We start from the raw sequence: 56,618 nt of genomic DNA, 5'->3' as shown, positions 1-56,618 counted from the left end.
GCACCCCGGGAGCCGCCACCCGTCGCCGAAGCGGGCGGCGGCGGCGCGGAGCGCGAGGATCTCGGCGTGTGCGGTGGGATCGCCGTCGGCCTCGCGACGATTCGCGGCACGCGCCAGCTCGATGCCGGCTGGATCGAAGACGACGGCGCCGATCGGGACGTCGTCGGCGCCTGCCTCACGCGCGACGTCGAGCGCCGAGCGCATCATCGATTCCCACACCGAGAGCTGCGACGATCCCGCCTCTCCGGTGTGCGGTGGACTCAATGGCCCAGCGCGTCGAGCACTTTGGAGAGTTCGTCGGCAAAGCCGAGGCGGGCGGCGATCATCCCGACCTGCTCGTCGGCGTAGAGGTCGGTGTCGCCGACGATCACGCTCATGACGGCGTCGGGTAAGCCGAGGTCGGCGAGGATACCCAGATCGCCCTCTTCCCACGGATCGACGTCGTCGAGCTCGTCAGGGTCCAGGTCGGGCACCTCGACGCCCATCGCTTCGAGCGTGTCGGCGGCGATGTCGTAGTCGATGCCGGCGGTGGCGTCGGAGATCAGCAGCTGCGCGCCGGACGGGGCGGGGCGCAGGATGATGAAGAACTCGTCGTCGACGTCGAGCAGCCCGAACACCGCGCCGGTGGCCCGCAGTGCGAGCAGCTGCCGTTCGGCATCGCCGAGGTCATACAGCGCGGTCTTCTTCAGCGCGCTCACCTTCCATGCGCCCTCTTCGCGCACGACCGCAACCGCAAAACCCTCGAGGTCGTCACCGACACTCTGCTTGTTCGGACCACCCGATACACCAGCGGCACTTGCCATGCAGGTCACCGTAGCCGGTATCCGCGACCGGCCCAAGTCTCCGCCCGTCGACCACCGGGGTGGACCTGCGTTCGGGCGCACCGCCGATGTGGAAATGTGGGCATCGTGACTGCCGCTGCCGCACACCCCGACCCCGCCCTCGCCACGCCGGTCTGCATCCTCGGCCTCGGCCTGATTGGCGGTTCGCTGCTGCGGGCGTTGCACGACGCGGGACACCCCGCCTACGGGTACAACCGCTCGGCGGTGGGCGCCGACGCGGCGACGGCGGCCGGCTACCGTGCGTCCACCGACCTGGTTGCCACACTGCGGCAGGCCGCCGACGATGACGCGCTCATCGTGCTGGCGACCCCGGTCACCACCATCGACGCATTGCTGCCGACGATCGCCGAGCACGCCCCGGACTGTCTTCTCACCGATGTCATCAGCGTCAAGCAGCAGGTTGCACAGACCGTGGCCCGCCTCGCCCCCGGGGTGCGCTACATCGGCGGGCATCCGATGGCAGGCACCAGTCAATCTGGTTGGGCAGCAACCGATCCCGAGCTTTTTCGGAACGCGATGTGGATGGTGACGACCACCGACGACACCGACCCCGCCGACTGGCTCCGCGTCGCCGGGCTGGCCCGGGCAGTCGGGTCGCTGGTGGTTCCGGCGGCACCGGATGCCCACGACCGGGCGGTCGCCGCGATCTCCCACCTCCCGCATCTGACCGCCGGCGCGACCGCCGCGGTCGGCGCCGGTGAGAGCGAACTGGCGCTGCGACTGGCGGCCGGGAGTTTCCGTGACGGCACCCGGGTGGCCGGGACCGCACCGGCCCTGCAGCGCGCGATGCTCGAGGCGAACGGGGTTGCGCTGCTCAACGTTCTGTCGGAGACCATCGATAGGTTGATCGCGGCCCGCGATGAGCTCCGCGATCACGGCACGGTCGAGATACTCGTCGACGACGGGCACCGGGCGCGGCTGGCCTATGACGCCATCGCCGGGGAGGCTCCCCAACCGATCACCGGTGTGCAGATCGGCGCGGACGGCTGGGCGTCCGAGCTGCGGCGCCAGGCACACCGGGCTCGTGTGTGGATGGGCTGAGCCGCCGCGCTCAGACGCGCTTGGCGAGTCCCGCGTAGTCGACGACGAAGCCGTTGTCGTCGACGGTGATCGTCGAGGTCGCCACCGGTGACACCACACCGATGGCGCTCGCGCCGGCCGTGTAGCGCAGCGTCGCGGGTTCGACGACATTGCCCGGCAGGTAGAGGTAGACCACGGGCACCTCACGCTCTGCGGTGCCCTCGGTGAGGTGATGCCGGCGGATGGGCAGCGAGTTGAACATCGGCGACAACGCCAGGTCGACGTCCTCGGCCCCGTTGAAGTCGCTGCGGGTTGTGGTGCCGTCCGGCCGCTGGACCAGCCAGTTGTGTTCACCGTCACGCGCGATGCCCAGTTGTGTTTCGCCACTGGCTTTGAGCAGGTGCACCGACAGACGCTTGGTCACGCCCAGGTCATTGGTGACCAACTCGTACGACGCGGAGAACGCCTCGTGGTCGTCGGTGGCGGCGGCGATGATGCGACCGTAGGCCTTGATCCGGGCGCCGTTGACCTGCAGGCGCACCTGTTCGAGCCGGTCAGCGCCCTCGCCGCGCCAGGTGATCATCGTCTTGAAATCACTCGACGGCGTGCCGCCCTCGGACGCAGCGGTGTTCTCTGGGGCTGTCTGCGAAGAACTCACGGGTCTACGGTAGCGACCTCGGGACCTCCGCACACGTTTGATGAGCACGTTTGGTCGGCAGTTCGTGTGCGGACGGGCGTCAGCCGCGGCACGACACCGTTCGGCGCGGGGATGCGTCGTCGATTTCGTCACGCGCGATGACCTGTCCATCGACCTTGATGGTGCAGGCCGCGTCGCCGGTCCCGGCGAGCACCAGAATGCGCAGCGGGTTCGACGTCCCGGTGAACGTGACCGACCACGGGATGGTCGCACCCACCGTGGTCCGCAGTCCGACGGCGTCGACGTAGATGATGGTCGGCGCGCTGGTCGAGGTCGCCGAGGTGACCTCGTAGACGACCTCCTTACCGGCTGCGATACCCGGTTCGGTCGGCACTCCCGGAATTGCGCCCGGGGTGTCGCCGGGTGCCGTCGGCACGCCCGGGGTCACCTGCGGCAACTCGGTGATCTGCACCGGACCGGTGGAGCGGGTCGCGGTGTCGAGTTCGTCACCACCGCGACCGAGCAACCGGTAGCCGAGCACGACGACGAGCAGCAGGATCACCAGGAACGCGACGATGCCGCGCGCGTTGGACCGTCGTCGACCCGCAGCCGCGACCGGCGACGGGGTGTCGCGGGCCGGTTCCGGTGTCGTGGATGCGTCGGCGACTGCCGGACGACCCGGGGGCGGGGCCTCACCGGTGACCGTCATCGGCATGCCACCGGGTCCGAATCCCAGCGGCGGATACAGCCGCTCGAGCGGCCGGGCATACAGGTCGGTCAGCGGATCGCGGCCGACGCGGGACGCGGGTCCGGTCGGTGGTCCCGGCTGTGTCATGGCCCCGGCCTCCTTCCGCAGTCGCGACCGTCTGCCTCGACCCTACGACGCGACCCTGACACACCGGTCAGAGGCGACTCTCCAACCTCGCCGACAGGCCGGCTTCCTGCAGGTCCAGTCGTTCGAGCATGGCCCGCACCGCTTCGTCGTCGACGGTGCCCGCGTCGCGTTCGGCGACCAGCGCGTCACGTTGGGCGCCGAGCACCGCACGGTAGAGCGCGGCGAACGCGTCGGTGCGGGCGGTGTGCGCGTCCGGGTCCGGCATCTCCTCGGCGTCGCGGGACTGTCGGGCGACAGTCTCCTTGATGAAGTCGACCGTCGACGGGTCGAGTTCGCTCGGCGGCGCGGCGACGAACCCGGCGAGCACGTCGTCGGCCGCGAGGTGCACGATCTCTTCGGTGCGGGCGGTCTGTTCGTGGTCGTAGCGTTCCTCGTCCTCGTTGTGCAGGTGCAGTCGCCCGATCAGCCACGGCAGGGTCGCACCCTGGATGAGGATGGTGCCGACGGCCACGACGAAGGCGATCGCCTGGATCGCAGACCGTTCAGGGAACGGTTCACCGGACGCGACGGTGAGCGGGATACCGGAGGCCGCGGCCAGGGTCACCACGCCCCGCATACCGGTCCACGCGACGACCATCGACTCCTGCCAGGTCAGTGGTCGGTGATCGATACGCTGCGCCCAGCGTTGCCGCCGTGTCGGTGGTCGGTCCGGGTCCTTCGGTTGTCCCCGCGACGCCGGGCGGCGGGGCTGCGCACCGATCTCGGTGGGGGCGTTGGCGTCGATGCGGCGGCTGACCACGCCGCGGCCGAACATGACGAACACGCACAGCGGCCGGATCAGCAGCACCACGACGAGCACCAACAGCGACACAACGGCGATGTGTACCAACGACTCCCGCGCCTCCTGCAGGTCCTCGATGATGAACCGCAGCTGTAACCCTATGTAAGCGAAGACAAATGCCTCGAGCAGGACGTCGACGGAGTTCCACACGTAGCGCTCCTGCAGCCGCGTCTGATACCCGGCGTGCACCGATCCCGATCCGACGATGAATCCGGCGATGACCACCGCGAGCACCCCGGAGGCGTGTAGGTGTTCGGCGGCGAGGAACGCGGCGAACGGCACGACGAAGCCCTGCACGGTCTCCAGCGCCGGATTCCGCAGATGCCGGCGAATCCACAACGCCAGGAAGCCGAGTGCCGCACCGACGACGGGACCCAGGATCGCGTTGTAGCCGAACAAGAGCAGGGGATTCGCGATGAACGAGTGGGTGTCGGCGAGCTGCGAGATGGCGATCGCGAACAGCGACAGCGCGGCCGCGTCGTTCACCAGACTCTCGCCGGTGAGGATCGTCATGAGCCGTTTGGGCAGACCGAGCTTGCGGCCGATCGCGACCGCGGTGACCGCGTCCGGCGGTGCCACGATGGCACCGAGTAGCAGCGCGAGCATGAAGGTGAACTCGGCGATCACCAGCGAGGCCACCCACCCGACGACGAGCGCGGTGATCACGACCATCGCGACACCGAGGCCGAGAATGGGTTTCAGGTTGCGCAGAAAGCTCGGAAAGGAGAATCCGAGCGCCGCCGAATACAGCAGCGGCGGCAATACCACGGTCAGCAGAATGTGCGAATCGAGTTCGACCTTCGGCATTCCGGGAATGAAGGAAACAACCAACCCGATCACGATGATGATCAGGGCCGGCTGCATGTCCCGTCGATCGGCGATGGCCGTGACGATGATCGCGCCGACGAGCACCAGGATGAGCAATTCCATGGCGAGGATTGTCTCAGCCGGTGTCCGATCTCGCCGGACGCGATCGTGCGCTGGCTCAGCGCGTCAATGCCGTGCGGTCAGCGCGCGACAGTGTTGTTGTTGCCGAAGGACAGCTTCCCGTTCTCGAACAGCAGCGGGTACAGGATGCCGCCGATGAGGCCACCGATCAGCGGTGCCAGCCAGAACACCCACAGCTGGGCCGGTGCTCCGTTGGCGTTGAAGAATGCGACGCCGGTCGAGCGGGCCGGGTTGACCGAGGTGTTGCTGATCGGGATGGAGATGAGGTGAATGAGGGTGAGACACAAGCCGATTGCCAGCGGACCGAATCCCTTGGGTGCTCGATCGTCGGTGGCGCCGAGGATCACCATGATGAAGAAGGCGGTCAGCACGATCTCGGCGACGATGACCGCACCGAGGCCGTAATGATCCGGCGAATGCTCCCCGTAGCCGTTGGCGGCCATGTTGCCGACCCGGTCGAACCCGTCCTTGCCGGAGGCGATCAGCCACAGGATGAGGCCGGCAACGAGACCACCGACGACCTGTGAAATCCAGTACCCTGGTAGCTCTTTCCACGGCAGGCGACCGCTGGCCGCCGCACCGAGGGTGACCGCCGGATTGAAGTGTCCACCGGAGATGTGGCCGACGGCGTAGGCCATGGTGACGACGGTCAGACCGAAGGCCAGGGCGACACCGAGGTAGCCGATGCCGACCTGGAGATTGGTGCCGTTGTCGGCCTGGGCAACTTGTTTGGCGGCGAAAATCGCGCTACCGCAACCACCGAAGACCAACCAGAATGTGCCGAACAATTCGGCAAGATATCGTGCAACGGGATTTGGTGACATTGTGGCGATCCCTTTCGCGTTTGGTGTGCCGAGCGTGAGTTGATCAACCGTCCCGCAGGTCACCATAGCCAACGATTGTCGCAATCGCTTCCTCATCACCTATATCGTTATCAATCCTCAGAGGTCTCCGATAACGCATTCGATGAGCAGAGGAGCGAGATCGCCGGGCAGCGGCGCAGACAGATCGAGCCAGCGCACCTCCGCGATCTCCGCGGCCGCCGACACCGCCTCGACCGGCTCCCCCAGGGCGAAGACGCTGGCCACAAGCGCGTGGCCGGGTTCGTTGGCCGCCGCCGTGCGATAGGTCCCCAGATGCCGCAGACCATTCGCGTCGACCCGTAGCCCGACCTCTTCGGCACATTCCCGTACGGCCGTCTCGATCGCCGATTCCCCGGGCTCGGGCTTTCCGCCGGGCAGCATGAATCGCTCGGTTCCGCGCTTGCGGACGGTGAGCAGGTCGCCGGCGCGGTTGCGGACGACCACGCCACTGACCACGATCTCCCGCTCCTCCGACATAGGGCACACCCTAGCGGCGCCGTGAGACAGAACATCCCGCCACCGGTGTCGGTGGCGGGATGTGTGGAGTGCGCCCGTAGGGATTCGAACCCCAAACCTTCTGATCCGTAGTCAGATGCTCTATCCGTTGAGCTACGGGCGCGTAGCTATTCAGTTATCACCGCGGTCGGCGCGACCACGGTCGGCGGAGGCGAGAGGATTTGAACCTCCGGTCCCGTTTTAGCGAGACAATTCATTAGCAGTGAATCCCATTCGGCCGCTCTGGCACGCCTCCCGGCGGAGTCCTTTCGAACTGCCGAAGCGAAAGGTTACACACACGCGGCGCGCGGACGCAAACCGCGTGGACAGCAGTGCTGTTTTGGCTGTTCGGGGGCCGGAGTCCTACATTTGACGGGTGAGCTTGCGCATCCGTCCCGACCTCGACGATCTGCCCGTCTACGTGCCCGGAAAGACTTTTCCCGGGGCGATCAAGCTTGCCAGCAACGAGGTCACCGAGGGGCCGCTGCCGAGCGTGCTCGACGCGATCACCACCGCCGCCGCCTCGGTCAACCGCTATCCCGACAACGGGATGGTGGAACTCACCGCAACCCTGGCCAAGTGTCTCGGCGTCACCGAGAGTGAGATCCAGGTGGGCTGCGGGTCGGTGATCCTGTGTCAGAACCTGATCACCATGACCAGTGGCCCCGGCGACGAGGTGGTGTTCGGCTGGCGGTCGTTCGAGACCTATCCCCTCGCCACCCGGGTGGCCGGTGCCACGCCGGTGCAGGTGCCGTTGACCGGCGACCTCGTCTACGACCTCGACGCGATGGCGGCGGCGATCACCGATCGCACGCGCCTGATCTTTGTCTGCAACCCGAACAATCCGACCGGGACGGTGGTGCAGGCCGACGATCTGCGTGCGTTCCTGGCGAAGGTGCCCGCCGACATCATCGTCGCGCTCGACGAGGCGTACTTCGAATACCTCCGACTGGGTTCCGACCAGGCCTACGACGCGATCGCGCTGCATCGCGAGTTCCGGAACCTGGTTGTGCTGCGCACCTTTTCCAAGGCCTACGGCCTTGCCGGCCTACGCGTGGGCTATGCCATCGCCGATCCGGAGGTGATCACCGCGCTGGGCAAGATCCACGTCCCGTTCTCGGTGAGCAGCGTCGCACAAAGGGCCGCACTTGCCTGCCTCGAGGCCGGCGACGAACTCCTCGCCCGCACGGACGCCGTCGTCGCCGAGCGGGTGCGGGTGTCCGAACGGCTGCGGGCGCTGGGTTATCGGGTCCCGGAGACCCAGGCGAACTTCGTGTGGCTCGAACTCGGCGATCAGACGATGGATTTCGCGGCGGCGTGCGTCGAGGCGGGAGTGGTGATCCGGCCATTCGCCGGTACCGGCGCCCGGGTCACCGTCACCACCCCGGCCGAGAACGACGCGTTCCTGGCCTTCGCCGACGAGTGGAGTCGACGGGGCTGAGTCCGAAACGCCCTACAGGCCTCGCGATATTGTCGGCCAGGCCACCGGCAGGTCGCGTTCCCAGTAGACCCAGTTGTGCGTGCCGATCAACCGGAATCCGTCGGTGAACGGAATGTTGTTGGCGCGCAAGGTCGCAGCGAACTCCAGCGAGCAGCGCCAGGCACCGAGTTCGAGTGCCGAACCGGCGGCGGTCACCGCTTGGCGGGGACCGTCCTTGGGATCTGCGGGTGCGGTGAGATCGAGCGGTCCGACTGCTCCCGACCCGGCCGCGAGGAAAATGTTCTTTCCGCGCAGTTTGTTCAGGTGCAGGCTGGGGTCATGCGCCGACCAGTTGGTCGATCCGAAGGGACCCCACATGTTGGTGGCGTCGCCGCCACTCTTGGCGACGGTGGTGCGGACGTAGGCCTCGTTGGCGGGGCCGGAGACCGGCGGGCAGCCGCTCAATGACGCGATCCCGCTGTAGAGGCTGGGGTGGCGGATGGCGAGCGCGAACGCCGACTGTCCGCCCATCGACAGCCCGATGACCGCATTGCGGCCGGTGCCGTCGAAACGTGCGTCGATCAGCGGGGGGAGTTCCTTGGTGAGGAACGTCTCCCACTGCGGCTTCCCGAGCTTGGCGTCCTTGTGCGCCCAGTTCGTGTAGAAGCTGCCGGCGCCTCCCGTGGGTAGGACGACGTTGACATTCTTGTCGGCGAAGAACTTTCCGGCACGTCCTTTGGAGATCCAGTCGCTGACGTTCTCCCCCGCGTCGGCGCCGTCGAGCAGATACACCGTCGAGCGGGGCCCACTGCTGTTCTGCGGGGTCAGCACCGACACCTTGACCTTGCCCCGCATTGCGGGCGACGTCACCCAGATGTCGGTGCGCAGCGGACCGAGTTTGGCGACCTTGGAGATCTGGGCGACGGGACGTGGTTCGGCGTGGGCGACCCCGGCCACCGTCGTCGCAGCAGCGATCACCGCAGCCGACACCACTGCAGCGACACGCTTCGACTTCAACTCGACTCCTCCCCGGGCGGTGCGACGCCGCCGTGCCATCAACCGGACACGGTCACACCTATGGTGCCGAGGATACCCGTGTGGCCTACGTGGTGAGAAGGGGTCAGAGTCCGGGCGACATGGCTTCCCACATGTGCGGGAGCTGACGTGCCCAGTAGTACCAGTGATGGGTGCCGACCGCCGTGAATCCATCGACGAAGGGCAGCCGCTGGTTGCGGATCTGCGTGGCGAACTGCTGTGAGCAGTCGTACGCCGCGACCTCGAGCGCCGCGGAGGTCGCCAAGACCACCTGGTAGGCACCTTCCTCCGGCGTGACGGTGCGGGTGGTGTCGGCGGGGCCGAGTTGACCTTCACCGGCGTAGAGGTAGAGCCGCTTGCCGCGCAGTGCGTCGAGTCGCAGGCCCGGGTCGTGCGCGCGCCATCCCGGCGACCCCGGTGGGCCCCACATGTTGTCGGCGTCCGCACCGCCGCGAGCGATCGTGGCGCGGACGAAGGCCTCACCCGCGGGGGTCGAGGTGCGGGGGCAACTGCTCAGCGACGCGACCGCGCGATACAGCGATGGATGCCGCGCGGCGAGCGAGTAGGCGGCCTGACCGCCCATCGACACCCCGGCGATGGCATTACGGTCGCCGCCGCCGAACCGTGCGTCGATCAGGGGCGGCAGTTCTCTCGTCAGGAACGTCTCCCACATCGGCTTGCCGACGCGGGGGTCCGCACGCTCCCAGTCTGCATAGAACGTGCCGTAGGCCCCGACCGGGAGCACGACGGTCGCATCCTGGTCCGCGAAGTACTGCTCGGCCCCGCCGACCCGCAACCAATCGCTGACGTTGCCCTTCGCGCCGGCTCCGTCGAGCAGATACAGCGTCGGACGATTCGGCGGGACGCTCGACGGGGTGCGGTGTCGCGGGGTGAGGACGTAGACCTTGATCTGTTTGTGCATCGAAGGCGAATAGGTCCAGACGGAGGCGCGGGTCGGGGTCTCCTGGGTGACCGAGACGATCCGGGCGTCCTGCGGTGCTGCCGCAGCCACTGTCACCGGGGCGAGGAAAACTGCCGCGACGATGCACGCGACAAGCCCGACAGCACGAATCGATCTCGGAGCGCCCACCCTGCATCCTCACTGGTCGTCTACTGTCGAACGGACCCGTCCGGTTCCGTCGATCAGTAGTCGTTGGCGCCCCCTCGCCGACGAAAACGCCGGTCCGCCGGGCACATCGACTCCCAGTACTCGAAACCCACCAGGAGGGACATGGCCACCGCGGACCAGCGACATGATGGGCGACAGCGTACCGGGCATCCAGGTCTGGCGCACAACGAGTTCGCCTTCTCCGCCGACGTTCCGGTGCGGTGGTCGGATATGGACGCATTCGGGCACATCAACCATGCGCGCATCGTGACCCTGATGGAGGAAGCCCGGATCGCGTGGTTGCTGTCGGCCGGCGAGGAGTACGCACCGCTCATCACCAGCGCGATGATCGTGCATGTCGAGATCCGCTATCAGCGGCAGTTGCGGCACGACGACTCGCCGCTGCAGGTCGGGATGTGGATCAAGGGACACCGATCGGTGGACTTCACCATCGGCTACGAGATCCGACCGGCCGGCGAGGACACGACGACCAAGGCGGCGTGCGTGGCGAGCACGCAGATGGCGGTTGTCGACGTCGAGGCGCACACACTGCGTCGGCTGCGCGACACGGAGAAGGAGTATCTCCGCGCGTGGTCCAGGTAACGGGAGGCTACGCCTGAGGTTCTACGACGGCTCGTAGCGTTCCGGGAGTTCCCTGGGCACCGCCGGTGACAGTCGGGCGATGTTGCCCTGCAACACATCTCGATAGATCCGGAGCTGCTCTTCGCCGGCGCGCACCTGTTCGGTGAGGCGCTTGGAGTTGTCCACCGACAACTCCCGGTCGCCGGAGCGGGCGATCAACGCGTCGATACGCCCGTCGATCGTCGTCGTCCGGTTGTACTCGGCGAGCACCCGTAGCTCGATGGCCGCCGACTCGACGACGGCGGCGACCTCGCCGAGCGCCTGCACCCGGTCGATGAGTTCGGACCACACCGGCCGCAGGGTCGTCTCGCGACGATCGATCTGCTCGGCGAGGCCGGGGTCGAAGCCGCCGTTGCGTTTGGCCCGATCGAGATCGATCCGGACGGCCCGCAACGCGATCACGTCGGCGGAGACCTCGGCGAGTTCGGCATGCAGGTTGACCTGGGTGCGCTGCAACTCGAAATGATCCGACAGCCACGCGGGGTTGCCGACGACGCGGTCGTAGAAGTGGGCGGCGAGGAACAGCAGGGTCTCGTACCCGTCGACGAAGGCGGCGCTGCCGGGGGTGTTCCGGGTGGCGTCGGTCGTCGGCTCGTTCTCCGGCGCGAGGATCTGGCTCGCCCACTGTCCGGCCTGCGGATACCCGGACTTGTTGGCGACCTGTCCGACGACCCCGGCGAGTCGGTCCATCGCGGCGTTCCCGGCTCGGCGCATATAGCCCGACGAGTTCACGTTCGGGGTGGGGGTACACAGCAGTCCGCCGAAAAGCCGTTCCCGCTCCTCGATCTCGAGGTAGACATTCTCCCGGCGCTCTCGCCGGATGCCCCGAGTGCCGGTCGCAAAGATGCCCTTGCCCCCGACGATGACCTTGCGGGCGTCCTCCCGCCGTCGATGCAGGCCGTTGAGTCGGTTGCGCATGACCGCGGCCACCACGCCGGGTACGACTGGATTCGCGAGTTGATGTTCGAGCTGGGCGATCGCCTTCTGGAGTCGGCGGAGCTCGCCGTACCCCTCGGGCAGCGTGGGGATCGGTAGCCCGGTGGAGACGCGCCGTACGACGATCGCGCGGCCCGGGGGAGTGATGAACCCGCTCGCGACGAGGACCGCGGCGATGTCGGAGAGCTCCGGCCGATCGCCGGGCAGCCGCGACTGATCACACCATGCGCGGATCTGGTCGCTGGATGTGATGTCGGCCCGCAGAGCGGGAGGCCGGTAGTCCACCATCACCCCATCGTACGTGCGGAATCAGCGTCAAACCGGCGTCCGCGGGCGATCACAGGCACGGTCAGCCGGTGCAGCAGCCACGCGATCGGGATGCTCGCGGCGGTCGTCGCCGCGAACGCGATCGGGGCGGATCCGGCGAAGACCCGATAGCCGAGCAGGTCCATGACGATCTCCAGCACCACCACGTGGACGAGGAAGAACTCGTAGGAGATCTCACCCAGCCACACCATCGGCCGACTGCCACACAGCCGTGCCCACCAGTCGGATTGGTCACCCATGGCCAGTGGTCCGATCAGCGCGATCGCGATGATCACGTACAGCGCGTGCTTGACGACGGCGGCCGACCCGGACAGCGGGGTGATGGTGGGTTCCCCGGCGATCGCGGTGGCCGAGAGGAGAAACGCCGCCACCGCGACCGTCACCGAGGCAGTGGCCGGCCACGATCGGATGAGGCGGGCGCAGACCGCCAGTCCCATGCCGGCGGCGAACCAGCCGAAGAACGCGGGCGCCCACAATCGCGCGGTCGGGTTGACACCCGCCGAGCCGGCGATCGCGATCGTCCAGATCGGCGAGATCAGCAGCAGCGCACCGATCCCCACGAGCAGCAGATCCGGCCGCCACCGTCGACGACACACCACGACGACCAGCAGGTAACCCAAAAGCGGCAGCACCAGGTAGAAGACGACCTCGGCGGCCAGGCTCCACATCTGGGTGAGTCCCGAATGCAGGTGTCCGACGCCGTAGACCTGGGTGAGGGTCATGTTGCGCAGGAAGCCCGACCACCCCTGCCCCGTCGGCGAGGCGTCGGGCGGGGTGTAGAACCCGAAGAGCAGATAGACCGCGATCACGGTGATCCAGTACGCCGGCAGGATGCGGCGAGCGCGGTGCCAGAAGTAGCGGCCGGTCGACGGCACCGCACGATCCTCGGCGAGGGCCCGAACCCACGGCCCGAACAGCAGATACCCCGACAGCACGAAGAAGATTGCCACGCCGACCTCGAATCGGGACAGCAACCGACCCAGGTAATCGTCGGTGTAGTGCCCGGTCCAGTACGCGGCGTGGGTCAGACAGACGGCGAGGGCGGCGACGGCGCGGATGCCGGTGAGGGACGGAATCCGGGCGGCCATGCCGGACATCCTGCCAGTGCCCGCGGTGGCAGGATTGGCCGCATGGGAGAACGCATCCGCGGGCAGATCTGGCGGAACGGCAAGCCGATCGACGGCTTCACGCTGGACAAGGTGTCGAGTTGCCTCGAGGATCCCGATCTGCTGGTCTGGGCCGACCTGGAATGCCCGACGCACGAGACGATGAGCCGACTCGCCGGCGAACTCGACCTGTCCCCGTTTGCCGTCGAGGACACCATTGCCGCCAGCGAACGCGTGAAAACCGTGACCTACGCCCATCACACGTTCCTGATGGTCTACGCGGTCACGATGCGTGATCCGGCACTCGGTGACCGCGATGAATCGCCGCGGATCTCCGGCGATGGCAGTCAGCGCTCCACTCTCTTTGACCTGCACCGTATTTCGATCTTCGTGAAGAAGAACACGTTGATCACCGTGCGCCGGACCGAGTGCTTCGACATGGATTCGGTCGTGGACCGCTGGGCGGATATCGGCGGCGAACAGTACGGCATCGGCGCACTACTGCACGGGTTGCTCGACGTCGTCGTCGACGGACATTTCGATGCGGTGCAACGGATCGACGATGCGATGGAAGACGTGGAGAGCATGCTGTTCGACGAGAAGGTCGCGGGTCGCGCCCTGCAACGCCGAACCTACGACCTGCGCAAGGATCTCGTGCTGCTACGCCGCGTGGTGCTGCCGATGCGGGAGGTGATCGCCGGAATTCAGCGGCGCCGCTTCGAGAATCACGCACCGTCGGAGCTCGATCCGCACTTCTCCGATCTCTATGACCACGCGCTGCGGGCAGCGGAATGGACAGAGTCGTTGCGGGACATGGTCACCACAGTGTTCGAGACCAATCTGTCACTGGCCGACGCGCGCCTGAACACGGTGATGAAGAAACTGACGTCGTGGGCAGCGATCATCGCGGTACCCACCGCGATCACCGGGTTCTACGGTCAGAACGTGCCATTCCCGGGGTACTCCCACACCCTCGGTTTCGTCACGAGCTCGATACTGATCGTGGTGATGGTCGCCGCGCTCTACCTCGGCTTCAAACGTCGGGACTGGTTGTAGGACAATGCTTCCCGACTGATCAGGCAGGACGTGGAATGGCCGCGGAGGCACCCTGACCGAGCCAGCCCGGCACCGCCCGCGCCACCATCGACGGTGCGGTGATGCGAATCTTCCGGGTACCCAAGGCTGTTGACCAATCCTGGTCGCCGCGCCACACGCGGGTCAGGGTTCGCAGGTCGGTGACCATGGTGGCATCGACGTCGAAGCCGGGATCGAAATCGCAGACCTCGACATCGCCGTCGGCGACCACCATCCACCACGACGACGCCTTACCCACCACGTCGGTGAAGGAGATCGCGATGGTGGTGCGTCGGCGCGGCCAGTGCTCCACGGCAACGGTGCGCCGCATGTCCCAGAGCAGCAGATGCGGATCCAGGTCGGCGTCGCCGAGTTCGGCGATCCACCGAATCCCCCACTGGCTCAATGCGGCAACCACCTCACTGAGTTCGTCACCCATCTCGGTGAGGGTGTAGACCGCACGACCGCCGACCTCGGCCCGCCGCACCACCCCGGCACGCTCGAGTCCGCGCAGGCGTTTGGTGAGCAGCGTCGGCGACATCTTCGGCACACCTCGCCGCAGCTCGTTGAAATGTCTACTGCCCAAGAGAAGTTCGCGCACGATCAGGATCGTCCAGCGCTCGTCGAGCAGTTCCATCGCCTTGGCGACCGGGCAGAATTGTCCATACGAAGCCATCGGTGATCACCTCCGTCGACTCAAGTACACACCCGTCTCCGGGTTGATGGCCAGTACAGATTCTGTACTGCGGGTGGTTCATTTCCTGGTCTGGAGCGACACCTGCGGGTCGCGTGATGCTGGTGTCACCACCGATTGAAAGGACCAGGTCATGACCATCACCGACATCTCCGATCAGCAACTCAAGGCACGGCATCGGACGCTATGGGCGTCGGGTGACTACCCGGCGGTCGCCGAGTTGATCGGCTCGCTCGGCCGGCGACTCGTCGAGGCGGTACCGATCTCCGCGGGGCCGCGTGTCATCGACGTCGCCGCCGGGGCGGGCAATGTGGCGATCGCGGCCGCCGACGCCGGGGCGCACGTGGTGGCGACCGACCTGGTGCCTGAGTTGCTCGCCGTCGGGGAATCGTCGGCGGGGGATCGCAGCATCGTGTGGCGGACCGCCGACGCCGAGGATCTCCCGTTCGCGGAGGGCGAGTTCGACTGCGCGGTCTCTTGCGTCGGGGTGATGTTCGCGCCGCACTACGAGCGATGTGCGGTCGAGTTGATCCGAGTGACCCGCTCGGGCGGTCGGATCGGATTGATCAACTGGACCCCGGCCGGGTTCATCGGGCAGCTGTTTTCCGTGCTCAAGCCCTATGCACCGCCGCCCCTGCCCGGCGCGCAGCCGGGCGTCCTGTGGGGCGACGTCGACCATGTCCGCGCGCTGTTCGGCGAGCGGGTGACCGACGTCGAGGCCCGCACCGAGAGCGTCACGATCGATAGGTTCGACGACGGCGCTGCGTTTCGCGACTTCTTCAAGGCCCACTACGGACCCATGGTCGCGACCTATCGAGGGCTCGCGGACGACTCGACGCGGACCGCGGCCCTCGACGCCGCCATCGCCGAGCTCGCCGACGAGCACATCACCGACGGCACGATGCAGTGGGAGTACCTCCTGGTGACCGCGACGGTCGTGTGACGCCCGCTCCCCTGAGCAGCGAGGAGCCCCGCCCCCGTTCCCTGAGGTCTCAGGGAACGGGGGTGGTCACTGCCGGAGAGTGTTGACTGCCCACCCCGCCGCAATCAACCGCGGCACGCGTCGTCGTTCCTCGGGCCTCACCGGCGGTCCGGTACTGGGCGCGGATTCGACTGTCCGCGAGTTCTTCTCCTTATCCGGTGGTCGGTGCCGTTCCCGCAACCGGCGTGCCAGTTCCGCCCCGACGATCCCGCTCCGGTTGACCTGCGGCTTCCCGCGGCGTCCGTCACGGCCGTTGCGCACCCACGCGGGACGCCCGGCGTCGGGTCCGTCTTTGATGATGTGGGTCGACCACTGCCCCGGCTTGTCACCGACCATCCGATTGTGTTTGCCGCACGCCCCGGCCAGATCGATGATGTCGGTGAACCCGCCCTGCGCCCAATCCTTCTCCGCATGATGGGCTTCGAGATGAGTGAACGGCTGAGTGCAATTCGGGCAGGTACACACCGCGCCGTCCCGCGCGAACAACATGAACCGCTGTGCCTGGTTCGCAAACCTGTTGGCCTGCCCCAGATACAGCGGTTCTGCACTGTGATCTTTGAAGACTGCGAGGTGCTGCTGCGCCTCGGCGGCCAACTCGATCACCTCCGAGATCGGCAACAAGGCACCGCTGGCGGTGGTCGCCACCCCCGCCTGTTCGCGCAGGGCGGTGTCGGTGATGGAGATGATCAACTGCGGCGGCAGGCCTCGATGGCTTCTCCCGAGGACTCCGCCGTTGACGACCGCATCCAACAGTGCGTGCAGCGCATCGTGATTGCGTTGGGCGGGGGTGCGGTAGTCCCGCTGGGCTGCCTTCTTCAGAACCTCGATGTCGATGTCGTCGCTGCTGCCTTTCGGCGAGTCGGGATCGCCCGGCATGTTCATGCCGGGAGCCGCCCAGGCCGCGAACACCACATCCAGCAGTGCTCGGGTGACCGGGTCGAGGTGTCCTTCCAGGGTGCTCATCAACTGGGCGTCCTGCTTCGAGAGTTCCAGGCTGCGCCGGCGGGCTCGGTCCTTGTCGTCGGTCAGGGTGCCGTCGGGGTCGAGGTGAGCCAACAACTCGGCACCCAGGACAATGAGTTCTTTGGGTTCGTGATCGCGGGCGTAACCGGCCATCACTTCTTCGGCTTTGTCCCGCAACTCGGGTTCCACCGCGGCCGGGATCTTGTCGAGAATCTTGATCACCGTCAATGCATGGTCGGGGCCGATCGCCCCCTCGGCGAACGCCGCCGCCAGGTTCGGGAACTTCGGGTCCAGGACGTCCCCGGTCAGCGAGTACATCGACAACAACGCTGCCATCAGCTTGCGGCGTCGACCCGGGTCGGTGATCCGCAGGTGCAGCACCATGAAGTCGGTGAGCCGGCTGTAACCCTCACGCTCTGGTACCCCGCGATCCGAGCAATCCATCACCCGCCGCAGGCCGACATACGCCATCCGCCGGGCCGAGCGTTCGTGGGATTCGGCAACCGCCAGCACCACGTCAGAGCCAGCAGACGACGTCGATGAGGCCATGATCCGGTCCAGCACGTCGTCGAGTTCGCGGTAGAGCCCGACGATCTCCGCGCCGGTGTCGCCATTCTCATTGCTGCTGGTCATCGAGCCTCACCCCCCAGACTGCTCGAACTGATGTTCGATAGTCTACGCCGCGCAGGTACCGGAGGCAAGGGTGGATGATCCTTCCGTGGCGACGAGATCCCGATACGGTCTCGCGATTCGTCGAACCCACCTCCGATCACGCATAATGGCGGTACGCATGAGGCAGGAGTGACTGTTGTGACTAAAATTCGGATTTCGCTAAGGCGTCGCCATGCTCTGGGAGCGTTGGTGGCCGTGGCGGCGGTACTGGGTGTCGGCACGGTCGCTGCGCCGACCGCGACAGCCGCCCCGGATCCGTCGAAGCCATACGTGGTGTCGAAGTCGTCGATCCCCGGTCGGGAACGCCTGCAGGTCTGGTCGCCGGCGATGGGACGCGCGGTGACCGTCGACATCCAACACCCGGCGGGCGACGGTCCGCGGCCGACTCTGTACCTCCTTGACGGCGCCGAGGCGCACGCACAGGAGTCGGGCTGGTACGCGATGACCGATGTCAAGTCACTGGCCGCGAGCGAGAAGCTCAACGTCGTCACCCCGGTCGGCGACCCCCACAGCTATTACACCGACTGGCGGGCCGTCGATCCGGGCATCGGCAAGAAGTACATGTACGAGACCTTCCTGACCAACGAACTGCCGCCGATCATCAACGGCGAGTTCGGCGGCAACGGCCGCAACGCGATCGCCGGCGCGTCGATGGGCGGGGTCGCGGCGCTGACGCTGGCCGCTCGGCATCCGGAGCTGTATCGCGGTGTCGCGGGTTACAGCGACTGCGCGAACGTCTCCAGCCTGCCCAACATGCTGCTCACCCAGTGGGACGTCAGCCGCGCCGGCGGCAACGCCGACAACATGTGGGGTCCGATCGGCGATCCCGCCTGGGCCGCCCACGATCCGTATCTGATCGCAGACAAGTTGCGCGGCAAGACAATCTACATGTCGTCGGGCAACGGCGCTCCCGGGAAGTACAACGACCTGCTCAACGATCCGCTCGACGAAACCTTCCGGGGTATCTTCGGTGAGATGGGCACGTACTTCTGCACCGGACAGATGAGTTCGCGGCTGTCGGCACTCGGCATTCCGTACACCACCGCCATGCGACCGACCGGCACGCACAAGTGGGGTTACTGGAAGGACGAGTTGCGGACCTCCTGGCCGATCCTGATGGGGTCGCTCGGGTTGCGCTGACGCACAGGTCTTTCCGCGATGACCCCGCTTCCCGACGTTCGTACGCAAGCCGACCGACTGATCGACCTGGGTGTCGAGATCGATGCCGATCGGCTGCGCGTTCTCGCGCAGGCGACGACACCCGACGACACCCTCCTGGTCCCGCACCCCCAGCTCGTACCGCCATCGTCGTTGGCGCCGTTGATCTCTCGCGATGGCAAGCCTGGCTTCGTCGTCGTCGACATGACCGACCTCGACGAGTTCGGGCCGATCGATGGCATCGATGTGCCGGATGCTCCGTTCTATCTGCTGTCCGGCCTCGATCGCGGCGACAACATGGTCAACTGGAGTCCCGATGAAGCGTTGCCGTCCATCGTCGACGCGGGCCGCACTCCATTGACGATCAACGAGGGCATCGCCTGGCTACTGCAGCAACCCGACCAACTCGAGACCAACCACTGCTTCATGACAATTGGTTCGCGCATGCGGAAGCCCAATGGCCGCTTGGACTCTCGTACACCGGCGATCTGGATCTCGCGGGGCACCGGGCGTGATGGCAAGGCCAACAACGGCGCACCCAAGGTCGGGTGGTGCTGGGCCGGAAACCGGCACACATGGCTCGGATTCGCCTCTGCCGCAGAGCGGCTCGCACTCAGCCCCGGGTGAACGCTTTCTCGCTGTCCGGGTGGCGGGAGACGTAGCGGCGCGCCAGGACGAAACTGATCGCGGCGACGATCGCCGAACCGGTCATCACGATGCCCATCGGGACGGCGGTATTGTCACCGGCCAATCCGCCGAGCGGGGAAAGCAATCCGCCGACCAAGAACATCAGGCCGCCCAGCACCGCACTGCCCGCACCGACCGCATCCCGAGAATGTTCCATCGCGAGTGCCGCGGAGTTCCCCGCGACGAACCCGAAGGCGAACACCGTGACGAACAACGGCACCACCAGCAGTCCGGGCATCGGCGACGCCGCGGCCGCCAGCACGCCCAGCGAGGCGATGATCAGTACCGGCAGCGCGTAGCCGATGGTGCGCGCCGGGTGGACGCGGCGCCGCGACAGTCGCGCCGAGATCAGGCCGGCCGCGGTGAGCCCCACCGCGTTTGCCGCAAAGCACAACCCGTAGATCGCGCTGGAGACGCCGAGCACCTTCTGGTACACGAACGACGAACTGGAGATGTAGGCCATCAGCGTGCCGAAACCGAAGGCTTGCGTCAGGACGTAGGCCAGGAACGCGGGACGCCGGAATCGCGTGAGCAGGTCGGCGTAGCCCAGCCGCGGCGCACGCTTGGCCGCCGGCAACGTCTCGCGGACCGTCGTCACCGCCATGATCAGCTGCAACACGGTGATCGCCAGGATCACCCCGAGGACTCCGCGCCAGGAGACGTGTCCGGCCAGCAGACCGCCGACGACCGGCGCCAACACCGGAGCCAGACTCGTGATCGTCATCATCAGCGTCATCGAGCGGGCGCTTGCGAAGCCGCGCAGCAGGTCGGCGATCACCGCTCGGGAGATGACCATGCCACCCGCCGCGGCCACTGCCTGCACGAACCGCGCGGCGACCAGCGTCTCGATGTTCGGGGCCAGCACCACCAGGACGCCGGCCCCCACCGCAACGGCCGAGCCGATGATCAGCGGGCGTCGCCGGCCATAGCGATCCGACACCGGACCCCAGATGATCTGTCCGACGGCCACTCCCACGAGAAACGCGGTCAGCGTCAGCTGCACCGCGGCGGCACTGGTGTGCAGCGACGTCTGGACCTCGGGGAACGACGGCAGGTAGAGGTCGGTCGCGATGGGCGCGGTGGCCGACAGCAGGGCCAGAGCGAAGAGCAGTTGCGGGCCCAATCCCTCGCGTTCCTTGTGGGATTCGGCGCTGGTGCTCACCCGGCGACGATACATTCGGACGAACGACGCGGGGCTGACCGGCCCGCGATCCACATTGCTATCGTGCCTGTCGTGAAACTGAAAACGATCATTGCGGGGGCCCTGGTCGGCGGAGCAGCCGTCATGGGGATCAGCCTCGGAGCCGGGCATGCGGAAGCCAAGATCGAGCCGGGGAAGTACAAAGAGCAGACCTTCGTTTACGGCTTCATCCCATTGCCCGAATCGAATGTCCGAGTCATCGGCAACACCAAGTACCAGGACTACTACGGAGTCGGCCCGTGGAATCTGAGCCACGGAACGATCATTCCGCGGACCTACGGCGGAACCACCGCTGTGTACGGCGACAATCCGATCTCGCTGTGGTACGACCGCGTCGACTACCGGAAGACGCCGCACGGCTACAAGGGAACCGGGTACGGATTCGGCGTCCCCACGATCGACTACAACCTGAAGAAGGTTCGCTGAGTCCCTCGCCTGTCCAATCCACCCGCCCAGCTCAGCCCATCTGAGCTGGGCGGTTCACGTTTCAGCGGCCACCCGACCCAGCGCCGCCCCGAAGAAGTCGTGGGCCGGGTCGTCGAAGGTCGTCCCGGCGATCCGACCGTGTGGGTCGAAGTAGAAGCCGAACCGTTTGAGCGCACGCACCGCGACGTCGATGCGTTCGATCTCGAGGTCGGGCACCACCGCCTGCAGACGACCGATGACCGCGTCCATCTCGGCGGCCGATCGTGCCCAGAAATGCAGGAGGAACGGCGCTGACCCGCTGACCCCGGCCACCAGCCGCGCCCCGGGATCGCGGTTGGCCACGCCCAGCAACGTCTGCCAGCGGGCCGTCCACCGCACCGACAGGAAGAAGCTGGTCCCCATTCCGATCGCCTCGCGACTCACGTCGCAACGAGTCGTCAGACCTCCGGGTCCGAACATCTCCTCGAGCCGCCGCCGCACCGTGCGTTCAGACAGCCCGGAGGCCTCGGCCAACTCCAGGTTGCTTGCGCGCGCGTCCAGCACGAGGACACGAAACAGCGCGAGGTCACTCGCCGACGGCGTGGCCACGACCGGCTCGCGGGGGCTCCACACCAGCGGATGGTCCTGGTCGACCGGACCGGCCAACCGGGGCTGCCAGATCGTGCCGTCGTGCAACACCGATCGGGTGAATTGCATCTGGACGTCGGTCACCCCGGGGATCGCACACAAGTCGTCGACGACGGCGTCCATGGCGCGCATCGACGTCGCGCCGAATCCGGCGAAGTAGGTGCGGTCGCCGTCGAGTCGCTCCACCCAGTACGACGAACTGTGGCCGGCCAACGCCACCCCGACCGGCCGACGCGCGGCGGGCGTCGTCGTCACCCAGCAGAAGGCGGTGACCGGCACCATCCGCGCCGGATAGGCGGCCACCCAGGCGACGCCGTGAGAACGCAAGCGATTCCATCGTCGGGCCGCGGTGGTGCCGCTGACCCCCAACCGGGCACCGATGTCGGTCCACGGCGCGCGCGGCGTTTCCTGGAGCGCCGCGACGAGCAGATGATCGTCGTCGGACAACGTGATCGGCGTCTCAGCCGCTCGTTCCTGACCGGAATTCTGCACGGAGTGCAAAGCTTCGCCGAATATCCACCGCTCGACGGTTCGAAGGCGGTCCGGTTCTAGCATCTGTCGCACCCACACGAGTATGACAGCGGTCACTTCGGATAGATGGAGCTGACCACGACACTCGGTTCGACGACGAAAGGGCCGCATGAATCCCATAACCCGAACCACCGTGATCTTGCTGTTCACCGCGTGGTGCATCGACTACATCGATCGCTCGGTGATCGGCGTGGCACTCCCGTCGATCGGCAAGGATCTGGACCTGGGGCACGGCCAGCTGGGTCTCGTCGTCTCGGTGTTCTTCATCGCCTATGCGCTCGCACAGGTGCCGGGCGGGATGCTGGCCGACCGCTTCGGCGCGATGCGGGTGGCGATCGCGGGGCTGGTCGCCTGGTCGGTCTTCACCGGGTTGACCGCGGTCGCGGCGTCGCTGGCCATGCTGCTGGTGATCCGGCTGTTGTTCGGGCTGGCGCAAGGCATCTTCCCGGCGGCCGGGATGAAGCTGCTCGCCGAGCGGTCCACGCCCGAGGAGCGGATGACGGCGAATGGTTGGGTGAACAGTGCCAATGCCGTCGGCGTGGTGCTGGCGATGATCATCGCGGCGATGCTCCTGCCGCTGGTCGGCTGGCGTGGCATGTTCCTGGCGATCTCGGTGATCGGCTTGGCGGTCACCGTGATTTTCGCACGACGGATGCCGGCGCCGATGGTCGGCATCGCCGACGCGCCACGTTCCTCGATCCGGTCGACCGCACTGCTTCGGTCGCGCGCGATGTGGTGGTTCTCGCTCGCCTTCCTCGGCTACGACGTGATCGTGTGGGGCATGGGCGCCTGGGTGCCCACCTACCTGCAGGAGCACTTCGGGTTGTCGGCGTCGGCATCGGCACTGCTCGTGCTGCCCGCCGGACTCGCGGCCGCCGCGGTGATCGTCCTCACCGGACGGGCCTCCGACCGCATCGACGGCCGGCCCATCGCACTCATCGTCCCCGGCATCGTCATCGGAGGTGTCGCTATCGCGCTCGTCCCCCACATGCCGAACGTCGCAACGACGATCGCCGTGCTCACCCTCGGCGGCGGCGCTTCGGCCACGACCTATATCGGCTGCTTCAGCCTGCCCCTCAAACAACTCGCCCCGTCGGCCGCCGGCATCGGCGCCAGCATGATCCTGCTCGGCGGCATGGTGGCCGGCGTCATCGCACCCACCGTGTTCGGGATCATCGTCGACAGTGCCGGGTGGACTGCCGCATGGTCGTTCCTGGCGATCGGCGCGGTCGTCACCCTCATCGCAACCGCGCTGATGCCGCACGACGCCAAGGCTTTCCGCGCCGCGGTACCGAACTCACTGCTCGCCCAGACCAACACTTCCGAACTCGTCGCAAAGGACTGATCCTGCAATGACATTCGACCCCTGCTACACCGACGCACTCGAGCTGCTCGACCGCTACCGACGGCGTGAGGTCTCACCCGTCGAGGTGCTCGAGGCGCAACTCCGACGTGTCGACGAGGTGGACGGTGAACTCGGCGCCATCATCGAACGGATGGATGGCGAGGCGCTCACCCAAGCTCGGGAGTCCGAGCGCCGCTATCGCGACGGCGATGCACGCCCACTCGATGGAATCACCGTGGCGGTCAAGGAAAAACACGCGATCGCCGGCCACCGGGTAACCGAGGGATCATTGGCCTGGGACGGCATCGAGGCGACAACCGATCACCCGACCGTCGAGCGACTGCGCGCTGCCGGTGCGGTCTTCCACGCGCGCACTGCGACTCCCGAGTTCTCCATCACGACCTACACCCAGTCGCGCAAGTGGGGGGTCACCCGCAACCCGTGGGATCCGCAATTCTCGCCCGGCGGCTCGTCGGGTGGTGCCGGCGCCGCACTGGCTGCGGGTATGACCACCCTGGCCACCGCGTCGGACATCGGCGGATCCACCCGCGGTCCAGCCGCTTTCACCGGCACAGTCGGGTACAAGGCCCCGTATGGTCGGGTGCCCGGATCGGGACCGACGAGCCTGGACTACTACCGGGGTGACGGCGCATTGGCCCGCACCGTCGGTGACGCGCTGTGCATGACGAATCTGATCAGCGGTCAGCACCGCCTTGACCAGGCGTCGTTGCCCGACAAGCGGATTGACGCGGGCCGCGACGTGACCGGCATGCGTGTCGCCTATTCGCCGGACCTCGATGGCTACACGGTCGATTCCCGGATCGCCGCGAACACCGCGGCGATGGTGGACGAGCTTGTGGCGGCCGGATGCGTGGTCGAACCGATCGCGATCGGCTGGTCGCTCGACGACCTGCGTACCGCGACCGCCGGCCACTTCGCGCAGATGATGTCGGCCAACGTCGACAACCTCGTCGGCGACCGCACCGAACTACTCAGCGACTACACCTCCGAGTACCTGAAGCTGATGACCGAGGTCCGCAAGCATCTCTCGATGTTCGACGCGGTACGCGCCGAGTACACCCTGCAGCAAACGCTGGCCGCGGCAATGGACGGCTTCGACGCGCTGATCTGCCCGACCACCGCAGCAGTGGGTTTTGTGGCCGGCGACAACCTCTTTGACGGCGTCGAGATCGAGGGACAGCGGGTCAGCTGGACCGAGGGGATGCTGACCATCCCGTTCAACGTCAACAACCGTTGCCCGGTGCTGGCGGTGCCGAGCGGCTTCGCTGGGTCGATGCCGACCGGCGTACAGCTCGTCGGACATCCCTACGACGACGACACCGTGTTCGCGCTGGGCCGTGCGCTCGAGGAGCGGCGGGGACGGTTGTTCGAGTCCCGGGTGCCCGAGGTGGGTGTCGCGAAGAGCGCTGCGCGGTAGCGGGTCACACGATGTCACGCCGAAACGTCGTGTAACGCCCCACCACCGCCAAGATCACAATGTAGGCCACCAGTACGACGCCACCGGCCCATCGCGGCAGTAGGTCCGTCGCGCCGGCACCCATCATCGAGTAGAAACTCGTCCCGATCAGCCCGTCGGCCGCGGCGCCGGGCAGGAACTTCGCGACGCCCGACGTCGCGTCGAACGCGCCGAGGGCAATTCGGGCGATGGGCTCGACGAGCTGGGTGAAGGCCAACAGGATGACGATCGCGGCCACCTGGTTCGGTACGACCGTACCGAATGCCACGCCCAACGCCGTCCACAGCACCATCACCACCATCGACAACACGATGACCTCGATGATCCTGCCGTCGGTGAGGAACGCGCCGTCACCGAGCCAGGACAGGAGCGGGGCCGCTCCGAGCACCACCGTCACGGTCCCGATCACCCCGTACAACGCCCCGATGGGAACGGCAGCAAGCATTTTGGCGACGACGACGAGCGTGCGCCGAGGCTCGACGAGCAGGGTGGAGGTGATCGTCTTGTGGCGGAACTCCGCGATCACCGCGAGACTGCCGATGACCAACGCGAAGACATAGCCCATCGGGCTGGCCAGGGAGTAGATGGCGCCGGCGAGGTCGGGGCCGGTCAGCGTCGGCCGCGGTTGCCCCTCGACGTCGGCGGTCATCGAGAAGGTCAGGACCACCGCGATGAATCCGAGGTAGCCGACCATCGCGATCAGCAGAACCCACCACATGCGGGTGGAGGTGAACTTGCGGTATTCGGCGCGCAACGCGTCGCCGATGCCTGCCGTATCCCGGTTGACCGCGGTGCTCATCGTGGCTCCCCGAACTGGCTGGTCGGCGCATCGGCCGACGAGGTGAGGTGGAGGAAGACGCTCTCCAGGTCGGCGCCGATGTCGGTGAGTTGATGCAGTTCGATACCCGCGGCGAAGGCGGCGGCGCCAACGGTCGCGGCGTCGATGTCGGCGATCCGAAATCCTTCCGGCCCTTCGGCAAGTGGCCATCGGTACTGCGCCGCCAGCGACCGGAATGCGTCGATGGCGGGGGTGCGGACCAGGATCTCGTGGCGGGCCAGCGATTCGAACTCGATCAGCGTCGAGGCGTGGATCAATCGGCCGGCCCCGATCACGATCACGTCGTCGACGGTGCTGCGGACCTCGGCCAGGACATGGCTCGAGACCAGCACTGTCTTCCCCTGATGCGCCATCGCGCGGAACAGTTCCCGCAGCCACACGATGCCCTGCGGGTCCAGTCCGTTCGCGGGTTCGTCGAGGACGACGATCTGCGGGTCGCCGAGCAGTGCGACGGCCAGGCCCAGGCGTTGGCGCATCCCCATCGAGTAGCCGCCGACTCGGCGGTCGGCGGCCGCCGTCAGCCCGACGAAGTCGAGGACCTCGCGACACCGGCTGTCGCTCACTCCTATCTGCGGCGCACGGGTTTTCAGATGTCCCAGGCCGGTACGGCCGGGGTGGAAGCTCGATGCCTCCAAGGCCGCGCCGACATGGTGGGCGGGTCGTGGGATGTCCGCGTACACGCGGTCGCCGATCACTGCCCGCCCGGCGGTGGGCACCATGAGACCGAGAATCATCCGCAACGTGGTGGTCTTGCCGGAACCATTGGGGCCGAGGAAACCGGTGACTCGGCCGGGCGCGACGGTGAAGCTCAGGTTGTCGACGGCGGTGACGGGTCCGAAACGTTTGGTCAGGCCTTCGACGGTGATCGCCGGCGCGGACATGTATCGCTCCTGGGTGGGTGGTCGGTGGATTCGTCAGCGCGGTCGACGAGAACGACTCCGGGACCGCCCGGCCCCCGGCACCTTCCCGGCCGCCTCCCGCGCTGCGCGTTTGGCGGCCGCCTTCTCTTTGGCCGACCTTTTCGGAGGCGGATCGCTGGAGCCGCGCGACGAGGTGGTCTTGCGTCCGCGGACGATGCCGATTAACTCGTCGGCCAGTTCGGTGGTCGGCTGCGGCCACAGGAGGCCGACGGTGCTGGTCGGGAGGTCGGTGACCGGGCGATAGTCCAGGTCGCGACGGTGATGCAGCCGGGCCAGTGACTGCGGCACCACGAGCAATCCGACTCCCGCAGCGACGAGTTCGATCGCGTCGGCGGTGGTGGCCGGGCGGTGGTCGACGGCGGTTCCGGGTCGATCGGTCACGACGAGCGGCTCGTCGAGCGGCCACAGCAGGTTCTCGCCGGCGAGGTCCGTCGGCTGCAGTTCGTCGCCCGCGGTGAGCAGATGGTCCTTCGGGATGACGACGACGGTCGTCTCCTCGTAGAGCGTGATGGTGTGGTGCGGACCGGGATCGGCGTGGGTGAGCGAGTCGGGCAGCCGGGTGATCGCCATGTCGGCCGTTCTGTCCGCGATTACGGTGGCGGCGTCGGCGACGTCGGTGGCGAGCAGGTCCAAGGACACGTCCGGGTGACGTTCGCCCCAGATGCGCACCCATTTACCCGGATTGGTACCGGGGACATAGGCGAGCCGGAAGACCGCAGGACTCGGCTGGTGGGTCTCCGGGGACGAGCTCACGCGTCGAGGCTACCCCGGGCGATACGCTGCGAGCATGAGCTCGCAGTCGATGAAACCGGCCACCGCCGCCAAGAAGCTTGATGTCTACCTGCCGGCAACGCCCGAGGAGTTCCGCGCCGGGTCGATCACCCGGGAGGAGTTGACCTCGTTGCAGGCCGACCCGCCGCAGTGGCTGCGGGACCTGCGCGCCAACGGCCCGCACCCCAAGAACCTCGTCGCCGCCAAGCTCGGGATCTCGAACTCCGGCCTGATCCGCGGCGAGGTGACCGAGGCGCTGACCACCGAACAGATCAATGCGCTCCTCGCCGAGATGCCCGACTGGCTCGAGGCCGAACGGACCAAGCACGTCGAGGTGCTGCGGGAGGAACGTCGGGTCAAGTCGTTGCACGCCGACCGTCAACGTGAGCGCGAAGAGGCATCGGGAGAATCCGACTAGCTGCGGAAGCGGAGGGATTTGAACCCCCGGTGGTTTTACCCACGCTCGCTTTCAAGGCGAGTGCATTCGGCCGCTCTGCCACGCTTCCCTGCCGATGAGGCTACTGGAGCAACCGTCGCAGACACGAATTGACCTCGTCGAACAGACCGTGTGACAGCATCGATGACGTGCGAGCCATCACCGGAACCGATCAGCTGACCATCACGACGCTTCCCGACCCGGAGCCCGCCGCGGGTGAGGTGGTGATCGACGTCGTCGCGGCCGGGGTGAACCGGGCCGATCTGCTGCAGCGTCGCGGCCTGTACCCACCGCCGCCCGGAGCCGTGGACACTCTCGGCCTGGAGGTGTCCGGCACGATCTCCGCGATCGGCGACGGGGTGTCCGAGTGGTCGGTCGGCGACGAGGTGTGTGCGCTGCTCGCGGGCGGCGGATATGCGGAGAAGGTCGCGGTGCCCGCGGTGCAGGTGCTGCCGAAGCCGGCCGGCGTCGACCTGGTGACGGCGGCGGCGCTGCCCGAGGTGGCGTGCACGGTGGCGTCGAATCTGCTCGACACCGCGCACCTGCAGAGCGGTGAACTACTGCTGGTCCACGGCGGATCGAGCGGCATCGGTACCCATGCCATCCAGTTGGCCCACGCGCTCGACGTGCGGGTCGCGGTCACCGCACGCACCCCGGCGAAGCTCGAGCGGTGTCGGGAGCTCGGCGCCGACATCCTCATCGACTACTCGTCCGACGACTTCGTCGAGGTGATCAAGGAGAGCGGCGGCGCGGATGTGATCCTCGACATCATGGGCGCGGCGTACCTCTCCCGAAATGTGTCGGCACTGCGCACCGGTGGGCGGCTGGTGATCATCGGTATGCAGGGCGGCGCGAAGGCCGAGCTCTCGATCGGGGCGTTGATGACCAAACGCGCGGCGGTGCTCGGCACCACCCTGCGGTCGCGGCCGGTCGACGGACCCGGGTCCAAGGCCGAGGTGGTCGCGACCACCCGCCGGGTGACCTGGCCGCTGATCGAGGCAGGACGCGTCGTCCCGATCGTCGACACGACATTCCCGTTGACCGACGCCGATGCCGCGCACGACCACCTGAACAGCGGGGACGCGATCGGAAAGGTACTGCTCACCACCGACTGACGCGTCAGCGACGCATCGCGCACTGCCGGGCGGCCACCGCGTCGCGGATCTTGCCGAACGCCACGCCGATGGTGGCGTACTCGTCGTCGGTGAGGACGTCGACAACCAGCTTGCGGATCATCTCGTCACGGACCGCCACGTGCGCGTGGAGCAGTTCGTACCCGGCGTCGGTCACCCGCACGAGTCGGTGTCGACCGTCGGCGTCGGAGGGGACGCGTTCGACCGCGCCGCTCTCGATGAGTCGCGCGATCTGCCGGGACACCGTGGAGATCGTCATGTGGACATCGCCCGCGAGCTCACTGATGCCACGTTGCGACACTCCGGCGAGCGCTTCGAGGACGCGGAGATCTGTCTGTGCCAGACCACGATTGGACAATTCGGCGTTCACCGTGGCGAGCAGGGCCCAACCGCCGTCGACGAAAACACTCCAGACCTGTCGCTGAGCTGCCGTGAGCGGTTGATCCGACCCTTCGGACACTGCGGCGCTCCTCTTGTCTCGGCGGCTCGACATGACACATTCACTGTCATCAACTTAATGCGCGACCCTGCTCAACCACGAACTGATCGGGTCACATTTCGATCAAGTGACCGGGTTTGTCGGTCAACCGAGTGACGCGAGGACCCGTACGAGGTGATCGACTTCGTACGGCGTCGAATACGGTCCGAGTCCGAGGGTCACCGCACCGCCGAAATCGCCCGCACCCATCCGCTCGAGCGCCCGGCTCGGCACATCCGCGAGCGCACAGATCCCGTTGTCGGCCAGTCGCCGTACCACCCGGTCGGCGCTGACCCCGTCGAAGGCGAAGCTCACCGCGGGAATCCGGTCCTCCGCAGTGCCGACGAGGCTCACCTGATTGAGCTGTTCCAGGGTGGTGGTCAGGTAGTAGGTCAACCGCTGCAGGTACTCGTAGACACCGTCGAGCGCATTCACGACGCGACGTCGGCGCTTGCCGATCCCGTCCGCGTCGAGCGCCGCAAGATGTTCGACGGATGCGACGAGGCCCGCGAGCAGCGCCCCCTGATGCGGTTCCGGCTCCAGTCGCGCCGGGCCGGTCGCACGCGGGTCCATCGAGATGCTGCGCAGCCGTGTCAGTCGCTCTGGGCTGCGGAAGGCCATCGCGGCCAGGCGCGGTCCACCCCACCGCTCGGCCGAGACGACGAGCACGTCGGCACCGAGTTCATCGATGTCGAGCGGCAGGTACGGCGCCGCGCTGGTCGCGTCGACGACGAGCAGGGCACCCGCGGCGCGGGCCCGGTCGGCGATCGCGCTGACGTCGGTGATCGCACCGGTCGTCGATGATGCAAGAGTCACCGCGACCACCGCCGTGTGCTGGTCGATGAGGTCGTCGTATTGCCATACGGGCAGCGCGCCGGTCTCGACGTCGACCTCCGCCCACCGGGCCAGCCCGCCGTTGCGATCGACCACCCGCAGCCACGGCACGATGTTCGGTTCGTCGTCCTGGCGACTGAGGACCACGTTGCTGCCGATCCAAGTGGTCGGCGGCAGGGCGTCGGCGAGGCCGGTGATGAGGGCGGCCCGCGACGGGCCGATCACCACGGCGGCGGGGTCGGCGGCCACCAGATCGCCGATTGCGCGGCGCGCGCCGTCGAGGGTGTCGGCGGTGTCGCGGGCGGCCGGATACACACCACCGGGAGCCGAGGCGAGCCGCCGGAATCCGGCCGACACGGCGCTGGCCACCGAGTCGGGAATCTGCATCCCAGCCTGCGGATCCAGGTGAATCCAGCCGTCGCCGAGCGAGGGAAACAGTCCACGCGCATGAGCGACGTCGAAGGGCATGGCACACACCATAGACGTGTGGTCTCACGCTCCGATGGGGTGTCGGACAGGCCTGTCACCGGTCTTGGGCACAATGGATCCATGACCTCAGGACCCTTTGGATCAGGTGACCCGCGATCGATCGTCCCCGGTGGCGACGGCGACGAGCCCGGTCCCATCGTGATCATGGGTGCCGACGGCGAGGGCACCGGCGACGGAGACGACAAGAGCGTCGCCGACATGGTCGAGCAGCCCGCCAAGGTGATGCGCATCGGCACGATGATCAAGCAGCTCCTCGAGGAGGTGCGGGCGGCACCGCTCGACGAGGCGAGCCGCAATCGACTCAAGGAGATCCACGAGTCGTCCATCCGGGAACTCGAGGACGGTCTGGCACCCGAACTCCGGGAAGAGCTCGAGCGCCTGGCCCTCCCGTTCACCGACGACGGCACCCCGTCCGATGCCGAACTTCGCATCGCTCAGGCCCAGCTGGTGGGCTGGCTCGAAGGCCTCTTCCACGGCATCCAGACCGCCCTGTTCGCACAGCAGATGGCGGCCCGGGCGCAGCTCGAACAGATGCGTCAGGGCGCGTTGCCACCCGGTGTGATGGGCGGCAATGCACCGCACGGGCCCAGTACCGGGCAATATCTCTGACCGCACACTTGTAAGCTGGGTCCCCGTGTCATCGGTAGTCAACGACGAGATCCCCGCGCCACCGGCCGAATCGGATTCCCGGACCCTGCGGCGCGCGATCACTGATCTCGCCGAAGGCCTCCGAAATCGCGAACTCTGGCTGCACCTGGGCTGGCAGGACATCAAGCAGCGCTATCGCCGCTCGGTCCTCGGACCGCTATGGATCACCATCGCCACGGGTGTGACCGCCGTCGCAATGGGCATCCTCTACGGCGAACTGTTCGGCATGGACCTCAAGCAGTTCCTCCCGTACGTCGCCCTGGGCTTCATCTTCTGGAACTTCATCCAGAGCTCGATCCTCGAGGGCGCCGAGGTGTTCTCCAAGAACGAGGGGCTGATCAAACAGCTCCCGGCACCGGTGAGCGTGCACGTCTACCGCGTCGTATGGCGCCAGTTGATCATCTTCGCGCACAACGTGGTGATCATCGTGATCATTTTCGTGATCTTCCCGCCGCCGTTGAATTGGACGATCCTGTTGGTGATTCCGGCGATTGTGCTCTATGTGCTGAACGCGGTGTGGGTATCTATCGTCTTCGGCATCCTCTCCACCCGCTTCCGCGACATCGGGCAATTGCTCACCACCGTCGTGCAATTGGTGTTCTTCATGACGCCGATCATCTGGAGTGCGCAGAGCCTCGGCAATGCGAAGGGTGAACCGTCGTCGCGGCTAAAGCTGGTGGAACTCAACCCGATGTATCACTACCTCGACATCGCGCGCGGCCCGCTGCTCGGTCAGTCGGTGGCGTTCTACCACTGGGCGATCGTGCTCGGCTGCACCGCTTTCGGCTGGCTCATGGCGATGTTCGTGATGCGCAATTACCGTGCCCGCGTGGCGTACTGGGTCTAGGACGGACGAGACATGGCAGCTGACAACGAAGTCCGTGTGGACACCTGGGACGCCTGCGTCGACTTCCCGATCTTCGACGCCAAGACACGGTCGCTGAAGAAGTCCGTGATGGGTGCCGCCGGCGGCGTGATCGGCTCGACGGACTCGAACGTCGTGGTGGTCGAAGCCCTCAAGGGCATCAATCTGCATCTGCGGCACGGCGACCGGATCGGGCTGGTGGGCCACAACGGTGCCGGCAAGTCGACGCTGCTGCGCCTGCTGTCGGGGATCTACGAACCCACCCGCGGTTCCTGCCGCATCCGTGGCCGTGTGGCCCCGGTGTTCGATCTCGGCGTCGGCATGGACCCGGAGATCTCCGGGTACGAGAACATCATCATCCGCGGCATGTTCTTGGGCATGAGCCGCAAGGAGATGCTCAAGAAGATCGACGACATCGCGGAGTTCACCGAACTCGGCGACTACCTGCAGATGCCGCTGCGCACCTACTCCACCGGCATGCGGGTTCGTGTCGCGTTGGGCGTGGTCACCAGTATCGACCCCGAGATCCTGATCCTCGACGAGGGCATCGGTGCGGTGGACGCCGACTTCATGCGCAAGGCCCGTACCCGATTGCAGGCGCTGGTCGAACGCTCCGGAATCCTGGTGTTCGCCAGCCACTCCAACGAATTCCTCGCCCAACTGTGTGATCGTGCACTGTGGATCGACCACGGCCAGATCCGGATGGAGGGCGGCATCGAGGAGGTCGTCGGCGCCTACGAGGGACCGGGCGCGGCCGCGCACGTCCGCAAGGTGCTCGCCAACCTGGAAGCCAAGAAGCAGTGACCGACAAGGTGATCGCCGTCGTGGTGACCCACCGACGGGTGGAGTTGTTGGCGCAGTCGCTGGCCGTTGTCGCCAGCCAGGACCGTACCGTCGATCATCTGATCGTGGTGGACAACGGAAATGAGACTGCGGTCGCCGATCTCGTTGGGGCCCAGCCTGTTCCGACTACCTACCTGGCGTCCGAGCGAAACCTCGGCGGCGCAGGCGGTTTCGCCCTCGGGATGCTGCACGCGCTGACACTCGGCGCCGACTGGATCTGGTGCGCCGACGACGACGGCCGCCCCGACGGACCCGCCGTGCTCAGCACCCTGCTCGAATGCGCGCAGCGGCATCGGCTCGACGAGGTCTCCCCCGTGGTGGCCAACATCGACGATCCGGACACCCTGGCCTTCCCGCTGCGCCGCGGACTCGTGTGGCGGCGTAAGCGATCTGAGCTGTTCTCCGACGCCGGGAGCGAAGCGAGCGGGTCGCATGTCACAGGTGGTGAAACCGATGACCTGTTGCCGGGCATCGCATCGCTGTTCAACGGCGCCCTGTTCTCCGCACGGGCCATCGAGGAGATCGGCGTCCCCGACCTGCGGCTGTTCTTCCGCGGCGACGAGGTGGAAATGCACCGTCGGCTACAGCGGTCGACGTTACGGTTCGGCACCTGCCTCACCGCCGGCTACCTGCACCCCGACGGTTCGGCCGAGTTCCGCCCGATCATGGGCGGACGCATGCACACCCAGTACCCCGACGACCCGAAGAAGCGGTACTTCACCTATCGCAATCGCGGCTACTTGATGAGCCAGCCCGGCATGCGGAAGCTGTTGCCGCAGGAGTACGCCCGGTTCGGGTGGTATTTCCTGGTGCAGCAGCATGATCCGAAGGGCTTCGCCGAGTGGGTGCGGTTGCGGCGGCTCGGGCGTCGAGAGCGGTTCACCCGGCCGTAGGTGCTTCGATAGCGACACTTATCGCAATAAGTGTCGCTATCGTGAGTGTATGGCGACACTTGCCCCGGTGACCTAGCCAGCGTGCGAGCAATCGCCAACGGGCGGCAATTGATATCGGAGTTACGGAACATTCGCGAAAGCTGGAACGACCGAGTCGCCGCGCGATCCGACTCCGCGGTGTGGCGGGTGGCCGATCTGCTGACCCGTCGCCCCGTCGTGAACGGTGTTCTGTTGCGCGACGAACTGGGCATCCCGACGGATCATCCGCGCCGACATGTTGGCCCGTTGGTCGATGCCGGCGTCGTCGTCGAGTTCACCGATCGGTCCCGCAATCGCGCGTGGCGCTCGCCCGAAGTTCTCGACGCCCTCGATGCATTTGCCGAGCGGGCCGGTCGACGAGGTTAGCCCACCTGCGAAGTGCGCGGCGGGGACATACCCAGCGCCGCCAACGCAGCACCGACGGCCACCACCGCCAACGCCCACCAGGCGTGCTGAAAAGCGCTGTGCGCCGCGGTGAATCCGATCGGGGTGCCCAGGATCGCGACCAGCAGACTCACGCCGAGGGCCATGCCGATCTGCCGACTCATGTTCACCACGGCACTGCCTGTCGCGGCCTGCGTGGCGGGCAGTTCCGCGGTCGCCGACGACAGGATCGACGGAAGTGCCAGTCCCACACCGATTCCACCGATCAGCCAGCCGGGCAGGATTTCGGTTGCGTAGTTCGGCGTCGCATCCACCGACAGCGCGATCAGCACGCCGCCGAAACCGAACAGCACACACCCGGCAGCGATGATGGCGCCCACCGGGATTCGGGCGCTGAGACGGTGCGCGACCGCCGCGAAGATCGGCACCATGAGCGGTCCGGTGGAGACCGCGAACCCCGTCTTGATCGCCGAGTAGCCCCAGACCTGTTGCAGCCAGAGGATATTCGCCAGGAGTGCACCGGCGAACGGGATGGCGAACAGCAGGGCGGTGACATTGGAGAAGGCAAAGGAACGAACCCGCAGCAGGGCAGGGTCGATCACCGGAACCGCGTGCCGAGCCGAGCTGACCACGAATCCGGCGAACGCGATCGCGGCGACGACCCAGGCGGCGATGATGCGGGGGTCACTCCAGCCCCAGTCGGTGCCTTCCACCAGTCCGAGCGTCAGCGCACCGATCGCCACCGCGAGCAGGGCTGCTCCGACGAGATCGGGCATGGGCGAGGGCGTTTCGTCGACCGAACGCGTGATGACGAGCGCCCCGGCGATCAGCGCGGCGATACCGACGGGGAGGTTGACCAGGAACACCCAGCGCCACGACGCCTCGACGAGCAAGCCGCCGACCGCAGGTCCGAGTGCCGCGGCCAGCGCGCCGGTCGCCGCCCAGATGCGGACCGATCGGGCACGCTGGGCCACGGGCATCGTCGACACCACGAGGCCGAGGCTGGCCGGGGTGAGGATCGCGGCGCCGATCGCCTGCAGCACCCGGAACGCCACCAGCCACCAGATCCCCGGCGCCAGCGCGCATGCCGCGCTGGCGCCGGTGAACAGCGCTAGTCCGGTGAGGAAGGCGCCCTTGCGGCCGTAGCGATCCGCGATCCGCCCGGCCGGTACGAGCAGCGCCGCGTAGATGATGGTGTACGCGTTGAGCACCCACGACAGTTCGGCCAGGCCGACGCCGTGGAAGTCCTGGCCGATGTCGTCGAAGGCCACGTTGACGATGAAGACGTCGAGGCTGGCCATGAACGCCGCCAGCGAGAGCACGAGGAGGACGACGCCGGGTCTGCGTGGAGTTCCTGCCTCGGTGGCGCGATTGCGATCAGTGAGTTCCGTCATGAAACTTATGAGATCAGACTTGAGTTGTTTCACGCAACCCTCTACGTTGGAGGCATGCGCCGAGCTTCCTTCACCGACATGAACTGCTCCGTCGCCCAGAGCCTGGAGATCATCGGCGAATGGTGGACGTTGCTGATCATTCGCGACGCCTTCTTCGGCGTCACGCGGTTCGACGAGTTCTCCGACCGCCTGGGGATCGCCCGGAACGTGCTGACCCAGCGCCTCGAGACCCTCGTCGAGCACGGCGTGCTCACGAAGGTCGCCTACCAGGACAAACCGGTGCGCTACGACTATCGGCTCACCGAGAAGGGCCGCGACCTGTGGACGGTCCTGGCGGCGCTACGCCAGTGGGGCGACAAGTGGGCCGCACCGGACGGCCCGCCCGTCGTGTCGACGCACCGCGCCTGCGGGCACGAGATGACCGTCGAGCCGGTGTGTTCGGCCTGCGGTGAGCCGGTGACGCGCGCCTCGTTGTCGTTGCACCGGGGTCCGGGTGCCCGCGCGGACAGCCCGCTTCCCGAACTTCCCTGACCTCTCCGTTCCCCGTTCCCCGTTCCCCGTTCCCCGTTCCGCACGAAAGGCTCCACCATGTTCATCACCGGCCACACCGTCCTCGTCACCGGCGCGTCGTCGGGCCTGGGCCTCGAGTTCGTCACCGAGGCGCTGCGCCGCGGTGCCACCAAGGTCTATGCCGGTGCCCGCCGCGATATCCCGCTCGTCGACGACCGCGTCGTCCCCCTGCGCCTCGACGTGACCGATGACGCGAGCATCGCCGCGGCTGTTGCAGCCGCACCCGACGTGGACATCCTGATCAACAACGCCGGCATCTCGGGCGCCCCGTCACTGTTGACCTCGCCGGTGTCAGACATCCGGGATGTGTTCGACACCAACGTCTTCGGAGTCCTCGCGATGACCCGGGCGTTTGCCCCGACACTCGCCGCCCGCGGCGGTGGCGCGATCATCGACATCGCGTCTGCGTTGAGTTGGATCGCCACGCCCGGCGCCTACTCGTCGTCGAAGGCCGCCCTCTGGGGTTTGACGAACAGCCTGCGGGCCGAGCTCGCGGGACAGGGGACACAGGTGCTCGGCGCCCATCTGTCCTACGCGGCGACCGAGATGACCGAGGCACTGGACGTGCCGAAGCTGTCGCCCGAACTGGTGGTGGCACAGATCTTCGACGCGCTCGAAGAGGGAGCCGCCGAAGCCATCGTCGATGACATCACCGCGGCGGTGCGGGCGTCGTTGTCGACGAACACCACGGCCGCACTCGTGCCGTGAATCCCGCTGAGCGGCCGATGGGCTACCCAACGAACTAGAACGTGTTCTACTCTCGGGTGAGACGTCCCTACCCGAGGAGCACGATGCGTTTCACGTTTGCCGAGGCGATGACCGATCCGAGCTACTACGCGCCGCTGGCACAGGCTGCGGAGTCTGCCGGGTTCGACGGTTTCACCATCCCGGACTCGTTGGCCTATCCCGCCGAGTCCGACGCCACCTACCCGTACACGCCGGACGGGAACCGCGAGTTCCTCGACGACAAGGCCTTCATCGAGACGTTCATCCAGGCCGCGGCACTCGGGGCGGTCACCTCGACCATCCGATTCACCCCGTTCGTCGTGAAGTTGCCGGTGCGTCCGCCCGCGCTGGTCGCCAAGCAGGCGTCGTCGGTGGCATACCTGACCAACAACCGGTTCGCCCTCGGCGTGGGCACCAGTCCGTGGCCGGAGGACTACGACTTCATGGGCGTCGACTTCCGTCGGCGCGGCAAGCGCATGGACGAATGCATGGACATCATTCGCGGACTCACCACCGGCGAGTACTTCGAGTTCCACGGCGAGTTCTACGACATCCCGAAGATCAAGATGGCGCCGGCGCCAACCGAACCCATCCCGCTGTTGGTGGGTGGGCACGCCGACGCCGCACTCAAGCGCGCCGTGGTCCGCGGCGACGGCTGGATGCACGGCGGCGGTCCCGGGGAGGAACTCGACGCACTGCTGGACAAGATCGCCGACATCCGCAAGGCCGAGGGAAAAACCAACGACCCGTTCGAGATCCATGTCATCTCGATGGACGCCTACAGCGTGGACGGATGCAAGCGTCTGGAGGACAAGGGGATCACCGACGTGATCGTGGGCTTCCGGATGCCGTACGTCAAGGGCCCCGACACCGAGCCGCTGCAGAAGAAGATCGATCACCTCAACTGGTTCGCGGACAACGTGATCGCAAAAGTCAAGGGCTGACCTCAGCTCATTAGCGTGGCAAAGTGAGGTGAATGGGTGAGACACAACAACTCGGAAGTGGCCTGAAACCCCGCCACATCACCATGATCTCGATCGCCGGCGTCATCGGCGCCGGCCTGTTCGTCGGATCGGCCAATGCCATCGAGAAGGCCGGGCCCGCGGCGCTGATCTCGTATGCGCTGGCCGGCACGCTGGTCGTGCTGGTCATGCGGATGCTCGGCGAGATGGCGACCGCCAACCCCGACACCGGCTCGTTCTCGGTGTATTCCGAACGGGCCCTGGGCAAATGGGCCGGATTCTCGGTCGGGTGGCTGTACTGGTGGTTCTGGGTGCTGGTGATCCCGGTCGAGGCGACCGCCGCGGCGAAGATCCTGGGTAGCCTCATCGGCGGCGAACAATGGGTGTGGGCGCTGGTGGTGACGATCCTGCTCACCGTGACCAACCTGGTCAGTGTCGGCAATTACGGCGAGTTCGAGTTCTGGTTCGCGCTCATCAAGGTCGTGGCGATCGTCGCATTCATCGCGATCGGCCTGGCCGCCATCTTCGGCCTGTTCCCCAACTCCAAGGTCAGCGGCATTTCCCACCTGTGGGAGCCGGATGGATTCATGCCCAACGGTTTCGGCGCGGTGATCGCGGCGATGCTCATCACCATGTTCTCGTTCATGGGCACCGAGATCGTCACCATCGCCGCCGCGGAATCGCCCAACCCGGAAAAGGGCATCAGCAAAGCGGTCAATTCGGTCATTTGGCGAATCTCGTTGTTCTACATCGGTTCCATCTTCGTGGTGGTCGCCCTGATGCCCTACAACCAGCTGCAGGACGGCTCCTATCAGAGCGTGCTCGAGGCGATCGGCATCCCCGGTGCCGCGACGATCATGGACATCGTGATCCTCACCGCGGTGGCGTCGTGCCTGAACTCCGCGCTCTACACCGCTTCCCGCATGCTGTTCTCGCTCGGTGTGCGGCGGGACGCGCCGCAGGCGATGCGCAAGGTCACCGCCCGGGGAGTGCCGTGGGTGGCGGTGCTGGTGTCGATGGTCGTCGGATTCGTCGCAGTGATCGGCAATTATGTCCTGCCGGACAAGATCTTTGGATACCTGCTCGCCACGAGCGGTGCGGTGGCGTTGTTCATCTATCTGGCGATCGCTGCCTCCCAGTTGGTGCTGGGCCGCACCATCCGCGCCGAAGGCAGCCAGACGACGGTTCGCATGTGGCTGTTCCCATGGCTGACCATCGCCGTGATGGTGTTCATCGTCGCGACCCTGGTGCTGATGATGTTCGACAAGGACCAGCAGCAGGCGATCGGGTTGTCGCTGGCGTCGGCCGCGGTGGTCATCGCAGCCGGTGTGGTGGTGCAGCGTCGTCGATCTCGCGAGAACGCCGCGTCGGCCGCGTCGGTCAGTCGCTGAGCCACCGCAGCGCGGCATGCGCGGCGTGGTGGCCACACATGCCGTGCACGCCGCCGCCGGGCGGGGTCGCCGAGGAACACAGGTAGACCCCCGGCACCCCGGTCGCATACGGGTTACGCGTCAGTCGTGGCCGAATGATGAGGTGGCGCAGATCATTCCGACCGCCGCCGATGTCGCCGCCGACGTAGTTCGGATTGGAGAGTTCGAGTTGCGCCGTCGTGGTACTCGAAACCTCGACGACCCGATCGGTGAATCCGGGCGCGAATCGTTCGATCTGGGCGGTCACGAGATCGGTGGCATCGCCGGTATAACCTTGGGGCACATGGGCGTAGGCCCACACCGGTTTGAGGGATCCGGGCGCCCGGGACGGGTCGGCCACCCACTGCTGCCCGACGAGGACGAAGGGGCGCTCGGGCATCTGCCCGGCCACCACGGAGTCCTCGGCGGCGACGATCTCGGCCAGTCCGCCACCGAGGTGGACCGTCCCGGCCCGCGCGCAATCCGCGGCGGCCCACCCGATCTCGCCGTCGACAAGGTAATCGACCTTGAACGCCGCCGGTCCCGGGCGGTACTCCTGATAGCTCCGAAAGATTCGCGGGGGCAGCCGATCTCCGAGGATGCGGGCCGCTGCCTGCGGCATCACGTCGAGCAGGACGAGATCTGCTGGAGTCACCTGGTCGAGGTCGCTCACCAGCGTGCCGGTCGTGATGGCGCCGCCCGCGTCGATGAGCGCCGATGCCAGCGCGGTGGCGATCGCCGACGATCCGCCCTCGGCCACCGGCCATCCGTGTTGATGACCGGCCGCAAGCAGCATCAGCCCGGCCGCCGCCGAACCCGGCCGCGCCAGCCGGGTGAAGGCATGTGCGGCAACGCCACCGAACAACGCGCGTGCCTCCTCGGACCGGAACACGTGCGCCACCGACGTCGCCGGATACAGGGCCCGATTGCCGAACTCGGCCATCCGGATCGGATGTCGCGGAAATCGGAGCAGCGGCCCGAGAACATCCTCCGCGAGTTCGTCGAAATCCACGGTGCCGCCCGCGAATACGTCGCGCCAGGCCGGCCCGTCGTCACCGAGCCCCGACGCGGTGTCGGCCACCGACCGATAGAGCAGACCGGCGCGACCGTCGTCGAGGGGATGCGCGCAGTCGATCTCGGGCCATCGCCACCGCAGCCCGTGCTCCTCGAGTCCCAACGCGCGGAAGGCCGGGGAGCCGGCACCCATCGGATGGAAGGCCGAGCAATGGTCGTGGGTGATGCCGGGGCGGAAGAGCGCACTCGAGCGGGTGCCGCCCCCGATCGTGTCGGCGGCCTCGATCACCCGGACGTCGCACCCGGCACGGGCCAGGATGACCGCCGCCGTCAGACCGTTCGGCCCGCTCCCGACGACGACCGCACTGGTCATCGCCCTACCGCATCCGGAAGATGACCAGGCGCTGGACCACGAAGTTGATGACCGTCGCGGTGCCCTGGGCGACGACGTAGGCAGCGAAGCTGTAGATCAATTCCACCGGCCACATGTGTGAGAGCCAGGTGTAGAGGCCGACGTTGACGAAGAAGGTGATGCCGTAGAGCGCGGCCACCGCGAGGAACCGCGTGAAGCTCGGCGTCGCCTCGAACGTCCAGCGTCGATTCAGCAGGTAGGCGGTGGTGGTGCCCAGGATGAAGCCGAGCGACTTGGCAATCCAGAACGGCGCCCCGACGATGTACTGGAGGAACACCGTGAGGCCGAAGTCCAGCACGCCGGAGCCGGCGCCCGTGATGGCAAAGCGGATGATCTGTGTCTTCAGGTCCAGGCTGGTGGACGGCTGCCCATCGGCCAGCGGCAGTTCAATGGGCGTCAGCGCGTGCGGAGTGGTGAAGTCGTCGTGGCGCGGATGACCGTCGGAGGCGCCGGACTCGGGTCGAGACACCCTGCCACCCTACCGGTAGCCCTGGGAACCGTGATCCTCAGAATGCCTCTTCGACGTCGGAGTCCGGTGCCGCCTTCTCCCCACGGTCGAGGCCGGCCAGATCGGCGAGGTCGTCGTCGTCGAGGTCGAAGTCGAAGATGTCGGCATTCTCGAGTTGGCGGCCGTTGTGGGCGGACTTGGGGATCACACTGATCTCGTGCTGCACCGCCCAGCGCAGCGAGATCTGCGCGGGCGATTTGCCGTATTTGCGGGCCAGTCGGATCAGCACCGCATCACCGAGCATGCCGTCCTTGCGTCCTGTCGGACCCCACGCCTGCGCGTGAACCCCTTTCTCCGACATGAACTTCCGGAGATCGGTGCGCGGAAAGGCGGGTGAGCACTTGATCTGGTTGAGCGCCGGCCACCGCCCGGTCTCGTCGTACAGGGCCTGCAGGTGATGCTGTTTGAAGTTCGATACCCCGGCCGTCCGGATGAAGCCCTCGTCGGCGAGGGTGAGCAACGCTTTCCACGAGTCGACGGTGCGGCCGAGAGATGGGCACGGCCAATGGATCAGGAAGATGTCGATGCGGGCCACGCCGAGGCGGCGCGCGCTCTCCATCGCCGCGTTGATCGTTTCGTCGAAACCCTGATCTCCGCCACCGAGTTTGGTCTGGACGATGATCTCCTCGCGCGGCACGCCCGAGGCCTGCACGCCCAGGCCGACGCTGCGTTCGTTGCCGTAGCTGCTGGCGGTGTCGACCATCCGGTAGCCGGCGCGCACCGCCGCGGAAACCGCCGCGACATTCGGTCGTCCGGTCAGGCCCGCCGTGCCCAGGCCGACCTGCGGAATGGAGAACCCGTTGTTGAGTTCGAGCGACGGAATGTCCACTTGCCAAGAATAGGCGTAACCGGGCATTTCGGTGGTGTGGTCGACCCTTCGAGACGCTCGCTCGCTGCGCTCGCGGGCTCCTCAGGGAGCGAAGAGAGACGCTCGCTCGCTGCGCTCGCGGGCTCCTCAGGGAGCGAAGAGGGCGAAGGGCTACAGTCCGATGCGTGAAACTCTGGAATCCCCGTCTCCTCGTCGCGGCGATCGCGATCGCCCTGGCCACCACGACCACCGCGCTGGTTGCCCCGACCGCGGCCGCCGACGAGAACGTCACCGGAGCACCCAACTGGTCGGGCCTCGATGTCCGCAACTACTCGGGACCGGTCCCCGCCCGCGCGGGCACGCTGATCACGAAGGTGCCGTTGGCGCGCGGCCTGGGACTGCCGGGTGCGGCCCAGGCGTACCGCATCCAGTACTCGACACCGAATCAGCACGGCGCCATGGCGACAAGCACCGGCGCGGTGTTCGTGCCGGCCGGTACCCCGCCGCCGGGCGGGTGGCCGGTGGTCGCGTGGGCGCACGGCACCACCGGACTCGGCGACAACTGCACGCCGTCGGCGCAGCCGCGCAGTGAACGCGATGCCGCGTATCTCGGGCACTGGCTGCGGCAGGGCTACGCCGTCGTGTCCACCGACTACGTCGGGCTGGGGACGCCGGGACTGATGAGCTACCTGAACGGCTCGAGTGAGGCGCACTCGATCGTCGATTCGGTCAAGGCCGCGCAGCAGATGGGGCTGCCGCTGTCCAAGAAGTGGGTCATCATCGGGCAGTCGCAAGGCGCCGGCGCCGCGCTGAACGCGGCCCGCCGGGCCACCGACCTGTCCCGTGGATCGGGCCTCGACTACCGCGGCGTCGTCGCGACCGGCACTCCGGCCAACATCGAGCAGGTCGTTGCGCTGGCCGGACCCAACTTCCCGCCGGTCACGCTGCCGGCCGGGCTGAACACCTACGCGACCTACATCATGGCCGGGTTCAGCGAAGCGCGCCCCGATCTGCACCCGGAGTCCGTGCTCACCCCGTACGGCAAGTCGCTCGTCGCCAAGGCCCGCACCCTCTGCTACCCGGAGATGCACACGCTGATGACCGGCAAGAACGTGAGCAAGATGTTCCGCGCACCGATCACCAGCATCCCCGGTGCGCGCGCCGCGCTCACCGAGTACATGGGTACCCCGTACTCCGGTTACGACCGGCCGATCTTCCTCGGCCAGGGCCTGCTCGACACGGATGTGCCTGCACCATCGGCACTTTCGCTGTATGGACAGATGCTCGCCGCGGGACAGCCGGTCGAGTTCCACGTCTACCCGACCAAGGACCACTCGGGCACCGTGCTCGCGTCGATGCCGGATTCCACCCCCTTCGTGGCGCGCATCCTGCGATGATCGGGCGGTGGCCCACTACGACGACATCATCATCGGGGCCGGGCACAACGGCCTGACCGCTGCCGCCTACCTCGCCGGTGCCGGCCGATCCGTGCTCGTGCTGGAGAAGGCCGATCACGTCGGCGGCGCCGCGGTGTCGGCGATGCCGTTCGCCGGCATGCCGGCCCGACTGTCGCGCTACTCGTATCTGGTGTCGCTGATGCCGCGGGAGATCATCACCGACCTCGGGCTCGACGTGACGCTGATCCGACGACGCTATTCGTCGTACACGCCGCTGCCCGGTGACCCGACCCGCGGCATCCTGGTGGACAACGAGGACGCCGCAGCGACCGCGGAATCCTTCCATCGCGCCACCGGTTCGGAGACGGTGTTCACCGCGTGGCAATCGTTCTACGCACGGATGGGCACCATCGCGCGGCGGGTCTTCCCGACGATGACCGAGCCGCTGCGATCGGCCACCGACATGCGGGATCTCGTCACCGGACTCGCCGAGGGCAACCTGGATTCCACCGAGGCCGAGATCTGGGAATCGCTCACCTCCCGACCGCTCGGCGAACTGCTCACCCAGTACTTCGACGACGACGTGGTCCGCGGGATCGTCGCGACCGACGGCCTGATCGGCACCTTCGCCGACCTCGACGACCCGTCGCTACGGCAGAACATCTGCTTCCTCTATCACCTGATCGGCGGCGGTACCGGCGACTGGGACGTCCCGGTGGGCGGCATGGGCGCGGTGTCGGGCGCCCTGTACCAGGCCGCGTACGCCGCCGGCGCCGAACTGAGGACCGGGGTGCAGATCGTCGGCATCGATCCCGACGACGGATCGGTGGAACTCGCGACCGGCGATTCGCTCACCGGATCGATGCTCTACGCGGCGTGTGCCCCGCACATCGTCAACGAACTCCTCGAGAATCCGATCGCCACCGAACCCGAACCGCGCGGTGCGCAACTCAAGATCAACCTGCTGCTCGACCGGCTACCCCGCCTCCCGGACGCGACAATGAACCCCGAGGCCGCGTTTTCCGGCACCTTCCACATCAACGAGACCGCGAGCCAACTGCACGCGGCGTGGCAGCAGGCATCCCGCGACGAGGTCCCCGACCTGCCGCCGTGCGAGATCTACTGCCACACGCTCTCCGACCGCAGCATCCTGGGACCCGAACTCTCCGGCAAACACACCCTGACGCTGTTCGGGCTGCACATGCCGCCGGAGGTGTTCGACGAGCCCGGGGCGGTGGAGCACGCCGTCGGCGCCACCTTGTCGTCGTTGAATTCGGTGCTGGCCGAACCCATTCAGAACGTCGTCGCACACGACGTGGCCGGCAAGCCGTGCATCGAGGTGAAGACACCGCAGGACCTGGAGGAAACCCTCGGACTGCCCGGCGGGAACATCTTCCACCGCAGCCTGCAGTGGCCGTGGGCCGAATCCGACGACGAGGTGGGCACCTGGGGCGTGGAGACGCAGCATCCGCGACTGCTGGTGTGCGGGGCCGGGGCGCGCCGGGGTGGTGGAGTCAGTGGGATTCCCGGGCGTAACGCCGCGGCGAAGGTGTTGGAGTAGGTGCGCTACGGCGCGACTTCCAGGTCATTCGCGCCCTTCGGCGATTGCGACCATTCGGGGGTCGACCGGCTTGCCCGCTCTCTTGTCGGCAGCGAGCACCATCCGCGCTGCGGCACGACGAGCCGCGGGTTCCAGGGGGCGCGGTGCGGCAACGACGCCCTCGCTGCCCTCGGCGATCGCGACCATACGAGGGTCCGTCGGATTGCCCGCTCGCTTGTCCGCAGCCAACACCATCCGCGCGGCGGCACGCCGCACTGCGGGTTCCAGGGGCCTGGCCCCCGTGACGTCCGAACGTTCGGTGGTTGTCATCCCGCCTCCTCCTCGTTTCCAGTATCCGCCGTCTTCGTCGGCTTGTCAGCCTCGATACCTGCGAGTCTTGTACGTCGCCCCTATGACAACCAGGTCGTCCGCAGTCGGTTGCCTCGTGGACGATCAGAAATGCGGATCACGCGCCATACCCGGGTACCCTCAGCAGCGATGACTACTCAAGAGTTGCCGATCGAAACCCGTGAACTCGTCGGCTGGTCCCGGACCACGCCGATCACCGGCCACGTGATCTCCACCCCCGATGTGGACATCATCGCGAAGGCCGTCGCGCGCGTCGCCGACGCCGAGTCGGACAAACCGGATTACCTCAAGCGCGGCGTGATCGCCCGGGGTCTGGGGCGGTCGTACAACGAGTCGGCGCAGAACAGCGGCGGTCTGACCGTCGACATGACCCAGCTGGCGAAGCTCCACTCGCTCGACGAGGAGACCGCCATCGTCGACGTGGATGCCGGGCTCTCGCTCGACCACCTGATGAAGGCCGTCGTTCCCCGCGGCTTCTGGGTGCCGGTCATGCCGGGGACCCGGCAGGTGACTGTCGGCGGCGCCATCGCCCACGACATCCACGGCAAGAACCACCACGCCACCGGCACCTTCGGTGATCATGTCCTGGAGATGCAACTGCTGGTGGCCGACGGCCGGGTGCTGACAATCACCCCGGACGGGTCGTCCGACGATCCCGACGGCTCCCTGTTCTGGGCAACCATCGCGGGCATCGGCCTGACCGGCATCATCCTGCGCGTCAAGATGCAGCTCAAGCGCACCGAGACCGCCTACTTCCTCGCCGACACGTTCACCACGGGCAACCTCGACGAGACCATCGACCTGCATCTCGAGCAGCGGTACGAGGACGGCTTCGAGTACGCGTCTGGCTGGTTCGACACCATCAGCGGGGCGCCCAAGCTGGGTCGCGGCGCGTTCAGCCGCGGGAATCTGGCGACCCTCGACGACCTGCCGGCGAAGCTGAAGAAAGCCCCGCTCAAGTTCGATCCCAAGCCGCTGATCTCGCTGCCGAACGTCTTCCCGCGTGGGCTGGACAACAAGTTCGACTTCTCGCTGGTCGGCGAGTTCTACTACCGGATGGGCTCCAACAAGCGGGGCATCATCGAGAGCCTGCCGCAGTTCTATCACCCGCTCGATCTGATCGGGAACTGGAACAACGCGTATGGTCGCGGCGGCGCGTTCGCGCAGTACCAGTTCATCGTGCCCACCGGCAACGAGACCGAGTTCAAACAGATCATCACCGATATCCAAGCGTCCGGGCACATCAGCTTCCTCAACGTCATCAAGCTCTTCGGCGACGGCAACCGCGCGCCGCTGTCCTTCCCGTTCAAGGGCTGGAATGTGTGCCTCGACTTCCCCATCCGGCCCGGACTCGCCGAGTTCCTCAACGACCTGGACCGTCGGGTGATGGCGATGGGCGGCCGGCTCTACACCGCGAAGGATTCGCGGACCTCCGCGGAGCACTTCCACCAGATGTATCCGCAGATCGACGAATGGATCGCCAAGCGTCGCGAGATCGACCCGAACAACGTGTTCGTCTCCGACATGGCGCGCCGCCTCGAACTCCTCTGAGTTCGAGGCTCTGCCACCGAAGTTTCATCCACTCACTGACCGAAGAGAAAGCACTCATGTTCAACGCCGTCGGCGCCCCCCAGTCCATCCTCATCCTCGGCGGAAGCTCCGAGATCGGTCTGGCCATGGCCACCGAATACCTCAAGCGCGGCTCCGCCCGCGTCATCCTGGCCACCGTGCCGGGCGACCCCACTGCCCAAGCGGCAGTGGAGAAGATGACCCAGGCCGGCGCGTCGAGCGTCGAACAGATCGACTTCGACGCCCTGGCTCCCGAAACGCATCCCGAGGTCATCGACAAGGCGTTCGCGCAGGGTGACGTCGACGTCGCGATCATCGCGGCCGGTATCCAGCCCGACGACGAAAAGGCCTGGCAGGACCAGAAAACCGCCGTCACCGAGGTTGGCATCAACTACACCGCGGCGGTGTCGGTGGGTGTACTCCTCGGGCAGAAGATGCGCGCCCAGGGCCACGGACAGATCATCGCGATGAGCTCGGTCGCCGGAGAACGGGTGCGCCGCAGCAACTTTGTGTACGGCTCCACCAAGGCCGGTCTCGACGGCTTCTACCTCGGACTCGGCGAGGCGCTGCGTGCCGAGGGCGTGCATGTTCTCGTCGTGCGGCCCGGCCAGGTCCGCACCCGACTGTCGGCGCACGTCAAGGAAGCCCCACTGACCGTGGAGAAGGAAGACGTGGCGCGTCTGGCGGTCGCCGCGGCCGACAAGCACAAGGAAATCGTCTGGGCGCCCGGCACATTCCGCTACGTGATGATGATCCTGCGGCACATCCCGCGGCCCGTCTTCCGTCGCCTCCCGATCTGACCGTCGGCCGTGCCCGTCTCACCTGTCGCCGAACGGTCGCCAGAGGGTTCGTCGCCGGTAAGGATGATTGCGGTCGGTGAGCTGCTCGTCGGCGCGCTGCTCGGCGCGCTCGTCGCCGTCGTCGGCCTCAAGGTCATCTCCGCGGTCGATTGGCCTGCGTTCAACTCCTCCAACGTCACTCGCGCGCTGACCACCGTCGGTCAGGTGGTGGCGGTGGCGATACTGGTGATCGCGGTGCTGCTCTACCGATTTGGGCGCTCACGGTGGCTGATAAGTCTGCTGTCGGCGCTTGGGGCCGCGGGTTTGGTCACGGTGAGCCTCGGCATGCCGTTGGGTGCGACCCGGCTGTATCTGTTCGGGTTGTCGGTGGATCAACAGTTCCGCACCGAGTACCTGACCCGGATGACGAGCAGTCCCCGCCTGGCGGACATGACGTATCTGCATCTGCCGCCGTACTACCCAGCCGGCTGGTTCTGGGGCGGCGGTCGATACGCGAATCTCGTTGGTGTGCCGGGCTGGGAGGCCTACAAACCGTGGGCCATCATCTCCATGGCGGCGGCCGCCGCGGTGGGCATCCTGCTGTGGAACCGGCTTGTCGGCGCCGATAAGGGCATCGCGATCGCGTTGGCGGTCACCATCATCACGGTGATGTACGCCTCGCCGGAACCCTATGCGGCGGTGCTGGTTCTGCTCGGCACCCCGATGCTGATCACCCTCCTGTATGCGCTCCGCGGGCGGGCCCGGTTGGCCGATGGCCCGGTTCCCGGGCTCCGGTCCGGGACGAGCTGGCCCGCGGTGATCGCCGCCGGCGCCTTCCTCGGATTGTCGGCGACGTTCTACACGCTCTACACCGGCCTGTTCGCGTTGACCGCGGTGGTGATGGCCCTGTACCTGGCGGTCAGCGGCTGGCTCGCGGCGGCCAACAAGGCCGACCGGGACGTCGGGGCACACCGAAAGTCGCTGCTGCTCGCGGTCTTCGGGCGACTCGTCGCGATCGGGGTGATCTCCGGACTGATCGCGCTGCTCGTGTGGGCGCCGTACCTGTGGGCGCGGTTACGCAACGAGCCGGCCAGCGGCGGCACCGCCGAACACTACCTGCCCGAACGCGGTGCGATCCTGCCGCTGCCGTTCTTCCACTTCACCCTGGTCGGGCTGATCACCCTGATCGGACTGATCTGGCTGCTATTGCGTTTCCGGCAGCGCACCATCGCGCTCGCGTTGGGCCTGACCGTGGTGACCATCTACCTGTTCTGCCTGCTGTCGATGGCGGTCACTGCCGGCGGCAGCACATTGCTGTCCTTCCGACTCGATCCGCTGCTCAATGCGACGCTCGCCGCCGCCGGCGTGCTCGGTGTCGTCGAATTGTCGAGGTGGGCGGTCGGCCGATTCGGCGACATCCGCTTCGCCATCGGCGCGGTCGCGACGATCGCGGCGATCGCACTGGCCCAGGGGATTCCGGGTTTCCTGTCGACGGAGATCACCACCGCCTACACCGACACCGACGGTCGTGGCGAGCGGGCCGATCAACGGCCGGCCGGCGCGGAATCGTATTTCCCGCAGATCCATCGGCAGATCGTCGCGCAGACCGGCAGGCCGGCGACCGGTAACGTCGTGCTCACCGCCGATTACGGTTTCCTGTCCATCTATCCCTACTGGGGTTTCCAGGGATTGACGTCGCATTACGCAAACCCGTTGGCGGAGTTCGACAAACGCGCCGCAGCCATCGAACGGTGGTCGAAATCGACCACGCCGCAGGAGCTGATCACCAAGCTCAACCGGTCGCCGTGGACCCCGCCGAATGTCTTCCTGTTCCGCTACAGCGCCGACGGCTACACGCTGCGGCTGGCGCAGGACGTCTACCCGAACGATCCGAATGTGAAGCGGTACACCGTAACCTTCGATCCCGCGGTGTTCACCGACCCACGATTCACGGTGACCGAGATCGGGCCTTTCGTCCTGGTGGTGCGCCGATGATCGTGCCGCGCAGCAAGTTCCAGATAACCCGCGTCGACGCCGGATCGTCGACGGCCTACCTGGTGCATTCAGATGCGGTGAACTGGATTCTGCTGCAGGAGGGTTCGGATATCACGCTGATCGACGGCGGCTACCCCGGGCAGGCGTCCGCGGTCGAGGAGTCGATCCGGCACATCGGGGCCCGCCCCGAGGACATCCGCGGCGCGTTGCTGACCCACGCGCACGTCGACCACCTGGGTGGCCTCGCAACACTCCAGGCACGGTACGGCTTCGACGTGTACATGGATCCTGTCGAAGTGGCACACGCGAAGCGGGAGTATCTCCAGCAGGCCGGTCCCGCGGACATCGTGCCGATCGCGTACAAGCCGCGGGTCATCCGCTGGCTGGCGCTGGTCACGCCACTCGGGGTGTTGAGCCGCAAGGGTATTCCGGAGGCGAAGCCGTTTCCGGAGCCACTGGACCTGCCCGGTCGCCCCGTGCCGGTGGCCGCGCACGGCCACACCGACGGACACTCCGCCTACCTCGCCGCCGACGGAGCGGTGCTGGTGAGCGGAGATGCGCTGGTGAGCGGCCATCCGATCTCGGCGATCGCTGGGCCGCAATGCATCTCGAATGCGTTCCAGCACGACGTGGACACCGCCCGCCGGACCGTCGAGGCGTTCGCCGACCTCGATGCCACCACCTTGTTCCCCGGTCACGGACCGCAGTACGACGGCGGGGTCGCCACCGCCGCGCGCCGGGCCCTCGAGGTCAGTTAGCGTCCTCGGCAAGCCCTTTGATGCGTTCGAGGCGACGATCCCACCCGCTGGCGATGTCATCGAGGCGGCGGGCGACCTGACTCAGCCGCGCACCGACGGTCTCGTAGCGCATCTCCCGACCCACCTTGACCGGGGTGACCAGACCCACGTCGGTGAGTACCCGTAGGTGCTTCGCGATCGCCTGACGCGAGATCGGCAGGTCGGTCGCGAGCGCCGATGCCGACGCAGGAGAGCGCGACAGCTGCACCAGGATTCGCCATCGGCTGTCGTCGGCGAGTGCCGCGAAAACCTCGATCGGCGCATCGATCGGCACCCCGTCAGGCACGGGAGGCAGCCCCCGTGAGGTGAGCGCGGGCGAGGTCGAGCTCGATCCGCCAGCCCTCGGTATTGCCGTCGAAGCGCGCGCGGCGTTCAGCGTCGGTTCCGGACAACGATGCGAACCCGGACTCGGCAACCTTGAGGACCACGCCGGAATCGGTAGGGGTGATCCAGAATTCGACGAGCGTGGCGGCACTCGACAGATCATCCGGATCGCTCAGCCAGCGGAACGCGGCATAGCGGGGTTCGTCGAGTTGCACGGTGCGCAGGGCGAATCGGCCGTGCGTCGGATCGGTGACGTAGCTGATGTCGCCATCGCGGATGATCTCGTGCTCGACGATCTCTTTGTCGTTGACGTACCAGGCGGGTTCGCTGACCAACGCCCATACCCGTTGTGCCGGTGCGTCGATGGTGATCTCACGCTCGATGCGGTCGTAGTCGGTGTCCATGCCGAGCCTCCAGATGGTCGATTGATGTGCAACTTGATAGTTGCACATAGACGGCCCAGTCCGCAACCCCCCGGTTGCACTATTCGCGGGTTTGTCGTTCGATGTCCCGCACGCGCGCCACCCGCCGCTGCGCGAACGGTTTCCACAGCCGTCGCTGGACCCACAACGTCAGGCAGCCGGCCACGGTCATGCCCGCGACGTTCAACACCAGCTGCAGACCGGACCCGCGCACTTCCGCCCACTCGGCGAATGCCGCTGCGACAGCGAGGTTTCCGGCCGCCGGAATCGTCGTCACCGAGATGAACACGCCGGCCAGGGCACCGGTGCGCGCCGAGGTGATCGACAGCACCCCCGCGACTGCCGCGAGGATCGCCACGATGAACGACCATTTGTCCGGCGAGTAGATGAACTGTGTCTCCGGATGATGCTCCAGGTCGTTGTCGGTCGCCCATCCCAACCCACGGGCCGCCAAGGCCAGCAGGAAGGTCACGCCGATCGCCACCACGAAGCCGATGATCAGCGTGCGCAGCGCCATACCGAGCAGATGCCGGCGGCGCAGGACCACTGCGACGCCGATCGCCGTGATCACCCCGAACTCGGGACCGAGGACCATCGCGCCGATCGTCAGGATCTGCGAGTCCAGCACAACGGCGATCCCGGCGAGCATCGTCGCCAGCATCATGAAGCCCAGGTAGATGAAGTTGAGTTCCGAGTCGGCGTAGGCGCGCAACCCCACCTGCGCCCAGACCACCGCATCCGATCCGAAGCCGGGGGCGCGGCGCTCGGCCTCGAGTGCTCGTCGGGAGAGGAAGGTCTCGACCTCTTCCACCCGTACGGCGCCGTCGGAGGCCAGTCCGATGTCGCGCAGCGCGTTGATGAGGTCGTCGGCGGCCTCGCGTGCGACGTCGACCTTCACCAGGTCACCCACCGGCTTCACCGAGGCACCGCGGATCACCGCGACCGAACTCACGGCCTCGTCGTCGCGGACGAGATCGAGGATGGCGTCGGTCAGTTCGGCGGGCGAGGACACCTCGATGTGCAGCATGTGGTCAGCCGATCAATTCGACCAACCGCCGAATCGCGAACTCATATCCCCGCACGCCGTAGCCGACGATGATGCCGGCGGCGAGCGGCGAGACGTAGGAGTGATGGCGGAACGCCTCACGCTTGTGCACGTTGCTGATGTGCACCTCCATGATCGGCACCTCCGGGATCACCAGTGCGTCGGCGAGCGCCACCGACGTGTGAGTCCAGCCGGCCGGGTTGATCACGATGCCGCTGATCTGACCGCGGGCCTCGTGAATCCAGTCGATCATCTGACCTTCGTGGTTGGTCTGGGCCGCCCGCAGTCCGTAGCCCAGCTCGGACGCCGTCCGCTCGGCGAGGTCGACGACGTCGGCGAGCGTCTCGGACCCGTAGACCTCCGGCTGACGCACCCCGAGCGTGTTCAGGTTGGGGCCGTTGAGCAGCAGGATCGGTAGCGGTTCGGCAGTCGCCTCGGTGTCAGCCATGCGTCACACGATAGTTCAGGGGGTTCGCGCGATGAGTGTGTCACCGGGCAACGGTTACCATCTCTCTTTGTGCCAGCCCTGACGATCCGACGCGCGAAGATCGTCGCCATCATCACCGGTCTGCTCGGATTCCTGCTGGCTCTGGCCACTCCCCTGATGCCGGTCAAGCAGACCACCGCGGAGATCAGCTGGCCGCAGAACGGGACGGTGGGGTCGGTCGCCGCACCACTGATCAGTTACGTGCCGATCGATCTCGACGCCGCGGTGCCGTGTTCGGCTGTGGAACGGCTCGGCGACGGCGAATCGGTGCTGCTCTCGACCACCCCGAAGGACGCGGAGAAATCGCCGGAGCGGGGGCTGTTCATCCGCAAGACCGGGCAGCCCGGCGATCCGGCCGATCGGCAGACCGTCGAGGTGGTCATCCGCAACGTCCCGCTGGTGTCGGCGACGCTCGCGCAGATCCGCTCGCAGCAGTGCCGCGAGATCGTGGTGCACGCGGATTCCGATGCGGTGACCGCGGAATTCGTCGGGATGCGCGACGACAAAGGTGACGCGCTCACGGGGACCACGCAGGGCCGCGAGTCCAATACCTACGACACCGACCAGCGTCCCCAGGTCACCGGCCTGTTCACCGACCTGTCCGGTGCGGCGGCGACCTTCCCGGGTCTGCGCGCACACGTGACCATCGACTCCCGCTACTCCACCACGCCCACCGTTCTGAAGTGGATCGTGCTGGTCGTCGGCATCCTCGCGGCCATCGTGTCGTTGATCGCGCTGGCGGTGCTCGACTCCACCGACGGCCGCAAGCATCGCCGCATCCTGCCAGCGCGCTGGTGGCGGTTGAATGCACGGGACTATGTGGTGATCGGTGCGCTGATCCTGTGGCATTTCATCGGCCCCAACACCTCCGACGACGGCTATCTGCTGACGATGTCGCGGGTGGCGCAGAACGCGCAGTACACCGCGAACTATTTCCGCTGGTACGGCGCCCCTGAGGCACCGTTCGGTTGGTACTACGAGGTGTTCGGCCTGCTGAGCCACGTGAGCGTGGCCAGCCCGTGGATGCGGCTGCCCGCGCTGTTCTGCGGGATCGGGGTGTGGCTGATCATCAGTCACGAGGTACTCCCGCGGCTCGGCCGTGCTGCCATCACCCGGCCGGCGGTCGCCTGGACGGCCGCGTTCGTGTTCCTGGCGTCGTGGTTCCCGTTCAACAACGGCCTGCGACCTGAACCGATCATCTGCCTCGGCGCGCTGTTGACGTGGTGTTCGGTCGAGCGGTCCATCGCCACCGGCCGTCTCCTGCCGGCCGCGGTCGCCTGCATGATCGGGGCGTTCAGTCTCGCGGCGGGACCCACCGGTCTGCTCGCGGTGGCCGCCCTCATCGCCGGGGTGCGCCCGATGATGCTCGCGCTGATCAAGCGCGCGAAGGTGATCGGCGGCGGCCGTTCTGCGTACGTGGCGTTGCTGGCGCCGATCTTCGCCGCCGGGACCTTCGTGATCTTTGTGGTGTTCTCGAACCTGACCTTGCGGTCGTTCCTCGAGGCGTCGGCCATGAAGTCGGCGCTCGGTCCGTCGATGCACTGGTACAACGAGATCGACCGCTACTCATCGCTGTTCGAGTTCTCCGCGAACGGGTCGATCGCCCGCCGTTTCGCGGTGCTCGCGATGATCCTCGGTCTCGTGGTGTCCGCGGCCATGCTGATCCGACGCTCCCGCATCCCCGGTACCGCGCTCGGTCCGGCCCGGCGCATCGTCGGAATCACGTTCGCGTCGTTGGTGTTCCTGATGTTCACGCCGACCAAATGGACCCACCACTTCGGTGTGTTCGCCGGCCTGGGTGCGGCACTCGCGGCCATCGCGGTGATCGCGGCGAGTAATCAGAGCATGCATTCCCGACGCAACCGCACATTGTTCGCGGCGTTGGTGCTGTTCATCGGCGGACTCTCGTTCACCGCCCCGAACTCCTACTTCTACTCGTCGGCGTGGGGTATGCCGTGGGGCGTCACGCAGGTGACCTTCGGCGTCAATCTGGCCAACCTGTTCCTGTACGGCGCATTGCTGCTCTTGTTGCTGGCCTTGTGGTTTCATATCCGCGAGCCCTTCGCGGGACCCGACCCCGGCGATCCGGAGCACCACAAATCGCACGCCTGGTATCGGCGCGCCTGGTCGACGCTGGCGTCGGCACCGTTGGCCTTCGTGTCCGCAGGCGTCGTCGTATTCCTGTTGGTGACAGCTATTTTCGCAGGTATCCAGCAGAGCAGTTCGTACTCGGTGCCACGGTCCAATCTGGAAGCATTGAGCGGCAAGGAATGTGGTATGGCGGACAAGGTATGGGTTGAGGACGACCCCAGCCGCTACCAGTTGACGCCGGTCGACGGGTCCATCACCGACCCGCTGGCCGGCCCCGCCACCGCACCGCCGGACGCCACCCGACCGGCGACCACCGGCTTCACGTCGAACGGTGTGCCCGTCGACCTGGACAGCACAGCCAGCGAAGGATCGCTGGGAGTGCTGGCCGGCACCGCCCAGTCCTCGCCAGATGTGTTGACCGCCAACACCGGCGGCACCGGCGGCGGTGTCGCGTCGACGGCCGGGGTCAACGGCAGCTTCGCGAAACTCCCGTTCTTCCTCGACCCGGCCACGACGCCGGTGATGGGCAGCTACTCGACGACCGATCAGGTGCCCGCCCGTCTCACCTCGGCGTGGTACGCCCTGCCCGCGGACTACAAGGACCATCCGCTGATCGCGTTCTCCGTCGCCGGGCTCTACGACAACCCGAATCTCTTGCTGGAGTACACGACCGATCCGGTCGGCCCGGGCACCCGCGACGCGTCACTGCATGCGACCGGCGACACCGAGATGATCGATCCCGGCCCGCGACCCTCGTGGCGCAACGTGCGAGTGACGACGGATTCGTTGCCGGACAACATCACGGCGGTCCGGATCGTGGCGACCGACGACAATCTCTCGTCTGATCGGTTCATCGTCGTCACCCCGCCCCGCCTCCCGTCCATGAAGACGCTGGAAGAGGTTGTGGGCCGCGAAGATCCGGTGCACGTCGACTGGACGTCGGGTCTGGTGTTCCCGTGCCAGCGTCCGTTCACGCACCGCAATGGCGTTGCCGAGATCCCCAAGTGGCGCATCAAGCCAGGTGCCGACCTCGCCGCGGCGGTGTCGGCATGGCAGGACTCCTACGGCGGTGGCCCGCTCGGCTGGCTCGAGGTGTCGCAGCAACCGAACTCGATGGCCACCTACCTGATGGGTGACATCGGTCGGGACTGGGGATCGTTGGAGCGGTACACCCCGTACAACGACGTCTCTACGCTCGCGGACCTGCAACTCGGCACCGCCACCCGCAGTGGGTTGTGGAGTCCGGCGCCGATTCGGCACTGAGCAGCCGACCAATCTTGTCGGTACCCCAGGCTATAGTGGCTCTAGCAGGTCACACTGATGAAAGCTGCACACCGGCAACGGTTTCCGAGACCGTCGCCGACTCTATGATGACGAGAAATGCCTGCCTCCCGTTTCACCCTGTGATGTGGAAGGTGTTCGTCATGACAACCGCTACTGCCCCACGCCCGGACCCGGTCGCCGAGCATCCTGAACCGATCGACGGTGCGGGCTACCTCCAGACGCTGACCGCGATCCGCGCGATGCTGTGGGACCT

57 protein-coding genes and 3 tRNA genes (1 of these 60 running past the window's edge) are annotated in these 56,618 nt (G+C 66.9%); 28 read left to right on the top strand and 32 right to left on the bottom strand.

Annotated features, from left to right (window positions below):
- Positions 1-204: the beginning of a nucleoside deaminase gene (locus tag AAFP30_RS24995; RefSeq protein ID WP_419232839.1), read on the bottom strand. It extends 228 nt beyond the left edge of the window; only the first 204 of its 432 coding nucleotides appear in the window; its start codon is at positions 202-204; the stop codon falls past the left edge of the window.
- Positions 205-260: 56 nt separating this feature from the next.
- A complete protein-coding gene (locus AAFP30_RS24990; RefSeq protein ID WP_419232743.1) occupies positions 261-803 on the bottom strand; it encodes a tRNA adenosine deaminase-associated protein in 543 nt (180 codons plus the stop codon).
- Between the two features lie 105 nt (positions 804-908).
- On the opposite strand from AAFP30_RS24990, the gene AAFP30_RS24985 reads away from it, so the two are divergent.
- Positions 909-1,883, top strand: a complete 975-nt coding sequence (locus AAFP30_RS24985; protein WP_419232742.1) for a prephenate dehydrogenase — start codon at positions 909-911, stop codon at positions 1,881-1,883.
- 10 nt (positions 1,884-1,893) lie between these two features.
- Here the strand turns inward: AAFP30_RS24985 and AAFP30_RS24980 are convergent, their stop codons facing one another.
- From AAFP30_RS24980 to AAFP30_RS24950, 7 genes are all read right to left on the bottom strand, one after another.
- Positions 1,894-2,520 carry a putative glycolipid-binding domain-containing protein gene (locus AAFP30_RS24980; RefSeq protein ID WP_419232741.1) on the bottom strand — a complete coding sequence of 209 codons (627 nt, stop codon included), beginning with the start codon at positions 2,518-2,520 and terminating at the stop codon, positions 1,894-1,896.
- Positions 2,521-2,599: 79 nt separating this feature from the next.
- Positions 2,600-3,334, bottom strand: a complete 735-nt coding sequence (locus tag AAFP30_RS24975) for an MmpS family transport accessory protein (RefSeq protein ID WP_419232740.1) — start codon at positions 3,332-3,334, stop codon at positions 2,600-2,602.
- Between the two features lie 67 nt (positions 3,335-3,401).
- Positions 3,402-5,105, bottom strand: a complete 1,704-nt coding sequence (locus AAFP30_RS24970) for a cation:proton antiporter (RefSeq protein WP_419232739.1) — start codon at positions 5,103-5,105, stop codon at positions 3,402-3,404.
- A gap of 77 nt (positions 5,106-5,182) precedes the next feature.
- On the bottom strand, positions 5,183-5,947 hold the full coding sequence (gene aqpZ / locus AAFP30_RS24965; RefSeq protein WP_419232738.1) for an aquaporin Z: 765 nt from the start codon (positions 5,945-5,947) through the stop codon (positions 5,183-5,185).
- Between the two features lie 117 nt (positions 5,948-6,064).
- Positions 6,065-6,463 (bottom strand): NUDIX hydrolase, encoded by a 399-nt coding sequence (locus AAFP30_RS24960; protein WP_419232737.1) that lies wholly within the window; start codon positions 6,461-6,463, stop codon positions 6,065-6,067.
- Between the two features lie 69 nt (positions 6,464-6,532).
- Positions 6,533-6,605 (bottom strand) — tRNA-Arg (locus AAFP30_RS24955).
- Between the two features lie 43 nt (positions 6,606-6,648).
- Positions 6,649-6,737, bottom strand: a tRNA-Ser gene (locus tag AAFP30_RS24950).
- A gap of 120 nt (positions 6,738-6,857) precedes the next feature.
- On the opposite strand from AAFP30_RS24950, the gene hisC reads away from it, so the two are divergent.
- Complete coding sequence (gene hisC, locus AAFP30_RS24945) at positions 6,858-7,922, top strand: histidinol-phosphate transaminase (RefSeq protein WP_419232736.1); 1,065 nt, start codon at positions 6,858-6,860, stop codon at positions 7,920-7,922.
- Positions 7,923-7,934: 12 nt separating this feature from the next.
- Here hisC and AAFP30_RS24940 read toward each other — a convergent pair whose 3' ends face one another.
- Both AAFP30_RS24940 and AAFP30_RS24935 read right to left on the bottom strand, forming a co-directional pair.
- Positions 7,935-8,894: an alpha/beta hydrolase gene (locus tag AAFP30_RS24940; RefSeq protein ID WP_419232838.1), complete on the bottom strand. Its 960-nt coding sequence runs from the start codon at positions 8,892-8,894 to the stop codon at positions 7,935-7,937.
- Positions 8,895-9,021: 127 nt separating this feature from the next.
- Entirely contained in the window at positions 9,022-9,954 is a 933-nt protein-coding gene (locus tag AAFP30_RS24935; protein ID WP_419232735.1) for an alpha/beta hydrolase, read from the bottom strand.
- A 213-nt stretch (positions 9,955-10,167) separates the two neighbouring features.
- On the opposite strand from AAFP30_RS24935, the gene AAFP30_RS24930 reads away from it, so the two are divergent.
- Positions 10,168-10,647: an acyl-CoA thioesterase gene (locus tag AAFP30_RS24930; RefSeq protein ID WP_419232734.1), complete on the top strand. Its 480-nt coding sequence runs from the start codon at positions 10,168-10,170 to the stop codon at positions 10,645-10,647.
- Positions 10,648-10,668: 21 nt separating this feature from the next.
- Here AAFP30_RS24930 and AAFP30_RS24925 read toward each other — a convergent pair whose 3' ends face one another.
- Complete coding sequence (locus AAFP30_RS24925) at positions 10,669-11,910, bottom strand: hypothetical protein (RefSeq protein ID WP_419232733.1); 1,242 nt, start codon at positions 11,908-11,910, stop codon at positions 10,669-10,671.
- Positions 11,910-13,037, bottom strand: coding sequence for an acyltransferase family protein (locus tag AAFP30_RS24920; RefSeq protein WP_419232732.1), 1,128 nt, complete (start codon positions 13,035-13,037; stop codon positions 11,910-11,912). Before AAFP30_RS24920 ends, AAFP30_RS24925 begins: the two co-directional genes overlap by 1 nt.
- Before the next feature lie 42 nt (positions 13,038-13,079).
- Here AAFP30_RS24920 and AAFP30_RS24915 point away from each other — a divergent pair, with 42 nt between their 5' ends.
- A complete protein-coding gene (locus AAFP30_RS24915) occupies positions 13,080-14,111 on the top strand; it encodes a magnesium transporter CorA family protein (protein WP_419232731.1) in 1,032 nt (343 codons plus the stop codon).
- A 19-nt stretch (positions 14,112-14,130) separates the two neighbouring features.
- Here the strand turns inward: AAFP30_RS24915 and AAFP30_RS24910 are convergent, their stop codons facing one another.
- Positions 14,131-14,805, bottom strand: coding sequence for a winged helix-turn-helix transcriptional regulator (locus tag AAFP30_RS24910; RefSeq protein ID WP_419232730.1), 675 nt, complete (start codon positions 14,803-14,805; stop codon positions 14,131-14,133).
- Between the two features lie 151 nt (positions 14,806-14,956).
- On the opposite strand from AAFP30_RS24910, the gene AAFP30_RS24905 reads away from it, so the two are divergent.
- Positions 14,957-15,766, top strand: coding sequence for a class I SAM-dependent methyltransferase (locus AAFP30_RS24905; RefSeq protein WP_419232729.1), 810 nt, complete (start codon positions 14,957-14,959; stop codon positions 15,764-15,766).
- Positions 15,767-15,832: 66 nt separating this feature from the next.
- Here the strand turns inward: AAFP30_RS24905 and AAFP30_RS24900 are convergent, their stop codons facing one another.
- Positions 15,833-17,401 (bottom strand): DUF222 domain-containing protein, encoded by a 1,569-nt coding sequence (locus tag AAFP30_RS24900; protein WP_419232728.1) that lies wholly within the window; start codon positions 17,399-17,401, stop codon positions 15,833-15,835.
- A gap of 228 nt (positions 17,402-17,629) precedes the next feature.
- Here AAFP30_RS24900 and AAFP30_RS24895 point away from each other — a divergent pair, with 228 nt between their 5' ends.
- Together AAFP30_RS24895 and AAFP30_RS24890 are read left to right on the top strand one after the other, a co-directional pair.
- On the top strand, positions 17,630-18,580 hold the full coding sequence (locus tag AAFP30_RS24895) for an alpha/beta hydrolase (protein WP_419232727.1): 951 nt from the start codon (positions 17,630-17,632) through the stop codon (positions 18,578-18,580).
- A gap of 18 nt (positions 18,581-18,598) precedes the next feature.
- Complete coding sequence (locus AAFP30_RS24890) at positions 18,599-19,225, top strand: DUF5701 family protein (RefSeq protein WP_419232726.1); 627 nt, start codon at positions 18,599-18,601, stop codon at positions 19,223-19,225.
- On the opposite strand, the gene AAFP30_RS24885 is transcribed toward AAFP30_RS24890, so the two are convergent.
- Positions 19,212-20,447, bottom strand: coding sequence for a multidrug effflux MFS transporter (locus tag AAFP30_RS24885; RefSeq protein WP_419232725.1), 1,236 nt, complete (start codon positions 20,445-20,447; stop codon positions 19,212-19,214). The genes AAFP30_RS24890 and AAFP30_RS24885 overlap by 14 nt on opposite strands.
- A 72-nt stretch (positions 20,448-20,519) precedes the next feature.
- Between AAFP30_RS24885 and AAFP30_RS24880 the strand changes: the two genes are divergently transcribed.
- Positions 20,520-20,912: a hypothetical protein gene (locus AAFP30_RS24880; RefSeq protein WP_419232724.1), complete on the top strand. Its 393-nt coding sequence runs from the start codon at positions 20,520-20,522 to the stop codon at positions 20,910-20,912.
- Between the two features lie 54 nt (positions 20,913-20,966).
- Here AAFP30_RS24880 and AAFP30_RS24875 read toward each other — a convergent pair whose 3' ends face one another.
- Positions 20,967-22,031, bottom strand: coding sequence for an Lrp/AsnC family transcriptional regulator (locus AAFP30_RS24875; RefSeq protein ID WP_419232723.1), 1,065 nt, complete (start codon positions 22,029-22,031; stop codon positions 20,967-20,969).
- Between the two features lie 148 nt (positions 22,032-22,179).
- Between AAFP30_RS24875 and AAFP30_RS24870 the strand changes: the two genes are divergently transcribed.
- Entirely contained in the window at positions 22,180-23,415 is a 1,236-nt protein-coding gene (locus AAFP30_RS24870; protein ID WP_419232722.1) for an MFS transporter, read from the top strand.
- Positions 23,416-23,422: 7 nt separating this feature from the next.
- The gene (locus tag AAFP30_RS24865) at positions 23,423-24,853 is read left to right on the top strand and encodes an amidase (protein ID WP_419232721.1); all 1,431 of its coding nucleotides are present in this window, start codon (positions 23,423-23,425) and stop codon (positions 24,851-24,853) included.
- A gap of 4 nt (positions 24,854-24,857) precedes the next feature.
- On the opposite strand, the gene AAFP30_RS24860 is transcribed toward AAFP30_RS24865, so the two are convergent.
- Genes AAFP30_RS24860 through AAFP30_RS24850 form a run of 3 tightly spaced genes read right to left on the bottom strand, consistent with a single transcriptional unit; the run spans position 24,858 to position 27,403 of the window.
- On the bottom strand, positions 24,858-25,658 hold the full coding sequence (locus AAFP30_RS24860) for an ABC transporter permease (protein ID WP_419232837.1): 801 nt from the start codon (positions 25,656-25,658) through the stop codon (positions 24,858-24,860).
- Positions 25,659-25,687: 29 nt separating this feature from the next.
- Positions 25,688-26,611, bottom strand: coding sequence for an ATP-binding cassette domain-containing protein (locus AAFP30_RS24855; RefSeq protein ID WP_419232720.1), 924 nt, complete (start codon positions 26,609-26,611; stop codon positions 25,688-25,690).
- Positions 26,612-26,644: 33 nt separating this feature from the next.
- Positions 26,645-27,403: a LysR family transcriptional regulator substrate-binding protein gene (locus AAFP30_RS24850; protein ID WP_419232719.1), complete on the bottom strand. Its 759-nt coding sequence runs from the start codon at positions 27,401-27,403 to the stop codon at positions 26,645-26,647.
- A gap of 49 nt (positions 27,404-27,452) precedes the next feature.
- Between AAFP30_RS24850 and AAFP30_RS24845 the strand changes: the two genes are divergently transcribed.
- Positions 27,453-27,839, top strand: a complete 387-nt coding sequence (locus tag AAFP30_RS24845) for a DUF5997 family protein (protein ID WP_419232836.1) — start codon at positions 27,453-27,455, stop codon at positions 27,837-27,839.
- Between the two features lie 3 nt (positions 27,840-27,842).
- On the opposite strand, the gene AAFP30_RS24840 is transcribed toward AAFP30_RS24845, so the two are convergent.
- Positions 27,843-27,927, bottom strand: a tRNA-Ser gene (locus AAFP30_RS24840).
- A 79-nt stretch (positions 27,928-28,006) separates the two neighbouring features.
- Between AAFP30_RS24840 and AAFP30_RS24835 the strand changes: the two genes are divergently transcribed.
- Positions 28,007-28,972 (top strand): NAD(P)H-quinone oxidoreductase, encoded by a 966-nt coding sequence (locus AAFP30_RS24835; protein ID WP_419232718.1) that lies wholly within the window; start codon positions 28,007-28,009, stop codon positions 28,970-28,972.
- Positions 28,973-28,976: 4 nt separating this feature from the next.
- Here the strand turns inward: AAFP30_RS24835 and AAFP30_RS24830 are convergent, their stop codons facing one another.
- Together AAFP30_RS24830 and AAFP30_RS24825 are read right to left on the bottom strand one after the other, a co-directional pair.
- Positions 28,977-29,450 carry a MarR family winged helix-turn-helix transcriptional regulator gene (locus tag AAFP30_RS24830; protein WP_419232717.1) on the bottom strand — a complete coding sequence of 158 codons (474 nt, stop codon included), beginning with the start codon at positions 29,448-29,450 and terminating at the stop codon, positions 28,977-28,979.
- Positions 29,451-29,573: 123 nt separating this feature from the next.
- Entirely contained in the window at positions 29,574-30,770 is a 1,197-nt protein-coding gene (locus tag AAFP30_RS24825; RefSeq protein ID WP_419232716.1) for an aminotransferase class V-fold PLP-dependent enzyme, read from the bottom strand.
- 81 nt (positions 30,771-30,851) lie between these two features.
- On the opposite strand from AAFP30_RS24825, the gene AAFP30_RS24820 reads away from it, so the two are divergent.
- The 5 genes from AAFP30_RS24820 to AAFP30_RS24800 all read left to right on the top strand — a co-directional run bounded on the left by AAFP30_RS24820 (position 30,852) and on the right by AAFP30_RS24800 (position 34,445).
- Positions 30,852-31,400 carry a bacterial proteasome activator family protein gene (locus AAFP30_RS24820; RefSeq protein ID WP_419232715.1) on the top strand — a complete coding sequence of 183 codons (549 nt, stop codon included), beginning with the start codon at positions 30,852-30,854 and terminating at the stop codon, positions 31,398-31,400.
- A gap of 25 nt (positions 31,401-31,425) precedes the next feature.
- The gene (locus AAFP30_RS24815) at positions 31,426-32,286 is read left to right on the top strand and encodes an ABC transporter permease (protein WP_419232714.1); all 861 of its coding nucleotides are present in this window, start codon (positions 31,426-31,428) and stop codon (positions 32,284-32,286) included.
- 12 nt (positions 32,287-32,298) lie between these two features.
- The gene (locus AAFP30_RS24810; RefSeq protein ID WP_419232713.1) at positions 32,299-33,108 is read left to right on the top strand and encodes an ABC transporter ATP-binding protein; all 810 of its coding nucleotides are present in this window, start codon (positions 32,299-32,301) and stop codon (positions 33,106-33,108) included.
- Positions 33,105-34,040 carry a glycosyltransferase gene (locus tag AAFP30_RS24805; protein ID WP_419232712.1) on the top strand — a complete coding sequence of 312 codons (936 nt, stop codon included), beginning with the start codon at positions 33,105-33,107 and terminating at the stop codon, positions 34,038-34,040. The genes AAFP30_RS24810 and AAFP30_RS24805 overlap by 4 nt, the downstream gene beginning before the upstream one ends.
- Positions 34,041-34,226: 186 nt before the next feature.
- The gene (locus tag AAFP30_RS24800; RefSeq protein WP_419232711.1) at positions 34,227-34,445 is read left to right on the top strand and encodes a hypothetical protein; all 219 of its coding nucleotides are present in this window, start codon (positions 34,227-34,229) and stop codon (positions 34,443-34,445) included.
- Here AAFP30_RS24800 and AAFP30_RS24795 read toward each other — a convergent pair.
- Positions 34,442-35,857, bottom strand: coding sequence for an MFS transporter (locus AAFP30_RS24795; RefSeq protein ID WP_419232710.1), 1,416 nt, complete (start codon positions 35,855-35,857; stop codon positions 34,442-34,444). The two genes, AAFP30_RS24800 and AAFP30_RS24795, sit on opposite strands and share 4 nt — an antisense overlap.
- A gap of 54 nt (positions 35,858-35,911) precedes the next feature.
- Between AAFP30_RS24795 and AAFP30_RS24790 the strand changes: the two genes are divergently transcribed.
- From AAFP30_RS24790 to AAFP30_RS24775, 4 genes are all read left to right on the top strand, one after another.
- A complete protein-coding gene (locus AAFP30_RS24790) occupies positions 35,912-36,388 on the top strand; it encodes a winged helix-turn-helix transcriptional regulator (protein ID WP_419232709.1) in 477 nt (158 codons plus the stop codon).
- Positions 36,389-36,445: 57 nt separating this feature from the next.
- On the top strand, positions 36,446-37,135 hold the full coding sequence (locus tag AAFP30_RS24785) for an SDR family oxidoreductase (RefSeq protein ID WP_419232708.1): 690 nt from the start codon (positions 36,446-36,448) through the stop codon (positions 37,133-37,135).
- 83 nt (positions 37,136-37,218) lie between these two features.
- A complete protein-coding gene (locus tag AAFP30_RS24780) occupies positions 37,219-38,097 on the top strand; it encodes a TIGR03619 family F420-dependent LLM class oxidoreductase (protein WP_419232707.1) in 879 nt (292 codons plus the stop codon).
- A 32-nt stretch (positions 38,098-38,129) separates the two neighbouring features.
- Entirely contained in the window at positions 38,130-39,506 is a 1,377-nt protein-coding gene (locus AAFP30_RS24775; RefSeq protein ID WP_419232706.1) for an amino acid permease, read from the top strand.
- On the opposite strand, the gene AAFP30_RS24770 is transcribed toward AAFP30_RS24775, so the two are convergent.
- The 3 genes from AAFP30_RS24770 to AAFP30_RS24760 are packed head-to-tail and all read right to left on the bottom strand — an operon-like array spanning position 39,496 to position 42,287.
- Positions 39,496-40,911 (bottom strand): phytoene desaturase family protein, encoded by a 1,416-nt coding sequence (locus AAFP30_RS24770; protein WP_419232705.1) that lies wholly within the window; start codon positions 40,909-40,911, stop codon positions 39,496-39,498. The two genes, AAFP30_RS24775 and AAFP30_RS24770, sit on opposite strands and share 11 nt — an antisense overlap.
- A 4-nt stretch (positions 40,912-40,915) precedes the next feature.
- Positions 40,916-41,419: a GtrA family protein gene (locus AAFP30_RS24765; RefSeq protein ID WP_419232704.1), complete on the bottom strand. Its 504-nt coding sequence runs from the start codon at positions 41,417-41,419 to the stop codon at positions 40,916-40,918.
- Positions 41,420-41,456: 37 nt separating this feature from the next.
- Positions 41,457-42,287, bottom strand: coding sequence for an aldo/keto reductase (locus tag AAFP30_RS24760; protein WP_419232703.1), 831 nt, complete (start codon positions 42,285-42,287; stop codon positions 41,457-41,459).
- A 164-nt stretch (positions 42,288-42,451) separates the two neighbouring features.
- Between AAFP30_RS24760 and AAFP30_RS24755 the strand changes: the two genes are divergently transcribed.
- Both AAFP30_RS24755 and AAFP30_RS24750 read left to right on the top strand, forming a co-directional pair.
- Positions 42,452-43,663, top strand: coding sequence for an alpha/beta hydrolase family protein (locus AAFP30_RS24755; RefSeq protein ID WP_419232702.1), 1,212 nt, complete (start codon positions 42,452-42,454; stop codon positions 43,661-43,663).
- Positions 43,664-43,670: 7 nt separating this feature from the next.
- Positions 43,671-45,224, top strand: a complete 1,554-nt coding sequence (locus AAFP30_RS24750) for a phytoene desaturase family protein (protein ID WP_419232701.1) — start codon at positions 43,671-43,673, stop codon at positions 45,222-45,224.
- Positions 45,225-45,248: 24 nt separating this feature from the next.
- Here the strand turns inward: AAFP30_RS24750 and AAFP30_RS24745 are convergent, their stop codons facing one another.
- Entirely contained in the window at positions 45,249-45,533 is a 285-nt protein-coding gene (locus AAFP30_RS24745) for a hypothetical protein (protein WP_419232700.1), read from the bottom strand.
- A 168-nt stretch (positions 45,534-45,701) separates the two neighbouring features.
- Between AAFP30_RS24745 and AAFP30_RS24740 the strand changes: the two genes are divergently transcribed.
- From AAFP30_RS24740 to AAFP30_RS24725, 4 genes are all read left to right on the top strand, one after another.
- On the top strand, positions 45,702-47,123 hold the full coding sequence (locus tag AAFP30_RS24740; protein WP_419232699.1) for an FAD-binding protein: 1,422 nt from the start codon (positions 45,702-45,704) through the stop codon (positions 47,121-47,123).
- A gap of 56 nt (positions 47,124-47,179) precedes the next feature.
- Positions 47,180-47,941 carry a decaprenylphospho-beta-D-erythro-pentofuranosid-2-ulose 2-reductase gene (locus AAFP30_RS24735; RefSeq protein ID WP_419232698.1) on the top strand — a complete coding sequence of 254 codons (762 nt, stop codon included), beginning with the start codon at positions 47,180-47,182 and terminating at the stop codon, positions 47,939-47,941.
- A 63-nt stretch (positions 47,942-48,004) separates the two neighbouring features.
- Positions 48,005-49,915, top strand: coding sequence for a galactan 5-O-arabinofuranosyltransferase (locus tag AAFP30_RS24730; protein ID WP_419232697.1), 1,911 nt, complete (start codon positions 48,005-48,007; stop codon positions 49,913-49,915).
- Positions 49,912-50,673, top strand: a complete 762-nt coding sequence (locus AAFP30_RS24725; RefSeq protein WP_419232696.1) for an MBL fold metallo-hydrolase — start codon at positions 49,912-49,914, stop codon at positions 50,671-50,673. The genes AAFP30_RS24730 and AAFP30_RS24725 overlap by 4 nt, the downstream gene beginning before the upstream one ends.
- On the opposite strand, the gene AAFP30_RS24720 is transcribed toward AAFP30_RS24725, so the two are convergent.
- From AAFP30_RS24720 to aroQ, 4 genes are all read right to left on the bottom strand, one after another.
- Positions 50,666-50,998: an ArsR/SmtB family transcription factor gene (locus AAFP30_RS24720; protein ID WP_419232695.1), complete on the bottom strand. Its 333-nt coding sequence runs from the start codon at positions 50,996-50,998 to the stop codon at positions 50,666-50,668. The genes AAFP30_RS24725 and AAFP30_RS24720 overlap by 8 nt on opposite strands.
- Entirely contained in the window at positions 50,991-51,440 is a 450-nt protein-coding gene (locus tag AAFP30_RS24715) for an SRPBCC domain-containing protein (protein ID WP_419232694.1), read from the bottom strand. The genes AAFP30_RS24720 and AAFP30_RS24715 overlap by 8 nt, the downstream gene beginning before the upstream one ends.
- Positions 51,441-51,519: 79 nt before the next feature.
- Positions 51,520-52,485: a DUF389 domain-containing protein gene (locus AAFP30_RS24710; RefSeq protein ID WP_419232693.1), complete on the bottom strand. Its 966-nt coding sequence runs from the start codon at positions 52,483-52,485 to the stop codon at positions 51,520-51,522.
- A gap of 4 nt (positions 52,486-52,489) precedes the next feature.
- Positions 52,490-52,951 carry a type II 3-dehydroquinate dehydratase gene (gene aroQ / locus AAFP30_RS24705; protein ID WP_419232692.1) on the bottom strand — a complete coding sequence of 154 codons (462 nt, stop codon included), beginning with the start codon at positions 52,949-52,951 and terminating at the stop codon, positions 52,490-52,492.
- Between the two features lie 69 nt (positions 52,952-53,020).
- On the opposite strand from aroQ, the gene AAFP30_RS24700 reads away from it, so the two are divergent.
- The gene (locus AAFP30_RS24700; protein ID WP_419232691.1) at positions 53,021-56,344 is read left to right on the top strand and encodes an arabinosyltransferase domain-containing protein; all 3,324 of its coding nucleotides are present in this window, start codon (positions 53,021-53,023) and stop codon (positions 56,342-56,344) included.
- The last annotated feature ends 274 nt before the right edge of the window (positions 56,345-56,618 follow it).

Source organism: Gordonia sp. CPCC 205515, from assembly GCF_048537925.1.
Classification (GTDB): domain Bacteria; phylum Actinomycetota; class Actinomycetes; order Mycobacteriales; family Mycobacteriaceae; genus Gordonia.
Note: the sequence above shows the minus strand (reverse complement) of the source record. Positions and strands in the feature narration are given on the sequence as shown.

Coding starts and splice junctions, on each gene's coding strand:
- AAFP30_RS24990 (WP_419232743.1), bottom strand. CDS start 803: ATGGCAAGTGCCGCTGGTGTATCGGGTGGTCCGAACAAGCAGAGTGTC.
- AAFP30_RS24975 (WP_419232740.1), bottom strand. CDS start 3,334: ATGACACAGCCGGGACCACCGACCGGACCCGCGTCCCGCGTCGGCCGC.
- AAFP30_RS24970 (WP_419232739.1), bottom strand. CDS start 5,105: ATGGAATTGCTCATCCTGGTGCTCGTCGGCGCGATCATCGTCACGGCC.
- aqpZ (WP_419232738.1), bottom strand. CDS start 5,947: ATGTCACCAAATCCCGTTGCACGATATCTTGCCGAATTGTTCGGCACA.
- AAFP30_RS24960 (WP_419232737.1), bottom strand. CDS start 6,463: ATGTCGGAGGAGCGGGAGATCGTGGTCAGTGGCGTGGTCGTCCGCAAC.
- AAFP30_RS24930 (WP_419232734.1), top strand. CDS start 10,168: ATGGCCACCGCGGACCAGCGACATGATGGGCGACAGCGTACCGGGCAT.
- AAFP30_RS24925 (WP_419232733.1), bottom strand. CDS start 11,910: ATGGTGGACTACCGGCCTCCCGCTCTGCGGGCCGACATCACATCCAGC.
- AAFP30_RS24920 (WP_419232732.1), bottom strand. CDS start 13,037: ATGGCCGCCCGGATTCCGTCCCTCACCGGCATCCGCGCCGTCGCCGCC.
- AAFP30_RS24915 (WP_419232731.1), top strand. CDS start 13,080: ATGGGAGAACGCATCCGCGGGCAGATCTGGCGGAACGGCAAGCCGATC.
- AAFP30_RS24910 (WP_419232730.1), bottom strand. CDS start 14,805: ATGGCTTCGTATGGACAATTCTGCCCGGTCGCCAAGGCGATGGAACTG.
- AAFP30_RS24905 (WP_419232729.1), top strand. CDS start 14,957: ATGACCATCACCGACATCTCCGATCAGCAACTCAAGGCACGGCATCGG.
- AAFP30_RS24900 (WP_419232728.1), bottom strand. CDS start 17,401: ATGACCAGCAGCAATGAGAATGGCGACACCGGCGCGGAGATCGTCGGG.
- AAFP30_RS24890 (WP_419232726.1), top strand. CDS start 18,599: ATGACCCCGCTTCCCGACGTTCGTACGCAAGCCGACCGACTGATCGAC.
- AAFP30_RS24870 (WP_419232722.1), top strand. CDS start 22,180: ATGAATCCCATAACCCGAACCACCGTGATCTTGCTGTTCACCGCGTGG.
- AAFP30_RS24865 (WP_419232721.1), top strand. CDS start 23,423: ATGACATTCGACCCCTGCTACACCGACGCACTCGAGCTGCTCGACCGC.
- AAFP30_RS24855 (WP_419232720.1), bottom strand. CDS start 26,611: ATGTCCGCGCCGGCGATCACCGTCGAAGGCCTGACCAAACGTTTCGGA.
- AAFP30_RS24845 (WP_419232836.1), top strand. CDS start 27,453: ATGAAACCGGCCACCGCCGCCAAGAAGCTTGATGTCTACCTGCCGGCA.
- AAFP30_RS24825 (WP_419232716.1), bottom strand. CDS start 30,770: ATGCCCTTCGACGTCGCTCATGCGCGTGGACTGTTTCCCTCGCTCGGC.
- AAFP30_RS24820 (WP_419232715.1), top strand. CDS start 30,852: ATGACCTCAGGACCCTTTGGATCAGGTGACCCGCGATCGATCGTCCCC.
- AAFP30_RS24810 (WP_419232713.1), top strand. CDS start 32,299: ATGGCAGCTGACAACGAAGTCCGTGTGGACACCTGGGACGCCTGCGTC.
- AAFP30_RS24795 (WP_419232710.1), bottom strand. CDS start 35,857: ATGACGGAACTCACTGATCGCAATCGCGCCACCGAGGCAGGAACTCCA.
- AAFP30_RS24790 (WP_419232709.1), top strand. CDS start 35,912: ATGCGCCGAGCTTCCTTCACCGACATGAACTGCTCCGTCGCCCAGAGC.
- AAFP30_RS24785 (WP_419232708.1), top strand. CDS start 36,446: ATGTTCATCACCGGCCACACCGTCCTCGTCACCGGCGCGTCGTCGGGC.
- AAFP30_RS24780 (WP_419232707.1), top strand. CDS start 37,219: ATGCGTTTCACGTTTGCCGAGGCGATGACCGATCCGAGCTACTACGCG.
- AAFP30_RS24775 (WP_419232706.1), top strand. CDS start 38,130: ATGGGTGAGACACAACAACTCGGAAGTGGCCTGAAACCCCGCCACATC.
- AAFP30_RS24770 (WP_419232705.1), bottom strand. CDS start 40,911: ATGACCAGTGCGGTCGTCGTCGGGAGCGGGCCGAACGGTCTGACGGCG.
- AAFP30_RS24745 (WP_419232700.1), bottom strand. CDS start 45,533: ATGACAACCACCGAACGTTCGGACGTCACGGGGGCCAGGCCCCTGGAA.
- AAFP30_RS24740 (WP_419232699.1), top strand. CDS start 45,702: ATGACTACTCAAGAGTTGCCGATCGAAACCCGTGAACTCGTCGGCTGG.
- AAFP30_RS24735 (WP_419232698.1), top strand. CDS start 47,180: ATGTTCAACGCCGTCGGCGCCCCCCAGTCCATCCTCATCCTCGGCGGA.
- AAFP30_RS24730 (WP_419232697.1), top strand. CDS start 48,005: ATGATTGCGGTCGGTGAGCTGCTCGTCGGCGCGCTGCTCGGCGCGCTC.
- AAFP30_RS24725 (WP_419232696.1), top strand. CDS start 49,912: ATGATCGTGCCGCGCAGCAAGTTCCAGATAACCCGCGTCGACGCCGGA.
- AAFP30_RS24715 (WP_419232694.1), bottom strand. CDS start 51,440: ATGGACACCGACTACGACCGCATCGAGCGTGAGATCACCATCGACGCA.
- AAFP30_RS24710 (WP_419232693.1), bottom strand. CDS start 52,485: ATGCTGCACATCGAGGTGTCCTCGCCCGCCGAACTGACCGACGCCATC.
- aroQ (WP_419232692.1), bottom strand. CDS start 52,951: ATGGCTGACACCGAGGCGACTGCCGAACCGCTACCGATCCTGCTGCTC.